This is a genomic window from Streptomyces sp. NPDC056883 (assembly GCF_042788835.1).
Classification (GTDB): Bacteria; Actinomycetota; Actinomycetes; order Streptomycetales; family Streptomycetaceae; genus Streptomyces; species Streptomyces stoeckheimensis.
This window is the reverse complement of sequence record NZ_JBHUBS010000009.1, coordinates 226999-281793: the sequence shown is the minus strand read 5'-3', so window position 1 is coordinate 281793 and position 54795 is coordinate 226999. Positions and strand designations below refer to the sequence as shown.

Below are 54795 nucleotides of genomic sequence, written 5' to 3'. Positions count from 1 at the left end.
ACGAGGCGAACGTGACCGGGACCCAAGGCCAGTTGGGGTCCCACGGATTGGGGAGGGAGAAGAGCAGGGTGACCGCCATCGCCGCCCAGAACGCCGCCACCGGCCGCACCAGGGTCAGCACCACGGGGAGGCCCGCCAGGAGTCCCATCACCAGGGAAACGGCCTGGGGCAGCCCGCTCGTGACCGTGGCGAAGAGCACGATGAAGAAGGCCATCGTGAAGACGGCCGCGTGCGGCAGGTGCGCGGCCTCCACGCGTATCCGCGCCGGGAGCCGCCGGGTCAGCGGCCCGTCCGTGCGCATCGGCGGCAGCGGCCGGTAGGCGAAGGCGTCGGTGATCAGAGTCTGGCGCAGGCTCTGGATGAAGCCCGAAGCCAGCCGGATCTCTGGGGTCCGGGGGGTCGCCCCGCGGGTCGTCTCGGTCATGTTCCCCACGGTAGGCGGGCCCCGGCCTGGTCCGCGTCGCCGCTGAAGGGGATTTCCCGGGGTCCCCCTCAAGTACTACCGGGGCTGCTTCAGTACCCCGTCGGACGGATGAGGCCCGTCTCGTAGGCGAACACCGCGGCCTGTGTGCGGTCCCGCAGACCCAGCTTCACCAGGATCCGGCCCACATGCGTTTTGACCGTCTGCTCGGCGAGGATCAGATGCTCGGCGATCTCCGCGTTCGACATGCCCTGGGCGACCAGCGACAGGACCTCCGTCTCCCGCCCCGTCAGCTCGTCGATCCGCGCCTTCGACGGCGCCCTGGGAGCCCCCAGCCGGGAGAACTCGGTGATCAGCCGCTTCGTGATGTTCGGAGCGAGGAGCGCTTCGCCGGCCGCGATCACGCGGACCGCCTCCGCCAGCTGATCGGCGGAGGCGTCCTTGAGGAGGAAGCCCGAGGCGCCGGCGCGCAGCGCCTCGTACACGTACTCGTCGAGGTCGAAGGTGGTCAGCACCAGCACCTTCACCGCGGAGCCCGGGACGCCGGTGATGAGGGAGGTGGCCTCGATGCCGCCCATCCCAGGCATCCGGATGTCCATCAGCACCACGTCCGGGACCAGCTCGGCCACCTTGGCCACGGCCTCGGCGCCGTCGACGGCCTGACCGACGACCTCGATGTCGGGCTGGGCGCCGAGGAGCACGGTGAAGCCCTGGCGGACCATCATCTGGTCGTCGGCGATCACCACCTTGATCGGGGCAGCAGTCATTGGGTACCTCCGGGGAAACCCCGCCCTTCAGAGCGGGGAGGAATCGGACTCCTGCGGGGCGGGGTAGCGGGCTGTGATCCGCCGCCAGGGCGGATCGCACTGCCCTGACCCGCAGATTTGAGCTTCACATGACGTCTCACTACCTTGTGAGCGTGACCGCAAGTCATGTGAAGCGGGCGTTCAAGTACCGCTTCTATCCGACCGATGCGCAGGCAGCTGAGCTGACGCGGACCTTCGGTTGTGTGCGGAAGGTCTACAACCTGGCGCTCGCGGCCCGTACGGAGGCGTGGGCGCGTCAGGAGCGGGTCAACTACAACGCCACCTCGGCCATGCTGACAGGGTGGAAGAAGACCGAGGAACTGTCCTACCTCTCCGAGGTCTCCTCCGTTCCCCTCCAGCAGGGCCTTCGGCATCTGCAGAGCGCGTTCGCCGGCTTCTTCGCCAAGCGGGGCCAGTACCCGCGCTTCTGAGCGCCTGGTACGGAAGGCACCTTGTCACCGTCGACCGATGGTTTCCCTCCTCCAGGCTGTGCTCCGCCTGCGGCACCGTCGCGGGCAAGATGCCGCTGCACGTCCGTGAGTGGACGTGCGGTTGCGGTGTGACCCACGACCGCGACGTGAACGCGGCGAAGAACATTCTGGCGGCCGGGCTGGCCGTGTCTGTCTGTGGAGTCGGTGTAAGACCTCAACGGAGTTCTCCGGGCGGGCAGTCGGCGACGAAGCAGAAAACCCCACGGCGCGAGCCGTAGGAACCCCCTCCCGTTAGGGAGGGAAGATGTCAAGAGTCCTTCTCGTTCGTCTCGGGTCCGGCGGAGGTCGCGCCGCCCGGGGGCGCGGGATCCATCGGGAGCACGGCGCTCACCTCGTACCCCCCGTCGGGGCGGTGGCCGGCGGCCAGCTCGCCCCCCAGCATGCCCGCTCGCTCCCGCATCCCCAGCAGCCCGTGCCCCGCTCCCATGGTCGGCGGGGCCGGCCGGGTGGGCGCCGTGTTGGCGATGCACAGGTGCACATCGCGGGGCCCGTAGGCGATTCCGACCTCCACGCGGGAGCCGGGCGCGTGCCGCAGGCAGTTGCTCAGCGCTTCCTGCACGATCCGGTACGCCGTGAGCTCCACCCCCGGGGACAGCGGCCGGCGGATGCCCGCGATCTCGGTGGTGACCTCCAGCCCGGCCGCCCGCACGTTGTCCACGAGGCCGCCCAACTCGGCCAGGGTGGGCTGCGGATGGTGCAGTTCCGCCTCCTCGTCCGGCTGCTCGGAACGCAGCACCCCCAGGACGCGGCGCAGCTCCGTCAGGGCCTCCACGGCATTCGCGCGGATCCCGGCCAGATTCTCCTTGAGCTCCTCCGACGGGTTCTCCACGAGGTAGGGGGCCACCTGCGCCTGGATGGAGATCACCGACATGTGGTGCGCGACGACGTCGTGCAGCTCGCGGGCGATCCGGCTGCGCTCCTCCAGCAGGGTGCGGCGGGCGCGCTCCTCCTCGGTGAGGGTCTCCTGCTCGACGAGCTTGGTGCGGGCCAGTCGCGTCGCGCGCAGGGCATAGCCGAGGAGGCCGGTGAAGCCGAAGAGGAGGACGGCCCCGGGGAGGCTGGTCCCACTGTGTTCGGGCTTGAAGAGGATCTCGGCCAGACCGGTGAAGGCGATCGAGACGAAGACCGCCCCGATGGTCGCCCAGGGCCGCACGCGCAGGGCCACCAGCAAAAGGACCGGGGCGAAGGTGAAGATTCCGGCGGGCAGCCAGGGCCAGCTCTGTCCTGGCCCGACGTTGCCGTAGACCGTCCAGGCGATCAGTCCGGCAGCAGTGAGGCCGAGCCAGAAACCGGCCATCGGCCGCCGCACGGCGACCACGATGGACAGGCCGACCAGGATCGACAGCAACGGCACCCAGCCGCCGGTGATCTCGTAGTGATTTTGGAGCTGTTCCACGGTGAGGAAACGGAAGTACACCGCCAGATAGACGAGCACCACGTGCGGGAGCCAGGCCAGCCAGCGCGGCCGCGACATCCTCGGAAGCGGATCGGACCTCAGGTCGAGCAGATCCCGGACGACGCCGCGCACCACGGCCGAACTCACGGTGCGCGGACCGTCGGTATCCCCACCGACCGCGGAGCCGGGCTGTGCCCGGACCGGGGCCGGTGTCGTGGGCTCGCTCTGCTCGTTCACATCGTCCAGCCTAGGCATGGAGGGTCTCCTTGGCGGGAGCCACCGGGCCGGTGACTGCTTCGGCGACCGTGCCGCCGGCGACTGTGCTTTCACCGACCGGAGTTGAGCCGGTACGGGCAACGGGGGAGGTGTACCCCCGGGTCGGGGCGGAGGAGGCGACGATCCGGGAGGGGGTGACCGGCGTCCCGGAGGAGCCGCGCCGGGCCCGTCCCCGGGGGCGGCCGCCGTCTTGCTCGTAGGTGTGGAAGGCGGCCCAGCAGACCGCCAGCGCGGCCGCGAACACGGGCAGCCAGAGCAGCCGGACGGCTATCCACTCCGCGGAGGAGGGCACGGTGTGCAGGCCGGGCAGATCGGTGGAGACCAGCAGTCCCACGGCGGTGACGGCCATCATCGCGGTCTGGTGCCACAGGAAGACGGTCATGGCGGACAGGTTCACCAGCGCCACCTTCGCCCAGGCCCGCGGCCGGCTCATCGCCCGGGCCAGCGGCTCCCGCAGCAGCAGCGCCAGCCCGCACTGGGCCAGGCCGAACGCGACGGCGGCCAGCGTCGGCGGGTTCAGGTTCGAGATCGCGGCTCCGGGGACGCCGACCATGGAAGCGGGGTACCCGCCCCAGAGGATCAGTGCGGCCGTGGCGGCGATCCCGCCGCCCAGCAACAGGGCGGCCGGGGTGCGCCGGGCGAAGGCACCCCGGGACCAGGCGGCGCCCAGGGTGTAGGGCACCAGCCAGCCCGCGGCCACATTGACCCAGCCGATCCATGTGGGCCCGCCGAACCCGAAGCGCCAGACGTCGACCGAGGCCACCACGGCCAGCGGCCACAGCGGGCTCAGCCGGGCGACGAGCGGGGTCGCGGCGGTGAGCGCGGCGAAGACGAGGAGGAACCACAGGGGGGAGAGGACGAGCTTGAGCAGGGTCCGGACCGTGTCCGTCCCGACGCCGCCGAGCAGCATGGCGCCGGACGCCACGCTCCAGAGGACCAGGACGGCGGCGACCGGCCGGAACAGCCTGCCGAGCCGCTGCCCGACCCACTGCCCGTACGGGACTCCGCGGCCGCGCGCCGACTCGTACCCCTGGGCGGCGACGTGGCCGCCGACCAGGAAGAAGACCGCCAGGGTCTGGAACACCCAGGAGACCGGGGCCAGCCCGCTCATGTGGGCCAGCGGGCTGGTGGTGCTGAGGCCGCCGTCGGCACTGGTGAGCGCGGTGACCAGCCAGTGGCCCAGCACCACGCCGAGGATGGCGAAGGCACGCAGCGCGTCCACGGCCCGGTCGCGGTGGGCGGGGGTCCCGGCGTCGATGCGGTCCGCGAGAACGGACCAGCGGGCCAGTGGTTCACGCACGCGCATGGGAGACCTCCGGGACGGCGAGGGCGGACGGGGCGAGGGGCGCGGTGGGGGACGGACCGGTCCGCGCCGTCGGGGAGGCACCGAGCACGATCCCGGTCAGGCTGTTCAGGGACTCGGTGCCCGGCTTGAGGTAGTCGCTGTGCCCGCCGGAGCCGGCCGCGAAGGGCAGGGCTCCGAAGGCGGGGTCCACGGGATCGGTGCCGAACCCGATCCCGCCGACGCTGACGTGCGGGACACGGGAGATCCAGTCGGCGTCGCCCCGGCCGGCCCAGACCCGGGCCCGGGTCGGCAGCTGCGCGGCGGACCCGGCCCCCGTGCCCGGACTGCCGAACAGCGCCATGTCGGTGACCTCGGAGCCGGTCCCGGTGCGGGCGCAGACGACGGAACCGTAGGAGTGGCAGAGCAGCGAGAGGCGGGCCTGCGGGGCGGCCATCCGTGCCAACCGGGGCAGGAAGGAGCCGAGTTCGGCGGTGGCTTCGTCGGCGCGGCCCGTGGTCAGGACTGTCGGGCTGACCGTGCCGGGGGTGTCGTACCCGAGCCAGGCGACCACGGCGGAGCGGGGGTGCTCGGCCCGGAGGCGCTGCTCGAGGGCGACGGCCCCGGCACGGAACCTCTGGTAGGTGTCCAGCGTGGTGTCCGACCCGGGGACCAGGACCGCGACCCGGTCGGCGCTCTCCAGATCGCCGAACACCTCTATCGCCCGGCCCTTGCCGCGCCCGTCGAAGACGAGGAACCGGGCACTGCCGCCCGCCTCCATCGCCCGGAGCTTCGCCGCGCGGCCGGTGCGGCCGGCGTTCTCGGCCGTACGGGCCGCCTCGGAGAGGTTGGCGAGGTTGGCGGCGAACCGGTCGGGGAGGGCGGCGCCCTCAGCGAGGACGGCCGGAGCCGGCGCGGGGACCTTCGGGGAAGCGGCGGCGGAAACGGGCACCACTACGGCCGCGGCGACGAGCCCGGCCAGCAGCGTGCGGCGCAGACGGCCGCTGCGGCGGCCGTCGGGACGTGCGGTGGGTCGGCGGCTCATGGGTCCGTTCCTTCGCTCGTGCCAGAGGGGCGGTGCTGCGTTGTTCTCTGGTCACGAAGTTAGGAATCGGGAGCCCTCGTCGGCGTCCCACTGGAGAGCCCACTTCCCGGGTAGCTCTCAGGTATGACAGGGGCTACTCAGGGGTCAGAGCAGGCAAGTTGACCCCCGCCGCCCCCGCTCAGTCGGCTGCCCCCGCTCAGTCGGCCGCCAGCGATTCGGGGAACGTCTCCGCGAGCGGTTCCACGAACCCGGCGCGCCAGCGCGGGGCCGGGTCCTGGCCCGGGCTGGTCCAGTACTCCCGCGCCCCGGCGATCTGCCCGTCCCGCACGGTCCACAGGGAGACGGCGCGGTAGACGACGTGGTCCTGGGGTATCTCCACCTCGGTCACGACGAGATCGCCGTCCGCGAGGATCCGGAGCACCTCGACGGATCTCTCGTCCGCGTAGTCGTCATCGCTGATGACGGCGATGAAGTTGTCGCGACCGACGATGCGTTCGCTGCTCACGGGCCACTCGATCACCGCGTCCTCGGCGATCAGCGGGGCCACTCCGTCCCAGTCGCGTGCCTCGATCCGCTCCCACAGTCGTGCCACTACCTTCAACGGCTCCATGTGCCGCAGTGTGCGGGGGCGCCCGTGAGGGCAACAAGCTTTGCTTGCAGGCTTATTGACTTCGACACAATCAGCGGCGTCGGTACGTGAGCGGAGCCGCGGTGCTGCCGTCGAGCTCCCGCACCAGGCTCCCGTTGGAGAGCAGCCGCAGCGTGCTCCGGCCGCCCGGCGAACACGAGGGCGGCGTACCGGAGATCACCGTGGAGGGGTCGAGCCCGACGCTGTCGGCGGTGGCGGAGCGCAGCGGCGCGGTCCAGGCGCAGCTGAGTCCGGGGGCCTGGAGGGTCAGGGACATGACGTTGGCGCCGGCCGTGCCGGGGGTGAGGGTGAGCTGCCAGCTCTGCCCGCCGTAGACGGTGCGCCAGGTGCCGGCGTAGGCCTCGGGGAGCGTGGCGGGAGGGGCGGAAGGGGTGGAAGGGGAGGGAGTGGCGACAGCGCCGGACGCGGTCGCGTCCCCGTTGGTCTGCGCTCCGGAGGACGCGCCGGAGGAGGCGCCGGACGGGGAGGCGCCGGAACCGGCGCGGGGCGCACCGTCGCCGGCTCCGCTCATGACGGTGTACACGGTGCCGCCCGCCGCCACGGCGACGACCGCGGCGACGGCGACGAGCAGGGCCGTGGAGACGGACCGGGAGCGGGAGCCGCGCCGGGAGTCGGACCAGGGTCCGGCGGCGGGCCCGTGGCCCGGACCGGGCCCGGATAGGGAGCCGGAGCCGTCGTCCGCCCCGGGCATGGCGGTCAGGGTGGGCGCAGGACCCGGCGCAGGGGCAGCGGCAGGCGCAGGGGCGGGCGGGTTCGAGACCGGCTGCTCCGCGGTGCGCTGGGCGGGCACGGTCACCGGCTCGGGCCGGTCGGGGCCCGCGTCCACGCGGTCGAGCAGGGCTATGGCGTGCTGTCCGAGCCGCGCGACGAGGGGCGCGGGCAGCCAGGGCTCCGGGGCGTCCTCCCGGTTCGCGGCGAGCCGTTCGAGGAGCTCGGCGGGGGTGGGCCGGGCGGCCGGGTCCTTGTGCAGGCAATCGCGTACGACGTCACGCAGTTCGGCCGGTACGCCGGCCAGGTCGGGTTCCGCTTCCGTGACGCGCATCAGGAGTGCGGCGATGCCTCCGGGCTGGTCCGGGTCCCCGAAGGGCAGCCGGCCGGTGGCGGCGTAGGCGAGCACCGCGCCGAGGCCGAACACGTCGCAGGCCGGGGTCACGGGAGTGCCGTTGATCTGCTCGGGGGCGAGGAAGCCGGGGGACCCGAGGAGTTCGCCGGTCTGCGTGAGGGCGGGGTCGGCGGTGGCGCCCAGGGCCCGGGCGATGCCGAAGTCGATGACGCGGGGGCCGTCGGCGGTGAGCAGGATGTTGCCGGGCTTCAGGTCCCGGTGGACGAGGCCGGCACGGTGGATGTCCTGGAGGGCGTACGAGAGCCCCTCGCCCAGGATCCGTACGGAGGCGGGCGGCAGCGGGCCGAAGTCGCGGCCGACGGCCTGGCGCAGGCTCGGCCCGGCGATGTAGGCGGTGGCCAGCCAGGGGATCTCCGCGTCGGGGTCGGCGTCGAGGACGGCGACGGTCCAGTCCCCGCCGACGAGGCGGGCGGCGTCGGCCTCGCGGCGGAACCGGGTGCGGAAGTCGGGGTCGGCGGCGAGGTGGGGGTGGATCAGCTTCACGGCGGCGGTGCGGGTGCCCGTACGGGTCCGGGTGCCGGTGGGGGCGCCGGTTCCGGATCCGGTTCCGGTTCCGCTTCCGGTGCTTGTGGCACTGCCCGTGCCGGGGTCGGGGTGCTCGGCGCGGCCGAGGTAGACCTGGCCCATGCCGCCGGTTCCGAGGCGGGCGAGCAGGCGGTACGGGCCGATGTGCTCCGCGTCGCGCGGGTGCAGTTGTTCCATGACAGGTGGTCCTCCCCCTGGGACTCGCCGGAGCCCGACAATAGTGCGGTCGGGCGCGCTGCGGGTTGCGGGGGTGGGGTTGCCGCAGGTAGGCCGCCGGCGCGGGCCTGCTGGCGGCCGGGGCACAGCCGATGGGGAGGTTCCATCAGGCGTGCGGGCGGGGCGTGTTGGCTGCTCCCGGCGGGGACACCCCTAGGGGGCGTCGGGTGAGCTGTCGGGTGGGGGCGGCAGGGTGTCCAGGGCGGCCGACAGGCGTTCCAGGACGCGGACCGTTTCGGCGAAGCCGTCCTCGCCGAGGGCCTCCGCGAGCCGGGTGGCCAGGGCCGCGTGGCCCGGGCCGATCCGGGCGACGGCGGCGCGGCCCGCCTCCGTGGGGCGCAGCAGCTTCGCTCGGCGGTGGGCCGGGTTCGGGACGTACTCGGCGAGGCCCTTGGCGGCCAGCAGGTCGGCGATGCGCTGCACGCTCTGACGGGTGATGCCCATGGCCCGGGCGATGCCGGCGACGGGCAGCGGCTCGCGGAGCACGGCCCCGATCACCTGCCACCAGGCTGCGGTCAGCCCCGCCGGGCGGGCCAGCTCCTCCGATACGGCGAGGAACTGGCCGTTGAGCCGGAACACCCCGAGGGCCGTGCGGCTGAGGAGGTCCTGCCGGGCGCGGAGGGCGTCCTCGCGCGGACCCTTGGCGCGCGAGGGCGCGGGGGCCGCGGCGGGCTCGGCGGACTCGGCGTGGTCGTCCGGCTCGGCGGGAGGTGCCGACGGGTCGGAGACGGCGGCTCCGGACGGCGCCGGGTCCGCCGGGGAGGGCTGGTCGGCGGCCTGGTCGGCGGCCTGCCCGGTGGGCCGCGGCGCGGGCTGGTTACGCATCGCTCGGTTCCCGCTCCTGCTCCTGCTTCCGCTCCTGCTCCGTCTCGGGCTGCGCCGCCGCCATCAGGACCGGGTACGCGCTCTCGTCGGAGTCGTGGAACAGGCGGTACCAGGCGTCGAGCACGTGCGGCTCGTACACCCCGAGGCGGGCGAAGACCTCGCGCGCGAACGCCACGGGTTCCGTGGGGCCGGCCGTGATCAGGTCCCCGTCGGTGACCGCGTCGGCCTCGACGTAGCGCTCCGCGCCCGCGTAGCCCGGCTGGCCGCCGAGGTAGAAGGGGGCCGCGCTGGTGTGCGTACGTCCGTCCAGGACTCCGGCGCGGGCCAGGCCTGCCGTGGCTCCGCAGATCGCCGCGACCGGGATGCCCGCCGCGAGGAACTCCTCGGCCTTCGCCGCGAAGGGCGCCAGCTCGTCGCCCGCGTCCCACAGTCCGGCGCCGGTCAGGATCAGGAGCGCGGACTCCTCGGGGCGCAGGTCCGCGAGGGCCAGGTCGGGCTGGATGCGGAGGCCGCCCATCGTGGTGACGGGCCGGCCGTCGGCGAGGCCGACGGTGCGGACCTCGTAGCCGTGCTGGGTCAGGTGCGCGGTGGTGTGGCCCGTCTCCCAGTCGGCGTAGGTGTCGTAGACCGCCACGTGGACCGTGCGCACCGCGGCGCCCGCGGACCGCGCCTCCGCCCCGGCCTGCATCTCCGTCCGGCCCTGCATCTCCGCCTGCGTCTTCGTCTGGGTCTCGCTCATCGTGCTCGCCTCCAGTGTCGCCGTCGCCGCTGCCTTCTACGACAGTATGCTGCCATCATGACAGCGTGCTGTCAATCATTCCCCAGACAGACTGCCGAGACCCGCCCCCCACCCGCATACAGACCGCCGATATCCCTCCCCACCTGCACACTTCTACGGTTGCGGCCATGACCCCTCACGTCACCTCGGGCGCCTCCGTCAAGGCCGCCGACCGCGCTCACGTCTTCCACTCCTGGTCCGCCCAAGCCCTGATCGACCCGCTCGCCGTGGCCAAAGCCGAGGGGTCGCACTTCTGGGACTACGACGGCAAGCGCTACCTCGACTTCGCCTCCCAGCTGGTCAACACCAACATCGGTCACCAGCACCCCAAGGTCGTCGCCGCCATTCAGGAGCAGGCGGCCAGGCTCTGCACCCTGGCCCCCGGTTTCGCCGTGGACGTCCGCTCTGAGGCCGCACGCCTCATCGCGCAGCGGACCCCCGGCGACCTCGACAAGATCTTCTTCACCAACGGCGGCGCCGAGGCCGTGGAGAACGCCGTCCGCATGGCCCGGCTGCACACCGGCCGGCAGAAGGTGATGTCCACCTACCGCTCGTACCACGGCGCCACCGCCGCCGCGATCAACCTGACCGGCGACCCGCGCCGCTGGCCCTCCGACACGGCCGCCGCCGGCGTCGTGCACTTCTGGGGACCGTTCCTCTACCGCTCGCCCTTCCACGCGACCACCGAGGCCGAGGAGTGCGCCCGCGCCCTCACCCACCTCGCCGACACCATCGCCTTCGAGGGCCCGGCGACGATCGCCGCGATCATCCTGGAGTCGGTCCCCGGCACGGCCGGGATCATGACCCCGCCCCCCGGCTACCTGGCCGGCGTGCGCGAGCTCTGCGACCGCTACGGCATCGTCTTCATCCTGGACGAGGTCATGTCGGGCTTCGGCCGGACCGGCAAGTGGTTCGCCGCCGAGCACTTCGACGTCACCCCCGACCTGATCACCTTCGCCAAGGGCGTCAACAGCGGCTACGTCCCGCTCGGCGGCGTCGCGATCTCCGGCGCGATCGCCGAGACCTTCGCCACGCGCCCCTACCCGGGCGGCCTGACCTACTCCGGTCACCCCCTCGCCTGCGCCGCCGCCGTCGCGACGATGAACGCGATGGAGGAGGAGAGCATCGTCGAGCACTCCGCCCACCTCGGCGAGAACGTGATCGGCCCGGCCCTCGCCGAGCTCGCGGAGCGCCACCCCTCGGTCGGGGAGGTGCGCGGTCTGGGCACCTTCTGGGCCCTGGAACTCGTACGGGACAAGGAGACGCGCGAGCCGCTCGTTCCCTACAACGCCGCGGGAGCCGACAACGCGCCGATGGCCGAGTTCGCCGCGGCCTGCAAGGCGTCCGGGCTGTGGCCGTTCGTCAATATGAACCGCACCCACGTCGTCCCCCCGTGCAACATCACGGAAGCGGACGCGAAGGAGGGCCTGGCCCTGCTGGACGACGCGCTGACCGTCGCCGACCGTCACGTTTCGGCCTGACCGAGGCCGCGCCGACGCCTGACGAGGCGTGAGCGAGCCTGACGCGCACCCCCGGGACCGAGGCAGGAGGGGAGTCCCGGACAGGCCGCGACCAGCCTCCGACCAGGCTCCGAGCAGCAAGGACGACCCTGCGCGGGTGCCCCGGGCGGGCCCCGCGCAGGGTCGGATGATCAAGAAGAGAAGCGTGGCCCGTCCGGATAACGGGCGCTAAATCCATATAGCGGCCATCAAGCGATCGGTTTCGGCCGTGCTGCCTGGCCTAAGGTGTCCGAAGCCCACAGATGGAGACGGACCCCTATGCCAGGCAGCGGCGCTGTCACCCGCAACACACTTCGCCAGCAGATCGCGGACGCGCTGCGTGACGAGGTGCTCGCGGGGCGCCTGGCGGCCGGGAGCGAATTCACCGTCAAACAGATCGCCGAGAAGTACGAGGTCTCCGCGACCCCCGTCCGCGAGGCCCTCGTCGATCTCTCCGCGCAGGGCCTGCTCGACTCCGTCCAGCACCGCGGCTTCCGCGTCCGAGTCTTCTCCGTGGACGATTTCCGGGGCATGATCGAGGCTCGTACGTTGATCGTGGAAGGCATCTTCCGCAGGCTCGTGGAACGCGGCACCGCCCCCGGCTCCGGGGAACGGCTGGTCTCGGTGCGCCGCCGGGCGGAAGAAGCGCAGCGGGCAGCGCTGAACGGCTCGCTCGACGTGCTGATCGGCTACGACCTGCGCTTCTGGAGGGAGCTGAGCGGGCTGGTCGGCAACATCTACATCTCCGAGTTCCTGCACCGGATCCGGGTGCAGTGCTGGGTGTTCGCCGTGCCCTACCTGAAGGCGGAGCCGGACCTGCGCTTCGGCCTGTGGGCCGGCCACAACGAACTGATCGACGCGGTGACCCGCGCGGACGCCGAGGAGGTACGACGCCTCGTGCACGCGTACAACCAGCACGGTCTCGACTGGGCCGCGGGCCTGAAGGCGGCCGGCGCGTGAGCGGCGAGAGCGCCGTGGGCGCCGTGGGTGCCGACCGGGAGAAGCCGGCCTCCGCCGGCACGCGCTGGCTCGGCGCCGTCGGCCTGTCCGTCGTCATCCCCGCTCCGGTCCCGGAGCACACCCTCACAGTCCTCCGCGAGCACCTCGACGCACACTGCGGCACGGGTCCGGGCGCCTGGGAACTCATCCTGGTCACTGATGCCGACACTGACGCCGCCGCCGAGGAACCCCGGATCCGGCTGATCCGCCTCGACGACGACGGCGACGGGCGCGGCAAGGGCGCAGCCCTCCGCGCCGGAGTGCTCGCCTCCGCGGGCGACCGGGTGCTGCTCACCGACTCCGCTCTCAGCACCCCGCTCGACGAGCTGGCCCTCCTCGAAGAAGTCCTGGCCCCGGGCACGCCGCAGGCGGACGACGCACCGCCCGCCGTGGTCCTCGGCCGCTCCCGGAGCCGCCTGGTCCGCGCCCTCGGTATCCCCGGCATACCGGGCTTCCGCGCAGACACCTGCGCCTTCGCCCTCTTCGACGGGGACCGCGCCCGCGCCGCCTTCGGCGCCTCCACCCTCGACGGACCGGCCATCGACGCCGAGGTCCTGCGCTGGGTCCGCCGCCAGGGCTGGCACGTGGCGGAGGTCGAGCTCCCGGCCCGCCGAGCCGACGCCCCGCACGACCAGGCCCCGACCCAGGCCCCGACCCCGACCCCGGCCCCGCGCCCCGACCGCCGCCAGGCCCTCGGCGACCTGTTCCGCCTCAACGCAGGCGGCCTCGCCGTGGCCGGCGCCTTCCTCCTGCTCTCCCTCTACGTCTTCCAGGGCCTGTGGACGGACCTCGACGGCGCCTACCTCGCGGACGCGCTCCAGGACCAGAACCAGTGGGAGTGGTTCGTCGGTGTCACCACCGACAACGTCACGAACCTCCGCAACCCGCTCTTCACCCTCTCCCAGGGCATGCCCGACGGCGTGAACCTGATGGCCAACGCCACGATGCTCGGCCTGAACGTCCCGCTGATCCCGGTCACGCTGCTCTTCGGCGAGACCGTCACCTTCGCGCTGGTCCTCACGCTCGGCATGGCCGCGAGCGCCTGGACCTGGTACTGGCTGATCCGCCGCCGGTTCGTGCGCAGCCGCTGGGCGGCCGCCGCGGGCGGGGCGCTCGCGGCCTTCGCGCCGCCGATGGTCTCGCACGCCAACGGCCATCCGAACTTCGTCGTCCTCTTCATGATCCCGCTGATCATCGACCGGGCCCTGCGCCTGTGCGAGGCCCAGCGCGAGGGTCGCAGTGTGACGCGTGACGGGGTACTGCTCGGGCTCTTCGCGACGTACCAGATCTTCATCGGCGAAGAGCCGCTGCTCATCGCCGCGCTCGGCATGCTGGTCTTCTGCGTGGCCTACCTCCTCGTCGACCGCCGCCGCGCCCTCGCGGCCGCGCGGCCGCTGGGCTCCGGTCTGCTCGTCGCGCTCGCCGTGTGCCTGCCGCTGGTGGCCGTACCGCTGTACTGGCAGTTCTTCGGCCCGCAGAGCTACCACTCGGTCCTGCACGGGGACAACGCCGGGAACAGCCCGCGCGCCCTGATCGAGTACGCCTCCCGCTCCCTCTTCGGCGACCCCGAGACGGCCGGCAAGCTCTCCCTGAACACCACCGAGCAGAACGCCTTCTACGGCTGGCCCCTGCTCGCCTTCGGCGTCGCCGTGTGCGTGTGGCTGTGGCGGAGCAAGGCCGTACGGGCCCTCGCGCTCACCGGCTTCGTCGCGCTCCTGCTGTCCCTCGGGCCCTGGGTGCCCGTACCCCGCACGGAGATCGTGCTGCCGGGACCCTGGCGCCTGATGATCAAGCTGCCGCTCTTCGAGTCGGTGATCGAGGGGCGCGTGGCGATGGTGTGCGCGCCCGTCCTGGGCATCCTGCTCGCCCTCGCGCTCGACCGGATCCTCCGGCTGCGCACCCGCGAGCTGCGCACCCTGGGCCTCCTGGGGGCGGCGGCCGCGCTGATCCCCGTCCTGCCGCTGCCGCTGACCGTACGGGACCGCGCGCCGGTGCCCGCGTTCATCACCTCCGGGGACTGGAAGGGCTACGTCAAGGACGGCGAGGCACTCGTTCCGGTACCGCTGCCGGACCCGGGCCAGGCGGACGCGCTGCACTGGCAGGTGGAGGCGGACTTCGGCTTCCGGCTGGCCGGCGGCTACTTCAACGGCCCGTGGGGCCCCGACCGGATCGGCATCTACGGGGCCACCCCGCGGCACCTCTCGAACCTCCTGCGCGACGTCCGCTACGGCGCGCAGCCGCCCGAGGTCACCGCCTCCTGGAGGCTGCAGGCCCGCCAGGACCTGGAGTACTGGAAGGCCGGCGCGGTCGTCCTGCCCTTCCAGGACCGGGACACCGAGCTGCGGGACCTACTCACCGGGCTGCTGGGCCGGGATCCGGAGCAGGTGCGCGACGTGTGGGTCTGGAGGGTGGGCCCGGGGGAGCCGTAGGCACGGATCGGGCGCGCATCCGGCCGGGATCCGCGTCGCAAGGTTCTGCTCACCCCTTCGCTGAGCGTGTCCGGCGCACTACGCTGGCCCGATCGGCGGCAACGACTGATCGGAGGCCGAGTGGCCTGTGACCTGTGGCTGGTCCCCCTTGTCGACGTGCTGTGCCACAGCCCCGACAACCCCTTCGCGGAAGAGATCGCCTCGTACGACAAGGCGCTGGGCGAGGCCGGACTGCCGTCCGTGCCGGTGTTCGCGTACATGCCGGGGCTGTCCGGGGACGTCGCCCCGGTGGCCGGTTTCGACTACGACGCCCTGCACTTCCTGCGGCGGGCGTACCTGCTCCAGATCTGCGGGCTGCCGGTGACCCCGGTGGACGAGCTGGGCGGGGACTACGAGCAACTGCTGGAGATGTTCGAGCCGACGGCGCAGCAGTCGCACCTGGTGTGGCACTACGACCACGCGGGGGCCTACGTCCCCGTGGACTTCGCGTACCCGCTGGCCAACGAGGAGCTGCTGGCCGGGGGCGGGCCCCTGGGCTCCGCACAGGGCCTGCTGCGCGAGCTGGCCCTGGTGGCTCCCGCGATCGGGATAGACCACCTGAACCCGCCGCTCGCCCCGGCGCCCCCGGGGCGGCCGACGGCGCTGGAGGAGCCCGCCGGGCCGATCCCGTACGACGACAGCCCCTTCGCGCGGGAGCGGCACGTGTGGCTGGGCCTGCACGCGGCGGCGACCCGGAGCCTCGGCCAGGGCTCGATGATCATCTTCAGCTGACGCGGTCCGTACGGGTACGGATACGGATACGGGGCCGGCTCCGCACGGCGGAGACGGCCCCGCCCCGTTCAGCGCGGCTGCTCCGGCGGTCTCTGGCGGGGCATGTTCGGGCGGGTGCCCGGGGGGAGCGGGAAGCGGGCCGGCGGGACGTACGCCTCCGAGCGGGATCCGCCCGCGCCCAGGGACTGCATGACCAGCGGGGCGGGGCCGGAACTGAACTCGACCATCCACTCCGCGGTCTCGGACCGCACGAGCTCGGTCACGTCCTCCGAGAAGCGGCGCAGCACGGTCAGACATCGCTCCGCGGCCTCGCTGGCGGTGCCCTCGGTCGGGCCCAGGATCTCGCGCACGTTCTCCGTGGCCCAGTCGAACTGCAGGGTCTGCAGTCGCCGCTGCACGGCCTGCGCCGTCGCCACGTCCCGCATCCAGCCCGAGGTCAGGCCGAAGAACCGGTCGCAGGCCAGGCAGGCCGCCCCCAGGAGCAGCGCGAGATAGCCGTACGAGGCCGCTCCGGGCACCGAGCCGGTCAGCTCCAGCAGCGGCATCGAGGCGCCGGTCACCGCGCCGGCGGCGGCCCCGATCCGAAGGATCCGGGCTCCGCGGCGCTTCCACGCCCGGTCCGACAGGTACCACTCGGCGGTGCGCAGCGCGTCGGCCTCGACCCGTCGGTAGAGCTCGTCGAGCCGCTCCGCGGGCTCGCCCCAGTCCCCGAGAGGGAACGGCCGGCCGGTAAGGTCGCCGTCCTCAGCGGGATCCCGGGGTGGCCCCTCGGGCTGCATCTCCGGCTGACTCACCCGGGCACTCCCTCTGCCTGCGCTGAACGTGTGGTGGTGCGCGTGTGCGCAATGGTGCGCATGCTCTTCCTACCTTCGAATGAGACGCGGTGGGCAACGATTCCCGGGATTTCCGCCCGCAAGGGGGGCGTCATCAGGTACGCGCACGCCTCGTCTCTCACTCGAAAGAGTTGGTCCTCACGGCGTAGGGCGCGGCGCCCGGGGAGCACGTAGGCTCGGATTGACCAAGCCGCCGGCGCTTGGCCCGACGCTACGGAGTGAGTGACCTGTGATTCCCGGTGGTGGCATGCCCGACATGCAGCAGCTGCTCCAGCAGGCCCAGAAGATGCAGCAGGACCTCGCCGTGGCGCAGGACGAGCTGGCGCGCACCGAGGTCGAGGGTCAGGCCGGCGGCGGTCTGGTGAAGGCGACCGTCACCGGTTCCGGTGAACTGCGTGCGCTGGTGATCGACCCGAAGGCCGTGGACCCCGAGGACACCGAGACGCTCGCGGACCTGGTGGTCGCGGCGGTCCAGGCGGCCAACGAGAATGCGCAGGCGCTCCAGCAGCAGAAGCTGGGCCCGCTGGCGCAGGGGCTGGGCGGCGGCAGCGGTATCCCCGGCCTTCCGTTCTAGTCCCTTCCCGAGCCTCCCCGGCTCGGTAACCCTCCCGCACCGAAAGAAGGCAGTCCGTTGTACGAAGGCGTGGTCCAGGACCTGATCGACGAACTGGGCAGGCTGCCCGGCGTCGGGCCCAAGAGCGCGCAGCGGATCGCCTTCCACATCCTGCAGGCCGAGCCCACCGACGTCCGCCGCCTCGCGCACGCGCTGCTGGAGGTCAAGGACAAGGTCCGGTTCTGTGCGGTGTGCGGGAACGTGGCGCAGGAGGAGCGGTGCAACATCTGCCGCGATCCGCGCCGCGACCTGTCGGTCATCTGCGTGGTCGAGGAGTCGAAGGACGTCGTCGCGATCGAGCGGACGCGCGAGTTCCGGGGCCGGTACCACGTCCTCGGCGGTGCGATCAGCCCGATCGAGGGCGTCGGCCCGGACGATCTGCGCATCCGGGAGCTGCTGGCGCGGCTCGCGGACGGCTCGGTCACCGAGCTGATCATCGCGACCGACCCGAATCTGGAAGGCGAGGCGACCGCCACCTACCTCGCCCGCATGATGAAGCCCATGGGCCTGAAGGTCACCCGCCTGGCCAGCGGGCTCCCCGTCGGGGGAGATCTGGAGTACGCGGACGAGGTCACGCTCGGGCGGGCCTTTGAAGGAAGGCGACTTCTCGATGTCTGACGCAACGCTGCACGCCCTGGGACTGGATCCGGACGATTTCGCGGCTTCGATCGCGGACCAGATCGAGTCCTTCATCGTCGCGGTCACCGAGGTGGCCAAGGGCGAGGACCCGGACAGCGCCGTGCCCTTCCTCCTCCTGGAGGTGTCCCAGCTGCTGCTGGCGGGCGGCCGGCTGGGCGCGTACCAGGACGTCCTGCCCGACGAGCGCTACGAGCCCGATCTGGGCCCGGAGCCGGACGTGGACGACCTGCGCGAGCGGTTCGCCGTGATGCTGGAGCCGGTCGACGTCTACTCGGAGGTCTTCGACCCCTACGAGCCGCGCAAGGCCCCGGTCCCGCACCGGATCTCCGACGACCTGGCCGACGTGGTCGCCGACCTGCGGCACGGGCTCATCCACCACCAGGCGGGCCGGATCACCGAGGCGCTGTGGTGGTGGCAGTTCTCGTACTTCACCAACTGGGGCCCCACGGCGTCGGCCACGCTGCGCGCCCTCCAGTCGCTGATCGCGCACGTCCGCCTCGACCAGCCGCTGGCCGCGCTGGACGGGCTGGACACGGACGAGGACCTCGCGGAGGACGAGCTCGCGGAGGTGGCCGGGCAGGTCATGGCCGAGGAGCTCGGCGGCCTCGGCCGGAAGTGAACGCCCCGGCGGGGGAACGTTTGCCGTGATCTTTTCGTCTCATGATGTGGTACGAGGCGGTCGTATCGCGGCCGCTCGTTAGACTGCACCAGCAATGAGACGGACTGAGCGAGGAGCGCACGTGGGCCTTGTCGTGCAGAAGTACGGAGGCTCCTCCGTAGCCGATGCCGAAGGCATCAAGCGTGTTGCCAAGCGGATCGTGGATGCCAAGAAGAACGGCCACCAAGTGGTCGTCGTGGTTTCCGCGATGGGCGACACGACGGACGAGCTGATCGATCTCGCCGAGCAGGTGTCCCCGATGCCTGCCGGGCGCGAATTCGACATGCTGCTGACCGCCGGAGAGCGGATCTCCATGGCCCTGCTGGCCATGGCGATCAAAAACCTGGGCCACGAGGCCCAGTCGTTCACCGGTAGCCAGGCAGGCGTCATCACCGACTCGGTCCACAACAAAGCGCGCATCATCGATGTCACGCCGGGCCGGATCCGCACTGCGCTGGACGAGGGCAACATCGCCATCGTCGCCGGCTTCCAGGGCGTGTCGGCGGACAGCAAGGACATCACCACCCTCGGCCGGGGCGGCTCGGACACGACCGCCGTCGCGCTCGCCGCGGCGCTGGACGCCGAGGTCTGCGAGATCTACACCGACGTCGACGGCGTCTTCACCGCGGACCCCCGCGTCGTGAAGAAGGCCAAGAAGATCGACTGGATCAACTCCGAGGACATGCTGGAGCTCGCGGCCTCCGGCTCCAAGGTGCTGCTGCACCGCTGCGTCGAGTACGCGCGCCGCTACAACATCCCGATCCACGTCCGCTCGTCCTTCTCGGGACTGCCGGGCACCTGGGTCAGCAACGAGAATCCGCAAGGGGACGAGCCGGTGGAGCACGCCATCATCTCCGGAGTCGCTCACGACGTCTCCGAAGCCAAGATCACGGTCGTCGGCGTCCCGGACAAGCCGGGTGAGGCCGCGGCCATCTTCCGCGCCATCGCGGACGCCGAGATCAACATCGACATGATCGTGCAGAACGTGTCCGCCGCCTCCACGGGCCTGACGGACATCTCCTTCACCCTCCCCAAGGCCGAGGGCCACAAGGCCATCGACGCCCTGGAGAAGGCGAAGGGCACGATCGGCTTCGAGTCCCTGCGCTACGACGACCAGATCGGCAAGATCTCCCTGGTCGGCGCGGGCATGAAGACCAACCCGGGCGTCACCGCCTCGTTCTTCCAGGCGCTGTCCGACGCGGGCGTCAACATCGAGCTGATCTCCACCTCGGAGATCCGCATCTCGGTCGTGACCCGCCAGGACGACGTCAACGAGGCCGTCCGCGCCGTGCACACGGCCTTCGGACTCGACAACGACAACGGCGACGAAGCCGTCGTCTACGGCGGCACGGGACGTTGAACCCGCCCGCGGCCCGGTCGGCCCCGGCTCCGGCACTCGCCGTGGTCGGGGCGACCGGAGCCGTCGGCTCCGTCCTGCTCCAGATGTTGTCCCAGCGGGCCGACGTCTGGGGCGACGTACGCCTGATCGCCTCCTCGCGCTCGGCCGGCCGCAGGCTGACCGTGCGCGGTACGGAGGCCGAGGTGCTCGCCCTCACCGAAGACGCCTTCGACGGCCTCGGGGCGGGCGACATCGCGCTCTTCCTGACCCCGGCCGAGGTGTCCGCCCGGTGGGCTCCCGTCGTCACCGCGCGCGGAGCCGTCGTGGTGGACCAGTCCTCGGCCTTCCGCGAGGACCCCGACGTACCGATGGTGCTGCCCGAGGTGAACGGGCACGCGGCCCGGATCCGGCCGCGCGGGATCGTCTCCGGGCCCGACTGCGTGACCGCGGCGATGATCGCGGCGCTGGGCGCGCTGCACGCCGAGTACGCCCTGGCCGAGCTGGCCGTCTCCACGTACCAGGCCGCGAGCGCGGCCGGCCGGGCCGGCTCGGAGGCGCTGCGCCGCCAGCTGTCACTCGTCGCCGGCACCTCCCTGGGGGAGCATCCCGGGGACGTGCGCCGGGCCGTGGGCGAGGAGACCGGGCCCTTCGCGGGTCCGCTCGCGCTCAACGTGGTGCCGTGGTCCGGTGAGCTCCGCGAGGACGGCTGGTCCTCGCACGAGCTGGCCGTACGGGCGCAAGTACGCCGGATCCTGGACCTGGCGCAGCTGCCGGTGTCCGTGACCTGCGTACAGGTACCCGTACTGACCGGGCACTCGCTGACCGTACGGGCCCGGTTCGAGGGCGCCGTCGAGGCGGTGCGCGCCCGGGAGATCCTGGACTCGGCGCCCGGGGTGGTCCTCGTGGACGACCCGGCCGCGGGGGAGTTCCCGACCCCGTCGGACGCGGCGGGAACGGATCCGGCCTGGGTGGGACGGGTACGGCGCTCGCTCGACGACCCGCGGTCGCTGGAGTTCTTCGTCTGCGCGGACAACCTCCGGCAGGGTGCTGCGCTCAATGCCACACAAACTGCGGAGCTGATCGCGGCTGATTTTGGGTCCTTCACTTTGTAGGATCATCGTTAATCCCTTGATCGAGTGGATGGCCCGACGCTGCCGTCGTACGACGTTGCGCGTCCGGGTGAGCGGCTACGCAAGAAGACGATGAGAATCCCGCCGATGAATCTGCCGTGCGCGTACAACCCTCACGGGGGGACGCGAGTCCAACTGGCGTGGCAGAAGCATTGCTCGAACTCCCCGTCATACCGGCGCGCGCCGGGACGATCCCGGTCCCGCTGCGTCGGCGCTCCCGCACGCCCGGTGGGTTCCCGGTGATCGTTCCCGTTCCGCCCGCCGAAACGGCGTCCGGAGCCCCCCTGTCGCCCGGGGTGCCCGCCGCGCCCGACGTCCCTGCGCCCGCACCGGCCGAGGACGGCCGTGTGCCCGGGCCGCGCACCAGCGCGGAGGGCACCGGAGGCACGTACGAGGTGGCCGAGGTGGTGGAGGTGGTCGCGGGTACCACCGTCGACTACCTCACGGAGACCTACCAGGCGCACTACCGCTCGCTGCTGGGCCTCGCCGCGCTGCTCCTCGACGACACCGCCTCCTGCGAGGACGTCGTCCAGGAGGCGTTCATCCGCGTCCACGCGGCCCGCAACAAGGTCCGGGACCGGGACAAGACCCTGGCCTACCTGCGCCAGACCGTCGTCAACCTTTCGCGCTCCACCCTGCGCCGCCGCATCCTCGGCCTGAAGCTTCTGTCGAAGCCGATGCCGGACATGGCGAGCGCCGAGGAAGGCGCGTACGACCTGCTGGAACGGGACGATCTCATCAAGGCGATGCGCGGACTCCAGCGACGCCAGCGCGAGGTGCTGTCGCTGCGCTACTTCTCTGACATGACGGAAGCTCAGGTCGCCGAGACCCTCGGCATATCGCTCGGTTCGGTCAAGGCGTACGGTTCGCGGGGCATTGCCGCGCTGCGGGTGGCGATGGAGGCTGCGCAGTCATGAGTGAGGACCGGAAGAAGAACGAGGCCCAGGACCGGGACCAGGCCCAGGACCGGGACCGGGAACTGTCCGGCCTGTTCGGCGCCTCCGGCGGCCCGGAGGCCCTGCGGGCGCTCGTGATGGGCACGGCGAGCACGCCGGACACGGCGAGCACGGCTGAGGCTCCCGAGACCGCTGAGGCTCAGGACACGGCTGAGGTGCAGGACACGGTGGAGGCGCCGGACACGGCGGAGGCCGCCGGTTCCGAGCAGGCCGACGCGGAGGAGTCCGCTGCCGAGCCCGTCGTCGCCGAGCCCGCCGCCCCCAAGCTCGCCCTCGTCAAGCCCGCCGCCGGCACAGCGCCCGCCGCCTCCGAGCCCGTGGCCGAGGAGGACGTGCTCCGCGGTCTGCTGCAAGGGGTCGTCGGCGGGATCGAACCCTCCGTCAACGCGCTGGAGCGGCTGCGGTACGCGGTCCCCGCGCGCCGGGTCCGCAACCGGCGGATCCTCGTCGCCGCTGCGGCGGCCGTCGTGGTGCTGGGCGGAGGGATCCCGGTGAGCCTGCTCCTGGCCTCAGGGACGGGCGGAAACTCCGACCGTTCCATCATGGCGGGCCACGGCCAGAAGGGCGGAGACTCGAAGGACGGGTCCAGCCTGCACCAGAACGGCTCCGGTTCCCGTCCGAAGCCCAAGAAGACCTCCGGCAAGGACAAGGACAAGGACGGCAAGGACAAGACGGACGACGCGGACGCCAGTACCTTGCCGCCCCTGCCGGACGGCGGCTACCCGACCATCGGCGGCCCGAACGTCACCCCGCCCCGCGCCACCTCGCCCATCCCCGGCACCACCGGCTCCGTGGGCGGCGGTCTGCCGCCCGCCTCCGTGGTCGTGCCCAACTGTGCCCAGAGCCAGATCTCCGTGGCGGGCAGCATCAAGGCCCCGTCGGCCGGCAACAAGGTCGCCGGCAGCTTCAAGGTCACCAACGTGTCGGCGAGCAGCTGTACCGTCCGCGGCCCGGAGTCGCTGGCGGCGGGCCCGGCCTTCCAGGGCGGTGCCCCGGTGACGGTCGTCAACCACGTCACGGGCGATGCGGCGACCGGGCTGCTGCCCGATCCGTCGGTGGAGACCCTGCGGCTGGTGCTCGCGCCGAACGCGCAGTACGAGGTCCGCTTCGCGTGGGTGCCGCCGGAGGGCGGCTGCCCCACTGCGAACGGCGGCGGGGGCAACCCGCCCGAGGGCGGCTCCGGCGACACCTCGGGCACCGACACGGGCCAGGGGCAGGCGGCGCTGCCGCCGCTCGGTGCCCTGGTGGCCCACACGCCCAATCCGGACGGTCCCGACGGCCCGACGACGCAGCTGACCATCGCGGAGGCCTGCGGCGGAACCGTCTACCGGACGGGCGTCATCCCGCTGAAGTAGACCGGGACGGACGGACGGACGTTACGCGGAGCCCGCCCCGGCCGGGGCGGGCTCCGCCGTGTCCTGCTCCGCCGGGGTCTCGGTGAGGAGGCCCGCCTCCGTGTCGCGCAGGGTCTCCACCTCGCGCCGGTACAGCCGGAACCACATGAAGAGCACGAACGCGGCGAAGACGAACCACTCGCCGGTGTAGCCGAGGTTCTGGAAGGCCTTCAGGTCCAGCCCGGTGTTGGCCGGAGCCTGCGCCGGCACCGGAGTCATCCCGTCGGCGGGCGTCTGCACGGTCAGCCAGGCGTCGTACAGGCCGTACGGCACGATGTTGACGAGCGAGGCGGCCCCGATCACGCCGAGCTGCCCGGCCGGCAGCCCGCCCGCGGAGTAGACGCCCTTGCTGGTGGAGTTCTCCGAGGCCTGGAGCGCCCCCGTCACCTCGACCCGCCCGGTCGGCGGGGCCGGGGCCCGGCCCGCGTCGGCGGCTCCGGGCAACCAGCCCCGGACCACGGGTACGGCCTTGCCGGTGTCGGTCTTGAGCAGGGTCAGGACGTAGAAGCCGGACTTCCCGTCGAGCCGCCGCTCGGGGACCAGCAGCTGGTCGGCGTACTCCCCGGAGACCGAGGCGAGCCGTCCGGAGGTCTTCTTGTCCACCGGGAGCAGCGAGTCCAGCGGCGCGGCCCCCTGTTCGGCGGGGCGTGCGCTGGTCGCCTCCTTGTGGGTGTCGACGCGGTCCTCGAACCGGCCGAGCTGCCAGGTCCCCATGAACAGGCAGAAGGGGACGCCGAGCGCGACGAAGACGTTGATCCCCCACCAGCGCGGGGTCAGGAGAAACCGGTGCACCCCACCACCGTACGGGGGGCGCACCGGTCGGCCGGTGCCGGGGCTAGCGCGGCAGGTGCTTCAGCGCGAAGTCGATCTCCATCCGGACCTGCTTGATCCGCTCCTCCACGACGAGCGAGCCGTGTCCGGCGTCGTAGCGGTACACCTCGTGCTCCGCCCCGCGCGCCGCCAGCCGGTCCACGTAGTTCTCGATCTGCTTGATGGGGCAGCGCGGGTCGTTGAGCCCCGCCGCGATGTGCACGGGCGCCTTCACCGCGTCCACGTACGTCAGCGGCGAGGAGGCCTCGAAGCGCTCCGGGACCTCCTCCGGGGTACCGCCGAAGAGGGTGCGGTCCAGGGACTTCAGCGCCTCCATCTCGTCGTGGTACGCGGTCACGTAGTCGGCGACCGGTACGGCCGCCAGCCCCACCGCCCAGGCCTCCGGGTGCATGCCGAGGCCCAGCAGCGTCAGGTAGCCGCCCCAGGAGCCGCCGGACAGCACCAGGCGCGCCGGGTCCGCGAGGCCGGAGCCCACCGCCCATTCCCGTACGGCTTCGACGTCCTCCAGCTCGATCAGGCCGACCCGGTGCTTGAGGGCGTCGGTCCACTCGCGTCCGTAGCCGGTCGAACCGCGGTAGTTGACCCGGACGACCGCGAATCCGTGGTCGAGCCAGGCCGCCGGGGTCGCGGCGAAGGCGTCGCTGTCGTGCCAGGTGGGCCCGCCGTGGATCTCGAAGACCGTGGGGAAGGGGCCGTCGCCGTGGCCGACGGGCCGCTGGGCGAGGGCGTGGATCCGCCCGCCGGGGCCCTCGACCCACACGTCCTCGACCGGCACGGAGCCGGGCGGCCGGAAACCGGGAGGGTCGAGCACGACTCCGCCCGCGGTCGACCGGATGACGGAGGGCTCGGCCGCGGAGGACCACTGGTACTCCACCGACCCGTCGGGCCGCGCCGTCGCCCCCGACACGGTGCCCGGCGGGGTGTCCAGCCGTACGAGTTCCCGCGCGGCCAGGTCGTAGCGGAAGAGCTCGCTGCGCGCCTCGTAGCCGTGCTCGATCAGCAGCGCGGACCCGTCGGGGTACCACTCGGCGCCGACGTCGCCCGGCAGGTCGACGGCCAGCCCCTCCTCGGTGCCCGCGGCCACGTCCCACACCATCGGCTCCCACCGGCCGCGCCGCTGGTGGCCGACCAGCAGCCGGGTGTCTCCCGCGACGGGCGCGAAGCCGAGCACCATGAGGCCCAGCTCCTCGGTGCCGCCCCGGGAGTCGTCCAGCTCGGCGACGGTGGCGCCGTCCAGGGTGATCACCCGCAGGGCCGAGTGCATCGCGTCGCCGTACTCGGTGTGCTCGACGGCGAGCAGGGTCCCGTCCCGGGACAGGTCGCCGACGCCGGCCGACTCGCGGTGCCGGTAGACGACGGTCGGCTCCGTCCCGTCGGGCCGGACCACGTGGATCGTGGTCCCGTCCTCGTCGGTGGAGCGCCCCACGACGGCCGTCCCGTCGCGCCCGATGGCCAGCCCGGCGGGGTAGGAGGCCTCCAGCCCGGGGGTGGCCGGCTCGTCCGGGCCGCCCGCGAAGGGCTGGCGGACCCAGGTGCCGAACTCGTCGCCGTCGGTGTCGGAGAACCACCAGACCCACGCGCCGTCGGGGGAGAGGGTGCCGTCGGTGGTCCCGTTGGGCCGGTCGGTGGCCTGCCGCTGGACACCGGTGGCGCGGTCCCAGGCGTAGAGCTCGTAGGTCCCGGTGGCGTTGGAGACGAAGAGCGAGCGGTCGGGCGCGTCCTCGGCCCATTCGGGCAGTCCCACGCGCGGGGCCCGGAAGCGCTTCTCCCAGTCGGGCATGTCGGCGTTCGTGTCGGCGATGGCGTCAGTCATGCACCCCATGTAACCGGATCGGCCGCGGCCCGTCCCCCGAGATGCCGACGGGGCCGAACGGGCGCAGGGTGGTGTGCGTACGGATCGGTGGAGTCGAGGAGCAGCGGTCATGGCGAAGAAGGCGCGTACCGGAAAGCCGTCCCACCACGATTCGGAGCGTGCGATGGCCAAGAACACCGCGGCGGAGGCGCGCGCCAAGGCCGCCGTGCGCGATGTGCAGTCGGTCTCCGCGAAGACCCGGGGCATGCAGCAGAAAGCCCAGGCCAAGCGAGGCTGAGCCGTAGGCTGACGCGATGCGGATGATCGTCCGGGGCGCCCGGCTGCTGCACAGCGAAGGCCTGCACGACGTCGAGGTCGCGGAGGACGGGCGGATCGCGCGCGTGCTCCCGTACGACGACCAGAAGGAGCCTCCGGCGACGGGGGTGCTGATCGAGGCGCACGGCGGGCTGCTCAGCGCGCCCTTCGTCGAGCCGCACATCCACCTCGACACGGCCCTGACGGCCGGAGACCCGCGCCCCAACGTCTCCGGGACCCTCTGGGAGGGCATCGCCTGCTGGAGCGAGCGTAAGAAGACCCTGACCCGCGAGGACGTGATCGCGCGGGCCACCGAGGTGCTCCGCTGGCAGGCGGCGCAGGGCGTCCTGCACGTGCGCACCCACTGCGATGTCACCGACCCGGCGCTGATCGCGCTCGATGCGCTGCTGGAGGTGCGCGACCGGGTGCGGGACGTGATGACCCTGCAGATCGTCGCCTTCCCGCAGGAGGGCATCGTGTCCTTCCCGGGCGGCGAGAAGCTGCTGCGCGAGGCCGTCCGGCGCGGGGCCGACGTGGTCGGCGCGATCCCGCACTTCGAGGACACCCGGGAGGACGGGGTGGCCTCGCTGGCCGTCGCCTTCCGGCTCGCCGAGGAGCAGGGACTGCGGGTGGACGCGCACTGCGACGAGATCGACGACGAGCAGTCCCGTTTCGTGGAGGTACTGGCCGCCCACGCGCTGCGCTCGGGGCTGCGCGGGCACGTGACCGCCTCGCACACGACGGCGATGGGCTCCTACGGCGGGGCGTACAGCTTCAAACTCCAGCGCCTGCTGTCGCGCTCCGGGATCAACCTCGTCTCGAACCCCTTCGCCAACCTGAACCTCCAGGGCCGCTTCGACACGTACCCGAAGCGCCGCGGCCTCACCCAGGTCAAGGAGATGCTGGCGGCAGGGGTCAACGTGGCCTTCGGCCACGACGACGTGATGGACCCCTGGAACGCGCTCGGCACCGGCAACCCGCTGCAGACCGCCCTCGTCGGGATCTACGCCGCCCAGCTCACGGGAGCGGACGAGATCCCGGTGGCCTTCGAGATGGTGACCGAGCGGGCGGCGCGCGTCCTCGGCCTCTCGCCCTCGGAGTACGGGGTCCGCCAGGGCAACCCGGCCTCCTTCGTGCTGCTGCCGGCCGAATCGCCCACCGAGGCCGTCCGCCGCCAGGTCCGCCCCCGCTACGTCGTCTCGCGCGGCACCGTCCTCGCCGAGACCCCGGCGGCTCCGCCCCGGCTGCTGGCCTGGCCGGGGGAGGCGGGGCCCTCGGAGGTGGACTTCCGCCCCCGCCTACGCTGATCTGCCATGAGCTTCGTGACATGGACCCTTGACACTCCGTCCGGCCGGGCCGCGCTGGAGATCGCCTCCGAATACACGGACGCGGCGCTGCTGAACCACTCCGTCCGGTCGTACGCCTTCGGGGCCGAGTACGCGGACCGGCACGGGCTCTCGTACGACCGCGAACTGTTCTACGTCAGCGCGCTGGTGCACGATCTCGGGCTGACCGCGCCCTTCGACAGCCACACCCTGCCCTTCGAGGAGGCCGGCGGCCACGTCGCGCGGGTGCTGACGGCGGGGCTGGGCTGGCCCCGGGTGCGGCGGGCGCGCGCCGAGGAGGTCATCGTGCGGCACATGCGCGAGGACGTCACGGCAGCCGAGGACGTGGAGAGCCACCTGCTGCAGATCGGTACCACCGCGGACGTCTCCGGGGTCGGCGTCGGCGACGCCGACCCCGTCTTCACGGCCGCGCTGCTCACGGAGTACCCGCGCCTCGGCTTCGGCGACGCCTTCTTCGCGCTGGTCAGCGACCAGGCCGCGCGCAAGCCGCAGTGCGCGGCGGCGGCCTACGTGGCGAGCGGCGCGAAGGAGCGCATCGCGGCGAACCCGCTCGACCGGCGGGGCTAGGCCGTCTCTCTCGGATCGTGCCCGGCCCGCGGCGTCCGGTCGGTCTAGAAGAGCCCCAGCGCGTTGTCCAGGGACCAGACCTGCCAGCCCATGGCGAAGAAGGCGACCCCGGAGATCAGGGCCATCATCAGGTTCTGCCCCTGCTCGCCCCAGTCGTGGATCATCAGGATCAGGTAGACCAGGTTGAGCAGCAGCCCGGCGAGCAGGGCTATCGGGGTCAGGAACCCGACGATGAGGCCGAGGCCCAGGGCCAGTTCGGCGTAGGCGACGAGGTAGGCCATGAAGCGCGGGTAGGGCTTCACGACGAGGTCGAATCCGCGCGTGACGAACCCCCAGCGGTGCTTCTCGGCCACGCCGGCCGCCCAGCGGATGCCGCCTCCGCCGAACCAGTCCTTCTTGTCCTTGTGCCGCCAGCTCTCCAGCCACCACAGCCCGAGCCCGATCCGCAGAACGGCGACCCATTCGGGCCCGCCGAGCCAGATGGTCTGCATCCTCGGTTCCCTTCCTCGTTCCCTCGCAATGATCTGACGATGTGTCAGTTTCGAGGGAAGGGGAGGGGTGTGGCAAGGGGTTGGCCGACAGGGTTCAGCGGCACACGACGGAGACGGCCTGAACCTGGTTGTTGCCGAAGCCCCCGCGGTTCCACGGCTGTTCGAGCGGCTGCGTGCGTCCCGAGGCGTCGGTGGCGCGGACCAGGAGGGTGTGGCTGCCCGGGAGCGCCGTCCAGTCGGCGTGCCAGCCCTGCCAGGCGTACGGGTGGCAGGCCTGCGGCTGCACCTCGGCGTCGGTCCATCCGCTGCCGCCGTCGGTGCTCAACTCCACCCGTACGACCGGCCCGTAGCCCGACCAGGCGCGCCCGGCGAGCCGCACGGGACCGGGATGGACGACCCGGGTGCGGGACATGAAATCGGGGAATCCGGGCGGGATCAGCAGGGCGCGCGGGGCGATCCGGGTGACGGGCTCGCCGGGTTCCTCGGCGCTCTGCTTGTACCGGTAGGCCGTGGCCTGCTGGTACCCGCCGAACGCGGCGGCGACGAGCTCGATGTCGCGCAGCCACTTCACGTGGGCCATGCCGTACCAGCCCGGTACGACCAGCCGGAGCGGATGCCCGTGCTGCGGTGGCAGGGGCCCGCCGTTCATCGTGTGGGCGAGCAGCACGTCCTCACCGACGGGCAGCGGCAGACTGCGCCGGTAGTCCTGCTCGACGCCCCGCTCCATCCCGTGGTCGGCGCCCGTGAACACCGCCTCCACGGCGTCCGGCGCCACCCCGGCCTCCGCGAGCACCGCGCGCAGCGGCACCCCCGTCCACTCGGCCGTCCCGACCGCCTCCACCAGCCAGGGCTGGCTGACCGGCCGCGGGGACAGCCGGGCCCGCCCGTTGCCGGCGCACTCCATGGTGACCCGGTGGGTCACGGAGGGGAGGGCCCGGAGGTCGCGCAGGTCCAGCTCCAGGGGGGTCCGGAGGAGGCCGCGGAGGGTGAGGCGCCAGGTGCCGGGGGCGGGGTCGGGATTCGTGTCGGCGTCCGTGCCCGCGTTCGTACCCACACCCGTGTCCGGGATGTCGTAGTGCACGAGGACGTAGTGCAGCCCGACCGGGGTGACCTCGTACCGCATGGCCTCCAGGGGGAGTCCGTGGTTGCGCGCGGCGAGCGCCAGCTCGTCCTGGCCGATGCCCTCCCCGGGGGCGGCGATCCGGCCGGGGGGACTGATCCCGCTGAGGGGACGCTCCTCCATGGGCTCATGGTCCCGCGGTGGGGGCGGACCGGCTACTCCGCGTGCGGATCACGGCAGCGGGCGGTATGAATTGATCTGTCCCTTATGTGATCGGAGTGAAGCGTGGACGACTATCCACTGCTCAACCTGTTCTGGACCATGCTGTGGCTCTTCCTGTGGGTCATGTGGTTCTTCCTGCTGTTCAAGGTGATCACTGACATCTTCAGGGACCACGAGCTGCACGGCTGGGGCAAGGCTGGCTGGCTGATCCTGGTGCTCCTGCTGCCCTACCTCGGCGTTCTCGTCTACCTGATCGTCCGCGGCAAGAGCATGAGCCAGCGCGACGTGAAGCAGGCGAAGGAGAACGAGAAGGCCTTCCAGGACTACGTCCAGAAGGCCGCGGGCCCCCGCAGCAGCCCGGCCGAGGAACTGGCGAAGCTGTCCTCCCTCAAGGAGCAGGGCCACCTGACCCAGCAGGAGTTCGACAAGGCCAAGGAGAAGCTCCTGGCCTGAGGGCCGCCCTCCCTGTCCGCCCTGACCGCTGAACGAGGGCCCGACCGCGATCTCGCGGCCGGGCCCCCGTTCGGGCGTTCCGGATCAGGCCGCGGCGGGGTCCGTGTCCTCCAGCAGGTCGATCAGGGACGAGCGGGCCCGGGCCACGCGGGAGCGGACCGTGCCTATCGGGCAGCCGAGCATGAGCGCCGCCTCCGCGTACGGGAGGCCCATGAGCTGGGTGAGGACGAAGACCTCGCGGCGCTCGGCGGGGATCGCCGCCAGGAGCTCCGCGAGCGCGACACCGTCCTCGAAGCCGGGCACGTCGCGGGGCTGGCTCTGCTCGGCCGCGGTCTGCCAGTCGTCTCTGTCGGCGATCTTGGGACGGGCCGCCTTGTGGCGCAGGCTGTCCACCACGGTGCGCCGCGCGATGGAGAGCAGCCAGGTGCGGGCGGAGGAACGGCCCTCGAAGCGGTGGAGGCTGCCGAGGGCGCGCAGGAAGGTCTCCTGGGTCAGGTCCTCGGCGGACTGCGGGTCCGCGCTGAGGTAGGCGACGTAGCGGCGTACGTCCCGGTGCAGGGCGCGTACGAACTGGTCCACCGCGACGGGATCGCCGTCGCGGGCGGCCAGCGCGAGGAGGGTGACGGCCTCGTCGGGGCCGGCGGCGCGGCGGGCGGGGGTGGTGGTGGCGGTGGGGATCGTGGGGAGAGTGGCGGGGGCGGTGGCCGGGCGCGTGAGCAGGGCAGTGGTCATCGACTGGTGTCCTTCGGGGAATCCGGCCGGATTCGATGCCACAGCGCGGGGTCGCGGGGGTGTGGGAGCGCGGGCAGCGCTGTGCCTTCGGTGGCAGGGGTGACGGGGGTGCCAGGGGTGACGGCAGTGATAGCAGTGACCCGAGTGCGCCCGGAAACCCCGGAGCGCGGCATCGTGAGGCCGGGGAACGGGTGGTACGGCCTGCCGGACGGCATGACCGATGCCCGAGGCGCGGTACGGGTTCGGGTGATCCGCCCGTGGCGCGTCGGGGAGCCGGCTGTCAGACGACAGCGATCCCGTGAGGTGGACCCCGTGAGGTGAGGGCGTCGGCGAGCAGCAGCCTGCGGGGCGTCCGGACCCGGTGGTTCCGGGCGCGGCGGACGCGGGGCCGGTGCGCGGGCGCGGGGAGCCGGAAGATCAGGCGCAGCGGTACGAGGAAGCGGGTGGCGACGGCGCGCAGGACGCGGAAGGCGCCGCGTTCGCCGTGTGCGAGCCAGAGGCCGCAGATCAGGGCGGCCAGAAGGTGGCCCGCGAGCATGCCCATCGGTGACATGGAGCCCATGGCGTGCCCGGCCGGTACCGGCAGGGCCGCCGCGAGGGGCGCGGAGGCGTCGGCCATGCCGTGCATGCCGTGCATGCCGTGGGTCCCGGCCATCCCGTGCACGTCGTTCTGTATGACGTGCCGGGCGGTGGCTCCGGTGCCCGGCAGCGGAGTTGCCTGCGGGCGGAGCAGGGAGGGGGCGTCGCAGAGCAGGTACCGGGCCCAGCGGCGGCCCAGCGAGGCCAGTGCGGCCGGCGAGGCTAAGGACGTGCCGGGTTCCTGCGGTCGGGCTGCCGCGGCCTGGGCGAGCGAGAACCCTCCGTGCAGGGCCGCTTGGGTGCCGACGGTCGCGGAGACGACGGCCGCGAGGCCGCGCTCCCGCCCGGCGAGGATCCAGCCGGTCGCCGAGGTTCCGGCGAACGCCGCGGTCATTCCCCACCAGGGGACGGAGGTGCCCGACATGAGGATGTGGCCGAGGGAGGAGAGCAGCACGCAGGTGGCCGCGAACATCGCGGCCCGTACGGCTCGGCAACATCGACCGGGTGTCATGGCGGGGCCATCGTTGCACCGGCCAGGCGGGGACGACAGAGGGCATCAGGTTTTCTCATCGGCCGGAAACCGAGTCCCGGTGTGATGTGGTGCACGCCACAACCGGCCCTGGGAACCCGGGCGTTCACCGGTCCGACTCCTGTCCCGGACCGAGGGCCGAGCGCTGGTGCCCGCGGGCGCGCAGCGAGAACGGGGTGGGTGAGCGGTGGTGGAGAAGGGCGGGGCGGTGAAGGCGCCCGGAGCGGCAGGGGTGGCCGAGGTGCAGACGGGCGGGCTCACCGCCCTGCTCACCGGCGCCATGGCCTTCTCGATGCTCCAGCTCTTCCTGCTCGGTGCGCTCGGTCCGCGCCTGGTCGGGGAGTTGGGGGTGTCGCCCGCCGTGCTCGGCTGGACCACCACCGTCGGCTTCGGAACGGCGGCCGTGCTGTCCCCGCTCGGCGGAAGGCTCGTGGACCGGATCGGGCCGCGCCGGTCCCTCGTACTCCTGCTGTCGGTGTCCGCGGCGGCGCTCGCGCTGATCGGTGCCGCGCCCGGCCCCGGGTTCCTGCTCGCCGCAGTCGGCCTGGGCGGGCTGCCCCAGGCCCTGGCCAATCCCGCCACCAACAAGGCGATCCTCGCCGCGGTGCCTCCCGGCCGCCGGGGGCCGGTGACCGGCATGAAGCAGTCGGGCGTCCAGCTGGGAGCCTTCGCCGCCGGGCTGCCGCTCACGGCACTGGCCGGCGGGGTCGGCTGGCGCGGGGCGGTGTGGACGGCCGCCGCAACGGCCGCGCTGGCGGCGGTGTGGGCGCTGCGTGCCCTGCCCGCCGACCCGCAGGCGGCCCCGGCCGGGCCCCGCGCCTCGCTCGTCCCGCGGGGTGCCATCGCCTGGCTGGCGGTGTTCTCCCTGTTCCTGGGCTGCGGGATCGCCTCGGTCAACACGTACGTGGCCCTCTTCGGCGCGCAGCGGCTCGGCCTGGGTCCCACCGCGGCAGGTGCGCTGGTCGCGGTGCTCGGGGTCGCGGGCATCGCCGGGCGGGTCGGCTGGTCCAAGGCCGCCCGGCCGGGGCGGGCCGAGTGGCTGCCGGGTGGCCTGGCGGCCGGCGCGGTGGGGGCGGCCGTCCTACTGGTCGCGGCGCCGAGCGCGGGCCCGCTGGTGTGGGTGGCGGCGGTGGCCGTCGGGGTGTTCGCCGTTGCGGCCAACGCCGTCTCGATGGTCCTGGTCATGCAGCGCGGCACCGCCGGCCGGGCCGGTCAGGATTCCGCCCTCGTGGCCGCCGGCTTCTTCACCGGCTTCGCCGTCGGCCCCCTCCTCTTCGGCCCCCTCGCGAACGCCGGCCGCTACGGGACGGGCTGGCTGCTGGTGGCGGCCGAGTTCGGCGCGGCGTGCGCGGTCGGGGTGACGTGGGCGGTGCGGGAACGGAGGCGGGGGCGTTGACGGTTCCGGCGGCCGAACGGGCCGAACGGGCCGAGCGGGCCGAGCGGGCCGAGCGGGCCGAGCGGGCGTTGGCGGAGGTGCTCGAGCAGGTCGCCCGCACCGCGGACGCCGTCGGCGAGGGGCGGTTCCCGCTGTACGCGGACCCGGACACGGGGAAGTGGACGACGACCGGCCGGGGTTCCTGGGCCGGTGGGTGCTGGGCGGGGCTGTTGTGGCTGAGGGCCCGCAGCACGGGCGCCGCAGCAGACCGGGCCGCCGCCTCCGCCTGTACCGCGCGGCTGGCCGGCTGGGTGGACGCCGACACCTCCACGCGCGGGCTGATCCTCTGGTACGGGACCGCCCTGGCCGTCGGGGACGCCGGTGCGCAGGAGCTGCGCGGGCGGGCGGCCGCGGCCTGTTCGGCCGCGCTGGACGAGGAACTGGGGCTGCTGCCCTGGGGATCGGCGTTCGGGGGGCCCCGGCTGCTGGCCCGGGTGGACGGGCTGCCGGGCACGGTGCAGCTGCTCGGCGAGGTGCGCCCGGCGGCTGCGGCAGCGCACCTCCAGCAGCACCTGACCCTGTGCCTCCCCGGCTCCGGGACGGAGGTCCGCCGCGCCCGTGACCTCGTACCGGCCTGGTCCCACGAGGCGGAGACGGCCTGGCGGGCGTGTGCGGAGCCGGCTCCGGGCTGGAGCCGGGGGCCGGCCTGGCTGCTGCTCGCGCTGGCCGACGTACTGCACCGGCCCGCTGTTGCCGCGTGCCTGCCGGGGGACCCGCACGCACTGGCGGAGCGGCTCGCCGACGCGTGGACGGGGCCGGGCGTGCCCCTCGTACCGGCTGCGGACGCGGCCCGGCCGGACGGGCCCGTGGACACCTCGGCCGCCGCCGTCACGGCCGTCGCGCTGCTGAAGCTGTCGCTGCTCCCCGGGCCCCGGGCCGAGGTGTACGCGCGCCGTGCGGGGGAGATCCTGGAGCATCTCGTGGACCGGCATTCCTCCCGGGGCCGCCTGCTGGACGGGTGCTACGACGCGGGCGCGGGGCTCGCCGTCCGGCATCAACTGGTGTGGGGAGACTTCTTCTTGGCGTTGGGGCTGGCCGGACTGACCGGGCTGGCCGACCTGCGCGGCGTCTGACGGGAACGGAGACTGATCTGTGATCGTTCTGCGTGCAACCCGAGGGCAGACGGCAGGGTCGAATGAGGCATGGCCTCTTCTCAAGTCCTCAGCAAGGGGAACTCCTCCGCGACCCTCGGCCCCGACCGCCTGATCGTCAGGCAGGGCCGGCAGCGCAAGGAGATTCCTCTCGAAGCCGTCTCGGAAGTCCGCGCGGGCGGCGACACGGTCCTCCGGGTGGTTCTGACCGACGGAGTCGTGCACCGGCTCGACGGCGGCAACCCGACGGCCACCGAAGCGTTCCGCGTCGCCCTTGACGAAGCCCTGCCCGTGGAGCGGAACCCGGCGGGCAGTTCCCTGGTCGTCACGGAGCGGGAGCCCTCCGCGATCAAGGCCTGGCAGGTGTGGGTGGGGATCCTGCTCTTCGTCGCCGGGTACATCGGCTACGTCGTCTGGGTGGGGCACTCCGCCCCGGATCCGCAGGCCTGGCCCCTGGTGCTCTTCGCGGTGTTCCCGCTGGGCCTGGGCCTGCCCCTCACCCTCGGCATCCTGTTCAAGACCGTGGATCTCGTGGTCCTCGCCCGGCGCGGCATCACCGTCCTCGGCGCCATGACCTACCACGAGAACGGCAGGCAGAGCGGCACCTACCTGTTCACCGACACCGACGGCAACGAGCACACCCACCACCCCACCTTCGGCCGCTCGTCGGAGAACCTCCAGATCGTCTACGACCCCCGCAACCCCGGGGACAACGCTCCTCGGCGCCCTCTGCCGGAGGTGCTGCTGATGTACACCTTCGGCTGGCTCTTCTCGCTCGGGATCCTCGCCATGGGCGTGTTCATGGTGGCGGCCCCCTTCCTGTGAGAGGGCTGGAGACACCCCCTAGCTCCCGTATCCGCCGAGCACCCTCCGGGCCACCCCCGTGATGTGCAGTTCGTCCGGGCCGTCCAGGATGCGGGCCGTGCGGCCCGTGCGGTAGAGGGCGGGCAGGGGGGTGTCGGGGCCCAGGCCGGCCGCGCCGTGGATCTGGATGGCCGCGTCCGTCACCTGCTGGAGCATGCGGGCGGCCGCCACCTTGGCCAGGCCCACCTCCACGTGCGCGTCCCGCCCGGCGCCGATCGCGGCCACCGCCTCGTGGACGAGCGGCCGGGTGGTGCGCAGCGCCAGGAGCGACTCGAAGACGTGGCTCTGCACCAGCTGGTGGCTGCCGAGCGGACCGCGCGACCCGGTACGGGAGTTCACGCGCTCGCACATGAGGTCGAACGCGCGCTGTGCCTGTCCGAGCCAGCGCAGACAGCGCAGGGTGCGGCCCAGCTGGAGCCGTTCCGCGGCGATGTCGAGGGCCCGGCCGCGTTCGCCGAGGAGGTGGTCGGCGGCCACGTGCACCCGGTCGAACTCGATCTCCCACTGGCCGGCCCCGCCCAGCACCGGTAGCTCCCGCACCACCCGGAAACCCGGTGCCGAGGTGGGAACGACGAGCAGGGACAGGCCCGTACGGTCTCCCGGCTGCCCGTCGGTGCGGGCCAGGACGGTGACCAGATCGGCTTCGGCGGCGTGCGAGGTGAACCACTTGCGGCCGCTGACGGTCCAGCTGCCGTCCGCCCGTTCCACCGCGCGCGTGGCGGTGAGGTACGGGTCCGTGCCCGGGGTTTCCGGGTCGGTCATGGCGTAGCAGGCGCGCAGTTCGCCGGACGTCAGCCGGTGCGGGTACAGGGTGCGCACCCGGTCGGTGCCGTGCCGCCACAGCATCGTCGCGTCCAGCAGCGGCGCCGACCCCAGCGCCGCCGGTCCGTGGTCGCTGGCCCCCTCCACCTCGGCGAGGCGTGCGTAGCGCGCCAGATCGAGGCCTTGGCCACCCAGTTCCCCGGGGAGCGGGAGGGCCCAGAGGCCCGCCTCCTTCGCCCCGGCCTGGAGCTTCCGCAGGGCAGCCGCCGCGGCGGGTCCGCCCACGTCGAGGACCGGCTCGTGGGGCATGACGTGCGTGCGGACGAAGTCCGCGACCCGTTCCTTCAACTCCAGCTCGCTGCACGCCGGTTCGTACGGTGCGTGCGTCGCGGCCCCTTCCTCTGCCACGTGGCTCTCCATCACTTTCCTCCAGCACGCCGGGAACCCGTGGGAACGGCAGTCCGACTGCCTTCCCGTGGAACTGGTCGGGCGGGCCCGCCCCTTGGTTCCCGCGTACGGGATCACCTGTACGAGATCGCCTGTACGGGATCACCTGCGGCGCCGGCCGATCGCCGGGCCGGGAGAAGAGGAGAGGCATGGCGTCACCCACCGTCACCCAGACCGCTCGGCCGCTCGACGGGCTGCGCTTCACCGCCTCGGGACCGCCCGCGCTCGCCGGCCCGGTGGCCGAGCACCTGAGGCTGCTGGGAGCGGTCGCCGCGGAGACCGGACCGGCCGCGGAGACCGGACCGGCCGCGGAGGCCGGACCGGCCGCGGCGGGCGACCCCGAGGCGGCCCGCGTCACCCTGGCGGACTCCGACCAGGGTCTCCCCGCCCGCGCCACCATCGCCTGGGCTTCGCCGGAGGCGGCCCGCAGGGGCGTCACCGACGAGGCGACCGCGCAGGCCGCGACCGGGATCATGGCCGTGCACGGCCGTCGCGACGGCCTGCCGCGGGGGCTCGCCGTCGACTACGCCACCGCCGCGACGGCCGTCCTCACCACGCAGGGGCTGCTCGCCGCCCTGCTGGCCCGGGCCAGGGGATGCCACGGCGCCGCCGCGCAGCCGCACACCTACGTCGACCGGGCCGGGCTGCTGGTCGTGTCCCAGTACCTCGCCGCGAGCGGCGCCGACGAGGGCGAAGCCGCCGAACTGGCTCCCGGCGGGCCGCCCTTCACCGCGGCCGACGGCACGCTCTTCGAGCTGGAGACCCTGGATCCGGGCGCCTGGGCGGGGTTCTGGCGGGCCCTGGACGCCCCCGCCGACGCGGTACGGGCCGGCTGGCGGCCCTTCCAGTTCCGGTACGCGACCGCGTGCGCGCCCTTCCCCGGAGCCCTGCACGCCACCACCCGGGCGCACGGCTGGCAGCGGATCCGCGAGGCGGCGGCCGCTTCGGGGGCCGAGGTGTGCCGGTTGCGGAGCCTGGCGGAGCGCGCCGCCGAGGACGACGGAGCCGCCCCCTGGGCCCTGGCCCCGTACGGCCCCGGCGGCCGTGTCCGCCCGCAGGCGGCTCCCTCCGGTCCGGGCCCGCTCGCCGGGATGACCGTTCTGGAGGCGGGCCGTCGCGTGCAGGCGCCGCTCGCCGCCCATCTGCTCGGGCTGCTCGGCGCCGAGGTCGTCCGGATCGAGCCGCCGGGCGGCGACCCGCTGCGCGGCATGCCGCCCGCCTGTTCGGGGATCTCCGCGCGCTGGCTGGCCCTGAACCGGGGCAAGCGTGCCGTGGAGATCGACATCAAGTCGCCCGGCGACCGGCTGCGGCTGGCCGAACTGGCCTCCGGGGCCGACGTGTTCCTGCACAACTGGGCCCCGGGGAAGGCCGCCGAGCTGGGCCTGGACTCCGCCGACCTCGCGCGGGCGAACCCGGCGCTCGTGTACGCGTACACCGGCGGCTGGGGCACGGGCCGGATCGCCGATCCGCCGATGGGCACCGACTTCATGGTCCAGGCCCGCACCGGCGTCGGCGAAGCCGCCCGGCCCGAGGGCGAGCTGCCCGCGCCCTCCCTGATGACTCTGCTCGACGTGCTAGGCGGGCTGCTCGGCGCCGAAGCCGTCCTCGCAGGGCTGCTGCTGCGGGAGCGCACCGGACGCGGGGTCCGCGTGGACTCCTCGCTGCTCGGCGCCGCCGACCTGCTCACCGCCCCGGCCCTGCTCCGCGCCCGGCGCGGGGAGCGCAGCCGCCGGCCCGCGGGATTCCGTACGCCCCTGCGCACCGCCGACGGCTGGATCGCCCCGGCCGACGCGGACGCCCGCGCCGCGGCCCTCACCCACGGGCTCGCCGAACTGTCCACCGAGGACGCCCTACGAGCCCTGCGGGCGCGCGGCCTCGACGCGACCGCCGTCACCACCGACCTTGCCGACCTGCACCACGACCCGCGCTTCGCCGGCTCGATCAGCCGGGACGCGCACGGTGCCCCTGCCGTTCCCGACCCCTGGAGCTTCGTATGACCGTCGCACTGCACGATCTGCTGCCCGTGGGCCTGCGCCGCTCGTGGGCGGTCGACGGAACCTGCCCCGACCTCGACCTCTACAGCCTCTTCCGGGCCCGCCAGATCTCCGACCTGCACCGCACCGCGGTCGTCGATGCCAAGGGCACGCTCTGCTACACCGCGCTCGACCGCAAGGTGCGATGTCTGGCCACCGGCCTCGCGGAGCTCGGCGTACGGCCCGGCGACGTGGTCGGCGTCCAGCTCCCCAACGGCCGCAACGCGGTCATCGCCGACCTGGCCCTGGCCGCCCTCGGAGCCGTGGCCCTGCCCTTCCCCGTGGGCCGGGGCGGCCAGGAGGCCCGTGGTCTGCTGCGCCGTGCCGAGGCCGTCGCGGTGATCGCCGCCGTGGAGCACCGGGGCCACCGGCACGCCGCCGACCTGCGGGACCTGGCCCCCGAACTGCCCGCGCTGCGCCATGTCATCGCGGCCGGCGGAGCGGCGGGCACGGAGCCTGAAGGAACGATTCGGCTCGCGGCGCTGATGCGCTCCGACCCGGCCGCCTTCGTTCCCGTCCGGCCCGACCCCGACAGAGCCGCCCGCATCCTGGTGTCCTCCGGTTCCGAGGCGGAGCCGAAGATGATCGCGTACTCCCACAACGCCCTCGCCGGCGGCCGCGGCAACTTCCTCGCCTCGCTGATGCCCGACGGGACGCCCCCGCGCTGCCTGTTCCTCGTACCGCTCGCGTCCGCCTTCGGCTCCAGCGGCACCGCGGTCACCCTCGCCCGGCACGGCGGAACCCTGATCGTCCTCGACCACTTCACGCCGGAGGCGGCCCTCGCGGCGGTGCGCGAGCACCGGCCCACGCACGTCCTCGGCGTGCCCACGATGATCCGCATGATGCTCGACCGCCTGGAGGCCGAGGCGGCCGCGGGCGACACCCCGCCGCTGCCCGCACCCACCGCCCTGATCCTCGGCGGCGCCCCCCTCGACGAGACCACCGCCGAGAGCGCGAGCCGCGCCTTCGGCTGCCCGGTCGTCAACCTCTACGGCTCGGCCGACGGGGTCAACTGCCACACCGGACTCGGCGCGACGGCGCCGGAGTCCGAGGGCACGGGCATCGCCGCCGGCCGCCCCGACCCCCGGGTCGCCGAGATCCGGATCACCGACACCGAGACCCACGAACGGCTCCCCGACGGAGCGATCGGGGAGATCATCGCGTGCGGCCCCATGACCCCCATGTGCTACGTCGCCTCCCCGGACCTGGACGCGCTGTACCGCACGCCCGAGGGCTGGGTCCGTACCGGCGACCTCGGCTTCATCGACGAGGACGGGGTCCTCCACGTCGTGGGCCGCCTCAAGGACATCGTCATCCGCGGCGGCGCCAACATCAGCCCCGCCGAGGTGGAACGGGAGCTCTCCTCCCACCCCCTCGTCCGCGACGTCGTCTGCGTCGGAGTCCCGGACGAGGTGATGGGCGAACGCCTCGCCGCCTGCGTCGTCCCCCGCGGCGCGCAGCCCCCCACCCTCGACTCCCTGGCCGGACACCTCACGCTCCGCGGCCTCGACCTCCGCAAGCACCCCGAGCGCCTGCTGCTGCTGGCGGAGCTCCCGCTCACCCCGGCCGGCAAGCCCGACCGCGCGGCCCTGCGCGCCCGCCTCGCGAACGGCGCGCCGGTCCGCGCCGGGGCCGCCCCGGCTGCTGCGGCACCCGCCGCGGTGGGCGCGTAGACGAGGGCGGGGCGGCCCCGATGGGACCGCCCCGCTCGCTTCGCCCCGCTCCGCGCTACCCGGCGGAGCCGCCCGCCTTGGCCATGGCCTTCTTCAGCTCGGTCCCCGCGTTGCGGTAGACCGGCAGCAAGTCCAGGTCGTTCCCCGGGTAGTTGGCGATCTCCACCTGGTGCGCGCCGGAGTCGGGCAGGACGGTGCCGGTCGACATGTGCGCGTTGTCCAGGACCAGCGCCGGCTTCTTCGCCGACAGCTCGGCCAGCTGCGCCGGGGTCACGGCCTCGGGGCCGTAGGTGCCCACCGTGGTGGCGCCCGCCAGCTTCGCGGACCAGGCGGTGAACACCTGGCTCACGACCGCCGGGCTCTTGCCGCCGGGCCAGGCGGCCTGGACGTCCTTCGCGACCCGCCCGTACTCGGCGTCGAAGTCCGCGGCCCACTTCGTGGCGGAGCCCGGCGTGCCGAACAACGCCCCCAGCCGAGCGACTTCGGCCTTGACCTTGTCGGCGTCGTTGTCGAGGTTCACCTCCACCAGCTTCGCCTTCGACCCGGCGGCCTCCTTGATCTTCGCGGCGTACGGCTCGAACGGCGCGTACAGCACGAAGTCGGCCCCGGCGACGGCGGCGAGGTCGGAGGGCTTGGGGTCGTAGTCCGGAGCGTGGTGCACGGACTGCGGCACGATCACCTTGACGTTCTGCGCGCCCGCGGCCTTGGCGAAGGCGCCCTCCCAGGTGGTGGTCACGACGACGACCGGAGGGCCCTCCTTGACGGTGCCACCACCGCGCCCGCTGTCGTCGGTGTTGCCGTCGCTGTCGCCGCAGCCGGTCAGGGCCAGTGCCAGGCCCAGTGCCGTGCTCAGTGCGAGGAGGGAAGTGCTGCGGACGCGGGTTCGCGACGCCATGAGCCGATTCTCCGTTCGGGTACGAGGTGCACCGCGAGGACGAGTGCCCCCGCGGTCAGGACGAGGACGGGCCCGGGGGGCCAGTCCAGCCGGAGGGCGATGAGGAAACCGGTCAGGTTCACGAAGACGCCGATGCCCACCGCCCACCCGGTGATCGATTTCAGCGAGGTGCCCAGCCGGCGCGCGGCCAGGGCGGGCAGCAGGGTCAGCGCGTCGACCAGCAGGGCGCCGGTGAGCTTGATGGCCCCGGCGACCGCGACCGCGACGAGCACCAGCAGGACGGTGGTCAGCGCCCGCACCGGCACGCCGGAACACTGCGCGAGTTCACGGTCGTACAGCAGCAGCGCCACCTCGCGCCGCCGCCACCAGAACAGGCCGGGCACGAGCACGGCCAGCACGCCGAGCACCACCAGATCGGCGCCGCCGACGGACAGGATCGAGCCCCACAGCAGCGCGAACGCGCCCGAGGCGTTCACCCCCGAGACCGCGAGGAGCAGCAGCGCGGCGGCGATCGCCAGGCTCATCAGCAGTCCCATCGCCCCGGACAGCCCGTCCGGGGTCCGGGCCAGCGGTGCGACTCCGGCTCCGGCCAGCGCACAGGCCACCAGCGCGCACAGCATGGGATCCAGTCCGGTGAGCAGTCCGACGGCGATGCCCAGCAGCGCGACGTGCATCATCGCGAAGCGCACCGGCATGATGTCCAGCCCGACGATGACCACCCCGATCACGGGCAGCCCGACGGCGGCCAGCAGCAGGGCGAAGCCGGCCCGCTGTACGGGGGCCAGTTGCAGCAGGGTCCCGAGGTCGGCGCTCGCCAGGGAGGCGGCCGCGAGGGTGGCGCTCACGCGACCTCCCTCAGCCGTCCGGCGGCCATCTCCATGACCCGGTCGCAGCGTTCCACGAGCGCCCGGTCGTGCGTGACGACGACCAGCGTCACCGGCAGGGCCGCCAGTACCTCGGCGGCCTCGTCCTGCCCGGCGAAGTCCAGGGCGGCGGTCGGCTCGTCGGCGAGCAGTACGCCGGCCCCCGCGGCCACGCAGCCGATCGCCCGGGCCAGGTACATCCGCTGCAACTGCCCGCCGGACAGGGTGTGCAGCGGCCTTGCGGTCAGCGGCCCCACCCCCAGCCGGTCGGCGGCCTCGGCGGCCGCGCGGGAGTCCCCGCTGCTGGCGAGCAGTTCGCCGCCCAGGAGCGGGAAGCGTCCGGCGGCGGGCTTCTGCGGGATCCACGCGCAGGCCCGCCGCCGCCAGGCCGGGTCGCCCGTGCGGCCGCCGACCAGGATCTTCCCGCTGACCTGCGGGTGCAGTCCGAGTACGGCGCGCAGCAGGGTGGTCTTGCCCGATCCGTTGGTGCCGGTCAGCGCGACGCGCTCGCGGGCCGCGATCTCCAGGTCGACGCCGGCCACGGCCTCCACCCGCCCGTGCCGGCAGCCCACCCCCTCCATCCGCACGTCCAGCCCGCCCATCCCACGCCCCTCCACTGTCACCGGCCGTCTCTCCGCGTGGAGTTGGTCGTCCGGAAGGGACCCGCAGTTCCGGCGATTCCGTACGGGCGTTGCCGACAGCCGCATCTGGCTCGGCGTCCACTACCCGTGGGACGCCACGGACGGCCTCGTCCTCGGCGACAAGCTCGCGAACCAGGCCTTCACCACCAAGCCCCGCACCCTCTGAGCCCCTCCCGGCCGGATGCCGTAAGCCTTTCGTCATCCGGCCGGGCCTGGTCCCGCCAGGCACCCGAGCGTTGAATGCCCATGAGGGCCGAACGGCCGAACGCGAGGAAGGACCGACCACGTGGCACAGACCCAGCCGCCGCAGACCCCGCCGAGGAAGCGGAACGTACGCAGGCACCTGACCGTCCTGGCCCTCCCCGCGGCCCTCCTGCTGGGCCTCGGCCTGTACTGGTTCCAGCCGTGGAAGCTCTGGCAGAACGCAACGGTCCACGAGTCCCTCCCGTCGGCGCCCTCTTCGCCGCTCACCGCCTCGCCCACCAACCAGGCGGCCCCGCAGACCGTCGCCCAGGGCGCACTGATCAGCCACGAGCACACCACCACGGGCACCGCGAAGCTCATCCGCCTCCCCGACGGCTCCCACACCCTGCGCCTGGAGAACCTCGACACCAGCAACGGCCCGGACCTGCGGGTCTGGCTGACGGACGCCCCGGTGAAGGAGGGCACGGCGGGCTGGCGGGTCTTCGACGACGGCAAGTACGTCAGCCTGGGCAAGCTCAAGGGCAACAAGGGCGACCAGAACTACGCGATCCCGTCCGACGTGAACCCCGCCGCGTACACCAGCGTCACCATCTGGTGCGACCGCTTCGACGTCTCCTTCGGCGCGGCGCCCCTCACCCCCGCTTAACCGGCGCCACCCGCCCCCTCACGGGACAATGTCGCTCATGACGACCCCCGCGACCCCCGCGACGCCGATGGACACCGTCACACTGGAGCGCCGCATCAAAGCCCGCCCCGAAACCGTCTTCGCCTTCTTCACCGACCGGGAGAAGTGGCTGTCCTGGATGGGCGCCGACGGCACGTTCTCCTTCGAGCCCGGCGGCTCGTACCGCACCCGGGTCACCGGGCAGGAAGTGGCCTCCGGCCACTTCCTGACGGTCGACCCACCCAGACAACTCATCTTCACCTGGGGCTGGGAGCAGGGCCCCGCACCCCTCGCGGCGGGCTCCACCAGGGTGGAGATCACCCTGGAACCCACCGCCCAGGGCACCGTGCTCCACCTGATCCACAGCGGCCTGCCCACCTCGGAGGCGTGCGAGGCCCACGCGGAGACCTGGCAGCACTACACCGACCGCCTGGCCCTCCGAGCCGAAGGCACCAACCCCGGCCCGGACCCCTGGACCCACCAGCCCCCGCCCTGACCCACCGCGCCCCCTCACCGCTCACTCAGGCGCCGGGAGAACACCCCCCAGAAACGCAGGAAGGGCCCGACCCGCGATGCGGATCAAGCCCTTGACCTGGTCTTACGAAGTCGGGGTGGCGGGATTTGAACCCACGACCTCTTCGTCCCGAACGAAGCGCGCTGCCAAGCTGCGCTACACCCCGATGTCCACCCTTGCAGCGCTTGCTGCCCTGGCGACATCGATTACTTTAGCGGACCCTCGGCCGGAGACGAAATCCGGTTTTCGCGCGGCGGGCGGTAGCGGTCCGCCGCGACCAGGGCCAGGCCGATGGCGTAGAAGGCGAGGCCCAGGACCACCGCGTTCAGCGCGACCCGGGCGTAGCCGTACTGGGCGGCGTCGATGAAGGGGTACGTGTACCGGCTCGGGACGCCGGGGGAGAGCAGGGCGCCGCGGGTGAGGGCGAAGGCCACGTAGAGCAGGGGGTACGCCAGCCACTGCGCGGCGTAGCGCGGGCGCAGGGTGCGGGGGGCGGTCAGGAAGAGGAAGTCCAGGACCGCGCCGATGGGGGTGACCGTGTGGAGGAGCTGGTTGGAGACGGCCTTGGCGCCGGAGAGCTTGTCGAGGTCCTCGAGCACGTTGAAGGGGCTCGACGGGTTGGCCAGGACCAGGTGGAAGACCAGCCCGGTGATCAGGATGAAGAGGAGGACACCGCCCCGCCAGAAGGGGGCCACGTCCGGCTCGCGGCGGTGGACGCGGTAGGCGGAGAGTCCGAAGACCACCGCGACCAGGATGTTCGTCCAGATCGTGAAGAAGCTCAGGACGACGGGCACGCTGCCGTACGCGCACTCGATGACCAGGCCGGTGACGGCCGCTGCCGCGATCAGCGCGCGGAAGGCGACGGTCGGGAGGCGGAGTGCGCCGGGTGCGCCAGGTGCGCCGGGTGTGATCATCCTGTCAACGTACCCGGCGCATCCGCCCGTACTAGGCCTTCGGGGTCAGTGTCAGCAGTGTCGCCTCGGGGGGGCACGCGAAGCGCACCGGGGTGAAGCGGTTGGTCCCGCAGCCCGCCGATACGTGGAGGTACGCGCGCTGCCCCTGCGTCTCGTGCGTCGAGAGGCCCTTCACCCGCTTGGTGTCCAGGTCGCAGTTGGTGACGAGCGCCCCGTAGAAGGGGATGCACAGCTGCCCGCCGTGCGTGTGGCCGGCCAGGATCAGCGGGTACCGGTCGGCGGTGAAGGATTCGAGGACGCGCAGGTACGGGGCGTGGACGACGGCCATCGAGAAGTCCGCGTCCGCCTCCGGCCCGCCCGCGACCTTGGCGTACCGGTCGCGCTTGATGTGCGGGTCGTCCAGGCCGGTGAAGGCCAGCTCCAGCCCGTCGAGCTTGAGCCGGCCCCGGGTGTTGGTGAGGTTGAGCCAGCCGGCCGCGTCGAAGGCGTCCCGCATTCCCTCCCACGGGTTGTGGACGGCGCCGACGACCGGGGCGTTGCCGTTCAGCCCGTGCCGGCCCTGGGTCTTCTCGATCAGGTAGCGCCCGGGATTGCGCATCCGGGGCCCGTAGTAGTCGTTCGAGCCGAAGACGTACACGCCGGGGAAGTCCATCAAAGGGCCCAGCGCGTCGAGCACTTCCGGCACGCCCTCCGTGTCGGAGAGGTTGTCGCCCGTGTTCACCACGAGGTCGGGGCGCAGCCCGGCGAGCGACTGCAGCCAGGCGCGCTTCTTGCGCTGCCCGCCGACCATGTGGATGTCCGAGACCTGCAGGACGCGCAACGGGCGCATTCCTTGCGGGAGCACGGGGACCGTGACCCGGCGCAGGCGGAAGGACCGCGCTTCGAAACCGGCGGCATAGGCCAGACCGGCGGCCCCGGCCGCGGCGATACCGGCGGTGACCTTCAGGGGTACTCCGTAACGCGCACGCATGCCCTCATGTTCGCAGACCCGGCGAGCACGCCGGGAAACCGGCGGGCGCCGGAGCCCCCGTACCTGGCAGACTCGGGGCATGACCACGCTCAAGGCCAAGCTCCAGGAAGACCTCACCACCGCCATCCGCGCGCGCAACGAGCTCGCCTCGTCCACGCTGCGCCTGACCCTCTCCGCCATCACCAACCAGGAAGTCGCGGGCAAGGAAGCCCGGGTGCTCTCCGACGAGGAAGTCCTCAAGGTGATCGCCAAGGAGGCGAAGAAGCGTCGCGAGGCCGCTGATGCCTTCGCGCAGGGTGGCCGTCCCGAGCAGGCCGCGCGGGAGACCGCCGAGGGCGAGTTCCTCGACACCTACCTCCCGAAGCAGCTCGGTGAGGCGGAGCTCGACGCGATCGTGGCGCAGGCCGTCGAGGAGGCCAAGGCGGCGGGCGCCGAGGGGCCGCGGGCCATGGGCGCCGTGATGAAGATCGTGAACCCGAAGGTCGCGGGTCTGGCGGAGGGCGGGCGCGTCGCCGCCGCCGTCAAGAAGCACCTGTCCTAGTACGCGGTTCTGTAGGCAGTTCCGTACGCGGTCCCGTACGCGGTCCCGTACGGGAAACAGGGAGGGCCCCCACCGATCCGGATGCGGATCTGGTGGGGGCCCTCTTCTGCTGTTCGCTGCGGACCCTGTGGACCCTACGGCGCCTAGTCGCGGCCGCCGATGATCCCCGGCGGGATCGTGATCCCGCCGAGCGGGTCGTCCCCGCCCGTGCCGCCGGTGTTCCCGCCGGTGGGGCCGGCCGCGGTCCCACCGCCGGGCCGCCCGTCGCCGGGCTTGCCGTCGCGGCCGGGCTTGCCGGGCTTGTTGGGCTTGCCGCTGGGCTTGGCACCGGGGGTCGGGCTCGGGGTGTCGGGGATGTTCACCGTGGTGAAGCTCGGGGCCTCGCGGCCGGAGAGCGCGCCGGAGACCGCCTGCTTCCAGATCGGGCCGGGCAGGCCACCGCCGAAGACCTTGTCGTAGTACTGGCCGCCGATGGTGATGTTCTCCATCGACACCTGCTTGGCGCCGCCGGAGCCGACCCAGGTCGCGCCGGACATGTTCGGGGTGTAGCCGACGAACCAGGCGTTGTAACGGCTGTCGGTGGTACCCGTCTTGCCCGCGCTCTGGCGGTCGGTCAGACCCGACTGCTGGCCCGTACCGGAGTCGACCACGCCGAGCAGCAGCGTGTTGATGGTGTCGGCGGTCCGCTCGGTCATCGCGCGGCCGCACTTGGACTTCGGGACCGTCAGGGCCTTGCCGTGCGCGTCGGTGATCGACTCGATGGAGACCGGGGTGCAGTACACGCCGCGGTTGGCGAAGGTGGCGTAGGCGTTGGCCATGGTCAGCGGGGACATGCCCTCACTGCCGAGGGCGATGGCCGGGACCTCGGGGAGCTTGGCGCCGTTGGCCGGGATCACGCCGAGCTTGGTGGTCATCTCGGTGACGGGGCACAGGCCCACCTCGGAGATCATCTCCACGAAGTAGGTGTTGACCGACTTGGCCATCGCCTCCTTCATCCCGTACGGGCCGACCTCGGACTCGGTCTCGTTCTCCACCTTGGCGCGGTCGGTGTTGACCCAGGGCTTGTCGCCGCAGGTCCGCACCGGGCTCGGGTAGTCCATGTCGTACGGGGACTGGTACATCTTCGTCGGCGGCAGCCCGCCTTCGAGGGCGGCGGCCGCGACGAACGCCTTGAAGGTGGAGCCGGTCGGGAAGCCGAAGTTCGAGCCGCCCATCTTCTTGTCCACCGAGAAGTTGATCTGGGTCTCGTTCTTGCCGAAGCCGTACGGCTTGGACTGGCCCATGGCGAGGACCCGCCCGGTGCCGGGCTGGACGAGGGTGACGGCCGTCGCGACCTTGTCGTCCTGGTCCACGTGGTCCTTGATGGACTCGTTGACGGAGTCCTGCGACTGCGGGTCCAGGGTCGTGCGGACCGTGAGGCCGCCCTGGTTCCAGACCTTCGCCCGCTCCTCGCGGGTCTTTCCGAAGGCGGTGTCGTCGAGGAAGGTGTTGCGCACGAAGTCGCAGAAGAAGCCCGCGCCCTTGACCGCGGTGATGCAGCCGTTCTTCGGCTTGGTCACCTTCAGCTGGAGCGGCTTCGCCTTCGCCGCGTCCGCCTCGGCCTGCGAAATGTTCTTCACGTCGGCCATGCGCTGGAGGACGATGTTGCGGCGCTTCGTCGCCTCCTGCGAGTCGTTCACCGGGTCGTACCGGCTCGGCGACTGCACGACGCCCGCCAGCATCGCAGCCTCGTCCAGGGTGAGGTCCTTGGCGGGCTTGCTGAAGTAGCGCTGGGCCGCGGATTCGATTCCGTACGCCTGCTGCCCGAAGTACGTGATGTTGAGGTAGTTCTCGAGGATCTTCTGCTTCCCGAGCTCCTCCTCGACCTGGATCGAGTACTTCAGCTCGCGGATCTTGCGTCCGAGGCTCTTCTCCTGTGCCTCGCGCACCTTCGTCTCGTCGTCGCCGGCTTCCTCGACGAAGACGTTCTTCACGTACTGCTGCGTCAGCGTCGAGGCGCCCTGCGCCGCGCCGCCCTCCTGGGCATTGCGGTTGACCGCACGCAGGATGCCCTTGAGGTCGACCGCGCCGTGCTCGTAGAAACGGGAGTCCTCGATCGCGACGATGGCCTTCTGCATGTACGGGGAGATGGCCGTGATCGGGACCACCTGCCGGTCGCGCGAATAGACCGTGGCGATCAAGCCACCCTCTGAGTCCAAGATCGTGGTGCGCTGGCTCAACGGAGGTGTCTTGAGATTGGCCGGGATCTCATCGAATCCCTCGACCGTGCCCTTGGCCGCGAGACCCAGGGCGCCGGCGCCCGGGATCGCGATGCCCGCGAGCACAACTCCGGAGAGAACGGACACACCGAGGAACTTGGCGGCCTGCTGTGGCCCCGTGAGCCCGCCGCCCGAGCGCTTCTTTCCCATAGAGGGCAGCCTACGTTCTCATTCGCCGGACACGCGCGAATGCCTTGGCCTAAGCTGTCCCCAACTGTCACAGCAGTGCGGTGGGACATCAACCCCTCGGCTTGTTTTTCACCCTTCCCGAATGGGGTGGACGCATGTCCGAATCTCGCCTCCTGTGATCAGCATGCCCCGTCGATTTCACCCAAATCGCCGGAATGGTCGGGCATGTCGCAGGATCACTCCGTCGGGTGATCTGCCGCTTACCCATAGTCCGTTCGGACCATTCAAGATTGGGCCCGTCGGGGGTGTTGCACTGTGCCCACCTTCCGTAACGTCCTCAACTGGCAGCGGTGAATATGCCGCTACCGCCGTGGGGGAGCCTCGATTCGGGAGAGGACGGCGCCGGGATGGGCTGGGTTACCGACTGGAGTGCGCAGGCAGCCTGCCGCACTACCGATCCGGATGAACTGTTCGTTCAAGGAGCGGCACAGAACAGGGCCAAGGCGGTGTGCACCGGATGTCCGGTGCGGACCGAGTGCCTGGCCGACGCGCTCGACAATCGTGTCGAGTTCGGAGTGTGGGGCGGAATGACCGAGCGGGAACGACGTGCGCTGCTGCGCCGGCGTCCCACCGTCACCTCGTGGAGGCGACTGCTCGAAACCGCACGCACGGAGTACGAGCGCAGTACGGGCATCCTCACCATGGATGACGATGAGGAGATCGGTGTTCCGTACGAGACGTACGCGGCAGCCGGGTAGACCACCTGGGCACCCGTCGTAGGAACGCCTACGCTCCGGCCGGAACCCCGGCCGCGAGTCGCTCTCCGATGGCCCGCAGCCCGGCGAGGTCGTGTACGTCGCCGGGCAGGGCGGCCACTTCGGCCACCGCCACCTCGGGGTGCAGCGAGGTGAAGCGGTCACGCGTGCGCTGTTCGCGCGCGATGACCTGCATGCGCTCCGCGTGCAGGCGCAGCAGTCCTGCAGTGATCAGGTCCACGTCGGCGTCCGCGCCGGCGGCGTCTACGGTGTCGGCGCCGGTCTCTCGCTCGATGCGGGCATCGGGGTCGGTCTCCGTGTCGGGGTCGGTCTCCGGGTCGGTCTCCGTGGAGTCACGAAGTCCAGCTTTCCCGGACTCCTGATCCACAATGCCGCCTTCTTCAAGATTCTCCGCAGCGGCCAACGCCCGCTCCGCAGAGAGCTGTTCGGCGTCACTGCCGTGCACCCGGTTCAGTACGAGCCCGGCCAGCGGCATCCGCTCCGCGGCCAGCCGTTCCACGAAGTACGCGGCCTCGCGCAGCGCGTCCGGTTCGGGCGCGGAGACCACGAGGAAGGCCGTACCGGGAGCCTGGAGGAGCTGGAAGGTCGCGTCCGCGCGGGTGCGGAAGCCGCCGAACATGGTGTCCATGGCGGCCACGAAGGTCTGCACGTCCTTCAGCAGCGAGGCGCCCATCAGCTTGCTCAGCGTGCCCGTCATCATCGACATGCCGACATTGAGGAACTTCATCCCCGCCCGGCCGCCCACCTTCGCCGGAGCCATCAGCACCCGGATGAACTTCCCGTCCAGGAAGGACCCCAGGCGCCCCGGTGCGTCCAGGAAGTCCAGCGCGGACCGGCTCGGCGGGGTGTCCACCACGATCAGGTCCCAGTCGTCCCGGGCCCGCAGCTGCCCCAGCTTCTCCATCGCCATGTACTCCTGCGTGCCCGCGAAGCCGGCCGACAGGGACTGGTAGAAGGGGTTGGCGAGGATGGCCTGCGCCCGCTCGGGGTCGGAGTGGCCCTCGACGATCTCGTCGAAGGTCCGCTTCATGTCGAGCATCATGGCGTGCAGCTCGCCGCCGTCGCCCGTCACCCCGGAGACCTTGCGCGGGGTGTTGTCGAGCGAGTCGATCCCCATCGACTGGGCCAGCCTGCGTGCCGGGTCGATGGTCAGGACGACCACCTTGCGCCCGCGCTCGGCCGCCCGTACCCCGAGCGCCGCGGCGGTGGTGGTCTTGCCGACCCCGCCCGCCCCGCAGCACACGATGATCCGGGTCTGCCGGTCGTCCAACAGCCGGTCGACGTCCAGCCGCGGGGGAGCGTCCATCGTCGCCTCCATGATCCGGGCCTCGCTCATTCCTCGCCCACCTGCTTCCGCAGCTCCGCGGCGAGCCCGTAGAGCCCGGCCAGATCCATCCCCGCGCCGAGCAGGGGGAGTTCGTACGTCGGCACGTCCAGCCCCGCCAGGACGGTGCGCTGGGCGCGCTCCAGCTCCACCCGGCTCGCGTGCTCCGAGGCCTGCGCGAGCAGTGGGTCCACCAGCCGTTCGGCCAGCCCGCCGCGCCGGGCGCTGCCGAGGCCGGCCCGGGACAGCGCCCGGGAGACGTCGGAGCGCCGCTCGCCGGCGGCGGCGCGCAGGGCGTCCTCGTCGAGGTGGTGCGGCCGGACCATGTTCACGACGACCCGCCCCACCGGCAGGCCCGCCTGCCGGAGTTCGGCGATCCCGTCGGCGGTCTCCTGGACGGGCATCTCCTCCAGCAGGGTGACCAGGTGCACGGCCGTCTCGGGGGACTTGAGCACCTTCATGACGGCCTGCGCCTGGTTGTGGATCGGCCCGAACCGGGCCAGGCCCGCCACCTCGTCGTTGACGTTCAGGAAGCGGGTGATCCGCCCGGTCGGCGGAGCGTCCATGATCACGTGGTCGTACACGAACCGGCCCGCCTTGTCCTTGCGCCGGACCGCCTCGCAGGCCTTGCCCGTCAGGAGCACGTCCCGCAGGCCCGGCGCGATGGTCGTCGCGAAGTCGATGGCGCCGAGCTTCTTGAGGGCGCGGCCGGCCGAGCCGAGCTTGTAGAACATCTGGAGGTAGTCCAGGAGCGCCCGCTCCGCGTCGATGGCGAGCGCGTAGACCTCGCCGCCGCCCGAGGCGACGGCGATCTTCCGGTCCTCGTAGGGGAGCGCCTCCGCCCCGAAGACCTGGGCCAGGCCCTGCCTGCCCTCGACCTCCACCAGAAGAGTCCGCCTGCCCTCGCGTGCGAGGGCGAGCGCGAGTGCTGCGGCGACCGTGGTCTTGCCGGTGCCGCCCTTGCCGCTGACCACCTGGAGCCTGCTCACAGGGCCCGAGCCTAATTCCTCCCGGGTGGCGGCGGTGGTGGCGGGGCCCCGCACGGCAGGCACTACGCTCGCTCCCATGACCAAGAAGTTCGAATACGCGACCGTCCCGCTGCTGGTCCACGCCACCAAGCAGATCCTGGACACCTGGGGCGAGGACGGCTGGGAGCTCGTCCAGGTCGTCCCCGGGCCGAACAACCCCGAGCAGCTCGTGGCCTACCTGAAGCGGGAGAAGGCGGCATGAGCGGAGTCGTCGAGGCGAGGCTGGCCGAACTCGGCCTGACCCTGCCCGAGGTCGTCCCGCCGCTGGCCACGTACCAGCCGGCCGTGCGGTCGGGTGCCTACGTGTACACCGCGGGCCAGCTCCCGATGGTCAAGGGCAACCTGCCGGTCACCGGCAAGGTCGGCGCCGAGGTCTCGGCGGAGCAGGCCAAGGAACTGGCCGCGACCTGCGCGCTGAACGCGCTCGCCGCGGTGAAGTCCGTCGTCGGCGACCTCGACAAGATCGCGCGCGTCGTGAAGGTGGTGGGCTTCATCGCCTCCGCCCCCGACTTCACCGCCCAGCCGGGCGTGTTGAACGGCGCGAGCGAGCTGCTGGGCGCCGTCCTCGGCGACAAGGGCGTCCACGCCCGCAGCGCGGTCGGCGTGGCGGTCCTCCCGCTGGACGCCCCGGTCGAGATCGAGATCCAGGTCGAACTCTCCTCCTGACGCGCCCCCCGCACCGCTCGGCCCTGGCGGGCCTCACGGGCTTCGGCCCGCTGCGCCGGACTCCGTCCGGCGGCCCGCCGGGGCCGTTTGCGTCCCGGCGGCGCGGTCCCCGGCGCCCTTCGAGCCGTCCGGCGCTTGAGGACCGGGGTCTGGGGCGGAGCCCCAGGGGGTCCGGGCGCAGCCCGGTGCTCCCTCCCAGCCCGTCCGGGCCACACCCAGCCCCGCCGGCGTTTGAGGCGCGGGTCCGGGCAGCGCCCGGGGAACGGTGGAAGGGCGGGTAGGGGACTCCGCTCCGCGCAGCGGCACATCCGCAGCCGAGGCTGAGCCCCCGTACAACGGTGCAACAAGGTCAACCCTCGAACATCGGGCCGGATGGCCGTAGCATCCCGCCATGCCGAATGGTCAGTACGGTCAGCAAGAGACCTCCGCCGGAGGTCAGTGGTACCCGCCGGAGTGGCCCGACCGGATCCGCGCCCTCGCGGACGGCGCCCTCGTCCCGACGGAACCCAGGCGCGCCGCCACCGTGATGCTGCTGCGCGACACCCCCGACGGCCCCGCGGTGCACATGCTGCGCCGCCGGGTCGAGATGGCCTTCGCCGGAGGCGCCTACGCGTACCCAGGCGGCGGCGTGGACCCCCGCGACGAGGACCACCGCATCGGCTGGGCCGGCCCGAGCCGCGCCGAGTGGGCCGAGCGGATGGGCACCGACCCCGCCACCGCCCAGGCGATCGTCTGCGGAGCCGTCCGCGAGACCTTCGAGGAGGCCGGGGTGCTGCTCGCGGGCGAGTCCGCGGACACCGTCGTCGGCGACACCACCGGCGAGGACTGGGAGGCCGCCCGCGCGGCCCTGGTCGCGCGCGAGCTGTCCTTCGCCGAGTTCCTCGACCGCCGTGGCCTCGTCCTGCGCTCCGACCTGCTCGGCGCGTGGGCCCGCTGGATCACCCCGGAGTTCGAGCCGCGCCGCTACGACACCTGGTTCTTCGTGGCGGCCCTCCCCGAAGGCCAGCGCACCCGCAACGCCTCCACCGAGGCCGACCGCACGGTCTGGATCCGCCCCGCCGACGCCGCCGCCGGCTACGACAAGGGCGAGCTGCTGATGATGCCGCCCACCATCACCACCCTGCGCTCCCTGGAGCCGTACGGGAGCCCCGCCGAGGCCCTCGCCGCGGCCGGGGCCCAGGACCTGACCCCGGTGCTCGCCCGGGCCACCCTGGAGGGCGGGGAGCTCGTGCTCAGCTGGCCGGGCCACGACGAGTTCACCAAGCGCGTCCGCCTCACGCATCCGGGCCCCGCCCGACCGGGCCCCGCCAACCCGGGAGGAGCCTCCGCATGACCGACGCCGCCGCCCTGCCCGGCCAGCCCCGCGGAATGGTCGTCTCCGGGCCCGCCACCGCCCGCGCGGTGAACATCCTGGCCCCGAACGCCTCCGCGATGACCCTCGACGGGACCAACACCTGGCTCGTCTCCGAGCCCGGCTCCGACCTGGCCGTGGTGATCGATCCCGGCCCGCTGGACGACGTACACCTGCGCGCGGTGATCGACGCCGCCGAGAAGGAGGGCAAGCGGGTCGCGCTGACCCTCCTCACCCACGGACACCCCGACCACGCGGAGGGCGCGGCCCGCTTCGCCGAGCTGACCCGGACGAAGGTGCGCGCGCTGGACCCCGCCCTGCGCCTGGGCGACGAGGGCCTGGCCGCCGGGGACGTCATCCGCACGGGCGGTCTGGAACTGCGCGTGGTTCCGACGCCCGGGCACACCGCGGACTCGCTCTGCTTCCACCTGCCGGCCGACCGGGCGGTGCTGACCGGCGACACGATCCTGGGACGCGGCACCACCGTGGTCGCGCACCCCGACGGGCGGCTCGGCGACTACCTGGACTCCCTGCGCCGGCTGCGCTCGCTGACGGTCGACGACGGGGTCCACACGGTGCTCCCGGGGCACGGACCGGTCCTGGACGACGCGCAGGGCGCGGTCGAGTTCTACCTCGCCCACCGTGCCCACCGCCTCGCCCAGATCGAGACGGCGGTCGAGAACGGCTTCACCACCCCCGAGGCGGTCGTCGCGCACGTCTACCGGGACGTGGACCGGTCACT

The 54795-nt window shown here is 72.6% G+C and carries 53 protein-coding genes, 1 tRNA gene and 1 pseudogene (2 of these 55 cut by a window edge); 29 read left to right on the top strand and 26 right to left on the bottom strand.

Annotation, left to right across the window (positions count from 1 at the left end):
- Together ACFRU2_RS23410 and ACFRU2_RS23405 are read right to left on the bottom strand one after the other, a co-directional pair.
- Positions 1-424: the 5' portion of a sensor histidine kinase gene (locus tag ACFRU2_RS23410; protein WP_382975124.1), read on the bottom strand. It extends 902 nt beyond the left edge of the window; only the first 424 of its 1326 coding nucleotides appear in the window; the start codon lies at positions 422-424; its stop codon lies off the left edge, out of view.
- A gap of 89 nt (positions 425-513) precedes the next feature.
- Entirely contained in the window at positions 514-1188 is a 675-nt protein-coding gene (locus ACFRU2_RS23405; RefSeq protein ID WP_382975122.1) for a response regulator, read from the bottom strand.
- A 128-nt stretch (positions 1189-1316) separates the two neighbouring features.
- On the opposite strand from ACFRU2_RS23405, the pseudogene ACFRU2_RS23400 reads away from it, so the two are divergent.
- A pseudogene (locus ACFRU2_RS23400) lies at positions 1317-1936 on the top strand (RNA-guided endonuclease InsQ/TnpB family protein).
- Positions 1937-1965: 29 nt separating this feature from the next.
- On the opposite strand, the gene ACFRU2_RS23395 reads toward ACFRU2_RS23400, so the two are convergent.
- The 7 genes from ACFRU2_RS23395 to ACFRU2_RS23365 all read right to left on the bottom strand — a co-directional run bounded on the left by ACFRU2_RS23395 (position 1966) and on the right by ACFRU2_RS23365 (position 9743).
- A complete protein-coding gene (locus tag ACFRU2_RS23395) occupies positions 1966-3369 on the bottom strand; it encodes a sensor histidine kinase (RefSeq protein ID WP_382975120.1) in 1404 nt (467 codons plus the stop codon).
- Positions 3362-4696, bottom strand: a complete 1335-nt coding sequence (locus tag ACFRU2_RS23390) for an acyltransferase (protein WP_382975118.1) — start codon at positions 4694-4696, stop codon at positions 3362-3364. The genes ACFRU2_RS23395 and ACFRU2_RS23390 overlap by 8 nt, the downstream gene beginning before the upstream one ends.
- A complete protein-coding gene (locus tag ACFRU2_RS23385) occupies positions 4683-5717 on the bottom strand; it encodes an alpha/beta hydrolase (protein WP_382975116.1) in 1035 nt (344 codons plus the stop codon). Before ACFRU2_RS23385 ends, ACFRU2_RS23390 begins: the two co-directional genes overlap by 14 nt.
- Positions 5718-5913: 196 nt before the next feature.
- Positions 5914-6327, bottom strand: a complete 414-nt coding sequence (locus tag ACFRU2_RS23380; protein ID WP_382975115.1) for a nuclear transport factor 2 family protein — start codon at positions 6325-6327, stop codon at positions 5914-5916.
- 70 nt (positions 6328-6397) lie between these two features.
- Entirely contained in the window at positions 6398-8191 is a 1794-nt protein-coding gene (locus tag ACFRU2_RS23375; protein ID WP_382975113.1) for a serine/threonine-protein kinase, read from the bottom strand.
- A 192-nt stretch (positions 8192-8383) separates the two neighbouring features.
- The gene (locus ACFRU2_RS23370; RefSeq protein ID WP_382975207.1) at positions 8384-8809 is read right to left on the bottom strand and encodes a MarR family winged helix-turn-helix transcriptional regulator; all 426 of its coding nucleotides are present in this window, start codon (positions 8807-8809) and stop codon (positions 8384-8386) included.
- Positions 8810-9047: 238 nt separating this feature from the next.
- The gene (locus ACFRU2_RS23365; protein WP_382975205.1) at positions 9048-9743 is read right to left on the bottom strand and encodes a type 1 glutamine amidotransferase family protein; all 696 of its coding nucleotides are present in this window, start codon (positions 9741-9743) and stop codon (positions 9048-9050) included.
- Positions 9744-9961: 218 nt separating this feature from the next.
- On the opposite strand from ACFRU2_RS23365, the gene ACFRU2_RS23360 reads away from it, so the two are divergent.
- The 4 genes from ACFRU2_RS23360 to ACFRU2_RS23345 all read left to right on the top strand — a co-directional run bounded on the left by ACFRU2_RS23360 (position 9962) and on the right by ACFRU2_RS23345 (position 15531).
- Positions 9962-11314, top strand: coding sequence for an aspartate aminotransferase family protein (locus tag ACFRU2_RS23360; protein WP_382975111.1), 1353 nt, complete (start codon positions 9962-9964; stop codon positions 11312-11314).
- Positions 11315-11611: 297 nt separating this feature from the next.
- Entirely contained in the window at positions 11612-12292 is a 681-nt protein-coding gene (locus ACFRU2_RS23355; protein WP_382975109.1) for a GntR family transcriptional regulator, read from the top strand.
- Positions 12289-14760, top strand: a complete 2472-nt coding sequence (locus ACFRU2_RS23350; RefSeq protein WP_382975107.1) for a glycosyltransferase 87 family protein — start codon at positions 12289-12291, stop codon at positions 14758-14760. The genes ACFRU2_RS23355 and ACFRU2_RS23350 overlap by 4 nt, the downstream gene beginning before the upstream one ends.
- 120 nt (positions 14761-14880) lie before the next feature.
- A complete protein-coding gene (locus ACFRU2_RS23345) occupies positions 14881-15531 on the top strand; it encodes a hypothetical protein (protein WP_382975105.1) in 651 nt (216 codons plus the stop codon).
- Between the two features lie 68 nt (positions 15532-15599).
- On the opposite strand, the gene ACFRU2_RS23340 is transcribed toward ACFRU2_RS23345, so the two are convergent.
- Positions 15600-16325 (bottom strand): SLATT domain-containing protein, encoded by a 726-nt coding sequence (locus ACFRU2_RS23340; RefSeq protein WP_250744898.1) that lies wholly within the window; start codon positions 16323-16325, stop codon positions 15600-15602.
- A gap of 268 nt (positions 16326-16593) precedes the next feature.
- Here ACFRU2_RS23340 and ACFRU2_RS23335 point away from each other — a divergent pair, with 268 nt between their 5' ends.
- The 7 genes from ACFRU2_RS23335 (at position 16594) to ACFRU2_RS23305 (ending at position 23054) form a co-directional block, all read left to right on the top strand.
- Complete coding sequence (locus ACFRU2_RS23335) at positions 16594-16938, top strand: YbaB/EbfC family nucleoid-associated protein (RefSeq protein WP_250744897.1); 345 nt, start codon at positions 16594-16596, stop codon at positions 16936-16938.
- Positions 16939-16995: 57 nt separating this feature from the next.
- On the top strand, positions 16996-17595 hold the full coding sequence (gene recR, locus ACFRU2_RS23330; protein ID WP_382975102.1) for a recombination mediator RecR: 600 nt from the start codon (positions 16996-16998) through the stop codon (positions 17593-17595).
- A complete protein-coding gene (locus ACFRU2_RS23325) occupies positions 17588-18235 on the top strand; it encodes a DUF5063 domain-containing protein (protein ID WP_382975100.1) in 648 nt (215 codons plus the stop codon). Before recR ends, ACFRU2_RS23325 begins: the two co-directional genes overlap by 8 nt.
- Positions 18236-18356: 121 nt before the next feature.
- Positions 18357-19634 (top strand): aspartate kinase, encoded by a 1278-nt coding sequence (locus tag ACFRU2_RS23320; RefSeq protein ID WP_382975098.1) that lies wholly within the window; start codon positions 18357-18359, stop codon positions 19632-19634.
- Positions 19631-20725: an aspartate-semialdehyde dehydrogenase gene (locus ACFRU2_RS23315; protein WP_382975096.1), complete on the top strand. Its 1095-nt coding sequence runs from the start codon at positions 19631-19633 to the stop codon at positions 20723-20725. The genes ACFRU2_RS23320 and ACFRU2_RS23315 overlap by 4 nt, the downstream gene beginning before the upstream one ends.
- A 158-nt stretch (positions 20726-20883) precedes the next feature.
- The gene (locus ACFRU2_RS23310; RefSeq protein WP_382975094.1) at positions 20884-21660 is read left to right on the top strand and encodes a SigE family RNA polymerase sigma factor; all 777 of its coding nucleotides are present in this window, start codon (positions 20884-20886) and stop codon (positions 21658-21660) included.
- Positions 21657-23054, top strand: coding sequence for a hypothetical protein (locus ACFRU2_RS23305; protein ID WP_382975092.1), 1398 nt, complete (start codon positions 21657-21659; stop codon positions 23052-23054). The genes ACFRU2_RS23310 and ACFRU2_RS23305 overlap by 4 nt, the downstream gene beginning before the upstream one ends.
- 21 nt (positions 23055-23075) lie before the next feature.
- Here the strand turns inward: ACFRU2_RS23305 and ACFRU2_RS23300 are convergent, their stop codons facing one another.
- Together ACFRU2_RS23300 and ACFRU2_RS23295 are read right to left on the bottom strand one after the other, a co-directional pair.
- Positions 23076-23885: an SURF1 family protein gene (locus tag ACFRU2_RS23300; RefSeq protein WP_382975090.1), complete on the bottom strand. Its 810-nt coding sequence runs from the start codon at positions 23883-23885 to the stop codon at positions 23076-23078.
- Between the two features lie 43 nt (positions 23886-23928).
- The gene (locus ACFRU2_RS23295) at positions 23929-25737 is read right to left on the bottom strand and encodes a prolyl oligopeptidase family serine peptidase (protein WP_382975088.1); all 1809 of its coding nucleotides are present in this window, start codon (positions 25735-25737) and stop codon (positions 23929-23931) included.
- A gap of 109 nt (positions 25738-25846) precedes the next feature.
- Here ACFRU2_RS23295 and ACFRU2_RS23290 point away from each other — a divergent pair, with 109 nt between their 5' ends.
- The 3 genes from ACFRU2_RS23290 to ACFRU2_RS23280 are packed head-to-tail and all read left to right on the top strand — an operon-like array spanning position 25847 to position 27944.
- Positions 25847-26014: a hypothetical protein gene (locus tag ACFRU2_RS23290; protein WP_266906264.1), complete on the top strand. Its 168-nt coding sequence runs from the start codon at positions 25847-25849 to the stop codon at positions 26012-26014.
- A 16-nt stretch (positions 26015-26030) separates the two neighbouring features.
- Positions 26031-27338 (top strand): cytosine deaminase, encoded by a 1308-nt coding sequence (codA, locus tag ACFRU2_RS23285; protein WP_382975086.1) that lies wholly within the window; start codon positions 26031-26033, stop codon positions 27336-27338.
- A gap of 6 nt (positions 27339-27344) precedes the next feature.
- Positions 27345-27944 (top strand): HD domain-containing protein, encoded by a 600-nt coding sequence (locus tag ACFRU2_RS23280; RefSeq protein ID WP_382975083.1) that lies wholly within the window; start codon positions 27345-27347, stop codon positions 27942-27944.
- A 44-nt stretch (positions 27945-27988) separates the two neighbouring features.
- Here the strand turns inward: ACFRU2_RS23280 and ACFRU2_RS23275 are convergent, their stop codons facing one another.
- Complete coding sequence (locus ACFRU2_RS23275) at positions 27989-28435, bottom strand: DoxX family membrane protein (protein ID WP_274548779.1); 447 nt, start codon at positions 28433-28435, stop codon at positions 27989-27991.
- Positions 28436-28529: 94 nt separating this feature from the next.
- The gene (locus ACFRU2_RS23270) at positions 28530-29678 is read right to left on the bottom strand and encodes a sulfite oxidase (protein ID WP_382975079.1); all 1149 of its coding nucleotides are present in this window, start codon (positions 29676-29678) and stop codon (positions 28530-28532) included.
- A 102-nt stretch (positions 29679-29780) separates the two neighbouring features.
- Between ACFRU2_RS23270 and ACFRU2_RS23265 the strand changes: the two genes are divergently transcribed.
- A complete protein-coding gene (locus tag ACFRU2_RS23265; RefSeq protein ID WP_382975077.1) occupies positions 29781-30170 on the top strand; it encodes an SHOCT domain-containing protein in 390 nt (129 codons plus the stop codon).
- Between the two features lie 84 nt (positions 30171-30254).
- Here ACFRU2_RS23265 and ACFRU2_RS23260 read toward each other — a convergent pair whose 3' ends face one another.
- Both ACFRU2_RS23260 and ACFRU2_RS23255 read right to left on the bottom strand, forming a co-directional pair.
- Positions 30255-30902 (bottom strand): sigma-70 family RNA polymerase sigma factor, encoded by a 648-nt coding sequence (locus tag ACFRU2_RS23260; protein WP_382975075.1) that lies wholly within the window; start codon positions 30900-30902, stop codon positions 30255-30257.
- Positions 30903-31182: 280 nt separating this feature from the next.
- On the bottom strand, positions 31183-31992 hold the full coding sequence (locus ACFRU2_RS23255) for a hypothetical protein (protein ID WP_382975073.1): 810 nt from the start codon (positions 31990-31992) through the stop codon (positions 31183-31185).
- A 298-nt stretch (positions 31993-32290) separates the two neighbouring features.
- Between ACFRU2_RS23255 and ACFRU2_RS23250 the strand changes: the two genes are divergently transcribed.
- From ACFRU2_RS23250 to ACFRU2_RS23240, 3 genes are all read left to right on the top strand, one after another.
- Positions 32291-33406 (top strand): MFS transporter, encoded by a 1116-nt coding sequence (locus tag ACFRU2_RS23250; protein ID WP_382975203.1) that lies wholly within the window; start codon positions 32291-32293, stop codon positions 33404-33406.
- Complete coding sequence (locus tag ACFRU2_RS23245; protein WP_382975071.1) at positions 33403-34518, top strand: sugar ABC transporter permease; 1116 nt, start codon at positions 33403-33405, stop codon at positions 34516-34518. Before ACFRU2_RS23250 ends, ACFRU2_RS23245 begins: the two co-directional genes overlap by 4 nt.
- A 69-nt stretch (positions 34519-34587) precedes the next feature.
- Positions 34588-35361 (top strand): hypothetical protein, encoded by a 774-nt coding sequence (locus ACFRU2_RS23240; RefSeq protein WP_382975069.1) that lies wholly within the window; start codon positions 34588-34590, stop codon positions 35359-35361.
- 18 nt (positions 35362-35379) lie between these two features.
- On the opposite strand, the gene ACFRU2_RS23235 is transcribed toward ACFRU2_RS23240, so the two are convergent.
- The gene (locus ACFRU2_RS23235; RefSeq protein WP_382975066.1) at positions 35380-36570 is read right to left on the bottom strand and encodes an acyl-CoA dehydrogenase family protein; all 1191 of its coding nucleotides are present in this window, start codon (positions 36568-36570) and stop codon (positions 35380-35382) included.
- A 188-nt stretch (positions 36571-36758) separates the two neighbouring features.
- Between ACFRU2_RS23235 and ACFRU2_RS23230 the strand changes: the two genes are divergently transcribed.
- Together ACFRU2_RS23230 and ACFRU2_RS23225 are read left to right on the top strand one after the other, a co-directional pair.
- The gene (locus ACFRU2_RS23230; protein ID WP_382975063.1) at positions 36759-38606 is read left to right on the top strand and encodes a CoA transferase; all 1848 of its coding nucleotides are present in this window, start codon (positions 36759-36761) and stop codon (positions 38604-38606) included.
- Complete coding sequence (locus ACFRU2_RS23225) at positions 38603-40315, top strand: class I adenylate-forming enzyme family protein (protein ID WP_382975060.1); 1713 nt, start codon at positions 38603-38605, stop codon at positions 40313-40315. Before ACFRU2_RS23230 ends, ACFRU2_RS23225 begins: the two co-directional genes overlap by 4 nt.
- A gap of 55 nt (positions 40316-40370) precedes the next feature.
- Here the strand turns inward: ACFRU2_RS23225 and ACFRU2_RS23220 are convergent, their stop codons facing one another.
- From ACFRU2_RS23220 to ACFRU2_RS23210, 3 genes are read right to left on the bottom strand one after another with little or no spacing between them, the layout of a single operon-like run.
- Entirely contained in the window at positions 40371-41210 is an 840-nt protein-coding gene (locus ACFRU2_RS23220; RefSeq protein ID WP_382975057.1) for an ABC transporter substrate-binding protein, read from the bottom strand.
- Positions 41165-42055 (bottom strand): metal ABC transporter permease, encoded by an 891-nt coding sequence (locus ACFRU2_RS23215; protein ID WP_382975054.1) that lies wholly within the window; start codon positions 42053-42055, stop codon positions 41165-41167. Before ACFRU2_RS23215 ends, ACFRU2_RS23220 begins: the two co-directional genes overlap by 46 nt.
- The gene (locus ACFRU2_RS23210) at positions 42052-42675 is read right to left on the bottom strand and encodes a metal ABC transporter ATP-binding protein (protein ID WP_382975051.1); all 624 of its coding nucleotides are present in this window, start codon (positions 42673-42675) and stop codon (positions 42052-42054) included. The genes ACFRU2_RS23215 and ACFRU2_RS23210 overlap by 4 nt, the downstream gene beginning before the upstream one ends.
- Before the next feature lie 382 nt (positions 42676-43057).
- On the opposite strand from ACFRU2_RS23210, the gene ACFRU2_RS23205 reads away from it, so the two are divergent.
- Together ACFRU2_RS23205 and ACFRU2_RS23200 are read left to right on the top strand one after the other, a co-directional pair.
- Complete coding sequence (locus tag ACFRU2_RS23205) at positions 43058-43564, top strand: DM13 domain-containing protein (protein WP_382975201.1); 507 nt, start codon at positions 43058-43060, stop codon at positions 43562-43564.
- 37 nt (positions 43565-43601) lie between these two features.
- Positions 43602-44078 carry an SRPBCC domain-containing protein gene (locus ACFRU2_RS23200; protein WP_382975049.1) on the top strand — a complete coding sequence of 159 codons (477 nt, stop codon included), beginning with the start codon at positions 43602-43604 and terminating at the stop codon, positions 44076-44078.
- A 110-nt stretch (positions 44079-44188) separates the two neighbouring features.
- Here the strand turns inward: ACFRU2_RS23200 and ACFRU2_RS23195 are convergent.
- The 3 genes from ACFRU2_RS23195 to ACFRU2_RS23185 all read right to left on the bottom strand — a co-directional run bounded on the left by ACFRU2_RS23195 (position 44189) and on the right by ACFRU2_RS23185 (position 45980).
- Positions 44189-44262 (bottom strand) — tRNA-Pro (locus tag ACFRU2_RS23195).
- A gap of 40 nt (positions 44263-44302) precedes the next feature.
- Entirely contained in the window at positions 44303-45010 is a 708-nt protein-coding gene (locus ACFRU2_RS23190) for a Pr6Pr family membrane protein (RefSeq protein WP_382975046.1), read from the bottom strand.
- Between the two features lie 31 nt (positions 45011-45041).
- Positions 45042-45980 (bottom strand): metallophosphoesterase, encoded by a 939-nt coding sequence (locus tag ACFRU2_RS23185; protein ID WP_274548822.1) that lies wholly within the window; start codon positions 45978-45980, stop codon positions 45042-45044.
- 79 nt (positions 45981-46059) lie between these two features.
- On the opposite strand from ACFRU2_RS23185, the gene ACFRU2_RS23180 reads away from it, so the two are divergent.
- On the top strand, positions 46060-46521 hold the full coding sequence (locus tag ACFRU2_RS23180; protein WP_243330535.1) for a GatB/YqeY domain-containing protein: 462 nt from the start codon (positions 46060-46062) through the stop codon (positions 46519-46521).
- Between the two features lie 143 nt (positions 46522-46664).
- Here the strand turns inward: ACFRU2_RS23180 and ACFRU2_RS23175 are convergent, their stop codons facing one another.
- Positions 46665-48929: a transglycosylase domain-containing protein gene (locus tag ACFRU2_RS23175; RefSeq protein WP_382975043.1), complete on the bottom strand. Its 2265-nt coding sequence runs from the start codon at positions 48927-48929 to the stop codon at positions 46665-46667.
- A gap of 386 nt (positions 48930-49315) precedes the next feature.
- Here ACFRU2_RS23175 and ACFRU2_RS23170 point away from each other — a divergent pair, with 386 nt between their 5' ends.
- Complete coding sequence (locus ACFRU2_RS23170; RefSeq protein WP_250745358.1) at positions 49316-49666, top strand: WhiB family transcriptional regulator; 351 nt, start codon at positions 49316-49318, stop codon at positions 49664-49666.
- Between the two features lie 28 nt (positions 49667-49694).
- Here the strand turns inward: ACFRU2_RS23170 and ACFRU2_RS23165 are convergent, their stop codons facing one another.
- Complete coding sequence (locus ACFRU2_RS23165; protein WP_382975040.1) at positions 49695-51020, bottom strand: ArsA family ATPase; 1326 nt, start codon at positions 51018-51020, stop codon at positions 49695-49697.
- Positions 51017-51997: an ArsA-related P-loop ATPase gene (locus ACFRU2_RS23160; protein ID WP_274548825.1), complete on the bottom strand. Its 981-nt coding sequence runs from the start codon at positions 51995-51997 to the stop codon at positions 51017-51019. The genes ACFRU2_RS23165 and ACFRU2_RS23160 overlap by 4 nt, the downstream gene beginning before the upstream one ends.
- 76 nt (positions 51998-52073) lie before the next feature.
- Here ACFRU2_RS23160 and ACFRU2_RS23155 point away from each other — a divergent pair, with 76 nt between their 5' ends.
- The 4 genes from ACFRU2_RS23155 to ACFRU2_RS23140 form a co-directional block, all read left to right on the top strand.
- Positions 52074-52238 (top strand): DUF4177 domain-containing protein, encoded by a 165-nt coding sequence (locus tag ACFRU2_RS23155; protein ID WP_112447450.1) that lies wholly within the window; start codon positions 52074-52076, stop codon positions 52236-52238.
- Positions 52235-52702 carry a RidA family protein gene (locus ACFRU2_RS23150; RefSeq protein WP_382975036.1) on the top strand — a complete coding sequence of 156 codons (468 nt, stop codon included), beginning with the start codon at positions 52235-52237 and terminating at the stop codon, positions 52700-52702. The genes ACFRU2_RS23155 and ACFRU2_RS23150 overlap by 4 nt, the downstream gene beginning before the upstream one ends.
- A gap of 391 nt (positions 52703-53093) precedes the next feature.
- Positions 53094-54035 (top strand): NUDIX hydrolase, encoded by a 942-nt coding sequence (locus tag ACFRU2_RS23145; RefSeq protein ID WP_382975033.1) that lies wholly within the window; start codon positions 53094-53096, stop codon positions 54033-54035.
- Positions 54032-54795, top strand: partial view of an MBL fold metallo-hydrolase gene (locus tag ACFRU2_RS23140; RefSeq protein ID WP_382975030.1) — the 5' portion only. 82 nt of this gene lie beyond the right edge of the window; only the first 764 of its 846 coding nucleotides appear in the window; the start codon lies at positions 54032-54034; its stop codon lies off the right edge, out of view. Before ACFRU2_RS23145 ends, ACFRU2_RS23140 begins: the two co-directional genes overlap by 4 nt.

What these genes read in the sequence shown, in the direction of transcription:
- ACFRU2_RS23405 (WP_382975122.1), bottom strand. Translation starts at nt 1,188, where the DNA reads ATGACTGCTGCCCCGATCAAGGTGGTGATCGCCGACGACCAGATGATG.
- ACFRU2_RS23395 (WP_382975120.1), bottom strand. Translation starts at nt 3,369, where the DNA reads ATGCCTAGGCTGGACGATGTGAACGAGCAGAGCGAGCCCACGACACCG.
- ACFRU2_RS23390 (WP_382975118.1), bottom strand. Translation starts at nt 4,696, where the DNA reads ATGCGCGTGCGTGAACCACTGGCCCGCTGGTCCGTTCTCGCGGACCGC.
- ACFRU2_RS23385 (WP_382975116.1), bottom strand. Translation starts at nt 5,717, where the DNA reads ATGAGCCGCCGACCCACCGCACGTCCCGACGGCCGCCGCAGCGGCCGT.
- ACFRU2_RS23380 (WP_382975115.1), bottom strand. Translation starts at nt 6,327, where the DNA reads ATGGAGCCGTTGAAGGTAGTGGCACGACTGTGGGAGCGGATCGAGGCA.
- ACFRU2_RS23375 (WP_382975113.1), bottom strand. Translation starts at nt 8,191, where the DNA reads ATGGAACAACTGCACCCGCGCGACGCGGAGCACATCGGCCCGTACCGC.
- ACFRU2_RS23365 (WP_382975205.1), bottom strand. Translation starts at nt 9,743, where the DNA reads ATGCAGGCCGGGGCGGAGGCGCGGTCCGCGGGCGCCGCGGTGCGCACG.
- ACFRU2_RS23360 (WP_382975111.1), top strand. Translation starts at nt 9,962, where the DNA reads ATGACCCCTCACGTCACCTCGGGCGCCTCCGTCAAGGCCGCCGACCGC.
- ACFRU2_RS23355 (WP_382975109.1), top strand. Translation starts at nt 11,612, where the DNA reads ATGCCAGGCAGCGGCGCTGTCACCCGCAACACACTTCGCCAGCAGATC.
- ACFRU2_RS23325 (WP_382975100.1), top strand. Translation starts at nt 17,588, where the DNA reads ATGTCTGACGCAACGCTGCACGCCCTGGGACTGGATCCGGACGATTTC.
- ACFRU2_RS23305 (WP_382975092.1), top strand. Translation starts at nt 21,657, where the DNA reads ATGAGTGAGGACCGGAAGAAGAACGAGGCCCAGGACCGGGACCAGGCC.
- ACFRU2_RS23295 (WP_382975088.1), bottom strand. Translation starts at nt 25,737, where the DNA reads ATGACTGACGCCATCGCCGACACGAACGCCGACATGCCCGACTGGGAG.
- ACFRU2_RS23290 (WP_266906264.1), top strand. Translation starts at nt 25,847, where the DNA reads ATGGCGAAGAAGGCGCGTACCGGAAAGCCGTCCCACCACGATTCGGAG.
- codA (WP_382975086.1), top strand. Translation starts at nt 26,031, where the DNA reads ATGCGGATGATCGTCCGGGGCGCCCGGCTGCTGCACAGCGAAGGCCTG.
- ACFRU2_RS23280 (WP_382975083.1), top strand. Translation starts at nt 27,345, where the DNA reads ATGAGCTTCGTGACATGGACCCTTGACACTCCGTCCGGCCGGGCCGCG.
- ACFRU2_RS23275 (WP_274548779.1), bottom strand. Translation starts at nt 28,435, where the DNA reads ATGCAGACCATCTGGCTCGGCGGGCCCGAATGGGTCGCCGTTCTGCGG.
- ACFRU2_RS23270 (WP_382975079.1), bottom strand. Translation starts at nt 29,678, where the DNA reads ATGGAGGAGCGTCCCCTCAGCGGGATCAGTCCCCCCGGCCGGATCGCC.
- ACFRU2_RS23260 (WP_382975075.1), bottom strand. Translation starts at nt 30,902, where the DNA reads ATGACCACTGCCCTGCTCACGCGCCCGGCCACCGCCCCCGCCACTCTC.
- ACFRU2_RS23255 (WP_382975073.1), bottom strand. Translation starts at nt 31,992, where the DNA reads ATGACACCCGGTCGATGTTGCCGAGCCGTACGGGCCGCGATGTTCGCG.
- ACFRU2_RS23250 (WP_382975203.1), top strand. Translation starts at nt 32,291, where the DNA reads ATGGCCTTCTCGATGCTCCAGCTCTTCCTGCTCGGTGCGCTCGGTCCG.
- ACFRU2_RS23240 (WP_382975069.1), top strand. Translation starts at nt 34,588, where the DNA reads ATGGCCTCTTCTCAAGTCCTCAGCAAGGGGAACTCCTCCGCGACCCTC.
- ACFRU2_RS23230 (WP_382975063.1), top strand. Translation starts at nt 36,759, where the DNA reads ATGGCGTCACCCACCGTCACCCAGACCGCTCGGCCGCTCGACGGGCTG.
- ACFRU2_RS23225 (WP_382975060.1), top strand. Translation starts at nt 38,603, where the DNA reads ATGACCGTCGCACTGCACGATCTGCTGCCCGTGGGCCTGCGCCGCTCG.
- ACFRU2_RS23220 (WP_382975057.1), bottom strand. Translation starts at nt 41,210, where the DNA reads ATGGCGTCGCGAACCCGCGTCCGCAGCACTTCCCTCCTCGCACTGAGC.
- ACFRU2_RS23210 (WP_382975051.1), bottom strand. Translation starts at nt 42,675, where the DNA reads ATGGGCGGGCTGGACGTGCGGATGGAGGGGGTGGGCTGCCGGCACGGG.
- ACFRU2_RS23200 (WP_382975049.1), top strand. Translation starts at nt 43,602, where the DNA reads ATGACGACCCCCGCGACCCCCGCGACGCCGATGGACACCGTCACACTG.
- ACFRU2_RS23190 (WP_382975046.1), bottom strand. Translation starts at nt 45,010, where the DNA reads ATGATCACACCCGGCGCACCTGGCGCACCCGGCGCACTCCGCCTCCCG.
- ACFRU2_RS23185 (WP_274548822.1), bottom strand. Translation starts at nt 45,980, where the DNA reads ATGCGTGCGCGTTACGGAGTACCCCTGAAGGTCACCGCCGGTATCGCC.
- ACFRU2_RS23180 (WP_243330535.1), top strand. Translation starts at nt 46,060, where the DNA reads ATGACCACGCTCAAGGCCAAGCTCCAGGAAGACCTCACCACCGCCATC.
- ACFRU2_RS23175 (WP_382975043.1), bottom strand. Translation starts at nt 48,929, where the DNA reads ATGGGAAAGAAGCGCTCGGGCGGCGGGCTCACGGGGCCACAGCAGGCC.
- ACFRU2_RS23170 (WP_250745358.1), top strand. Translation starts at nt 49,316, where the DNA reads ATGGGCTGGGTTACCGACTGGAGTGCGCAGGCAGCCTGCCGCACTACC.
- ACFRU2_RS23165 (WP_382975040.1), bottom strand. Translation starts at nt 51,020, where the DNA reads ATGAGCGAGGCCCGGATCATGGAGGCGACGATGGACGCTCCCCCGCGG.
- ACFRU2_RS23155 (WP_112447450.1), top strand. Translation starts at nt 52,074, where the DNA reads ATGACCAAGAAGTTCGAATACGCGACCGTCCCGCTGCTGGTCCACGCC.
- ACFRU2_RS23150 (WP_382975036.1), top strand. Translation starts at nt 52,235, where the DNA reads ATGAGCGGAGTCGTCGAGGCGAGGCTGGCCGAACTCGGCCTGACCCTG.
- ACFRU2_RS23145 (WP_382975033.1), top strand. Translation starts at nt 53,094, where the DNA reads ATGCCGAATGGTCAGTACGGTCAGCAAGAGACCTCCGCCGGAGGTCAG.